39 protein-coding genes and 14 pseudogenes (1 of these 53 running past the window's edge) are annotated in these 57,671 nt (G+C 71.7%); 11 read left to right on the forward strand and 42 right to left on the reverse strand.

The features are described from left to right. Positions 1–122: 122 nt before the first annotated feature. The 5 genes and pseudogenes from BM536_RS09860 to rpsB all read right to left on the reverse strand — a co-directional run bounded on the left by BM536_RS09860 (position 123) and on the right by rpsB (position 4,984). Positions 123–1,349 carry a phosphatidate cytidylyltransferase gene (locus tag BM536_RS09860; protein WP_073499092.1) on the reverse strand — a complete coding sequence of 409 codons (1,227 nt, stop codon included), beginning with the start codon at positions 1,347–1,349 and terminating at the stop codon, positions 123–125. Continuing rightward, entirely contained in the window at positions 1,349–1,906 is a 558-nt protein-coding gene (gene frr, locus BM536_RS09865) for a ribosome recycling factor (RefSeq protein WP_073499094.1), read from the reverse strand. The genes BM536_RS09860 and frr overlap by 1 nt, the downstream gene beginning before the upstream one ends. A 195-nt stretch (positions 1,907–2,101) precedes the next feature. Next, positions 2,102–2,863: a UMP kinase gene (pyrH, locus tag BM536_RS09870; protein WP_073499090.1), complete on the reverse strand. Its 762-nt coding sequence runs from the start codon at positions 2,861–2,863 to the stop codon at positions 2,102–2,104. A gap of 186 nt (positions 2,864–3,049) precedes the next feature. Next, positions 3,050–3,885: pseudogene (gene tsf, locus BM536_RS09875) on the reverse strand (translation elongation factor Ts). 155 nt (positions 3,886–4,040) lie between these two features. Continuing rightward, positions 4,041–4,984, reverse strand: a pseudogene (gene rpsB, locus BM536_RS09880) (30S ribosomal protein S2). A 282-nt stretch (positions 4,985–5,266) separates the two neighbouring features. Here rpsB and BM536_RS09885 point away from each other — a divergent pair. After that, on the forward strand, positions 5,267–5,836 hold the full coding sequence (locus BM536_RS09885) for an NPCBM/NEW2 domain-containing protein (protein ID WP_079275254.1): 570 nt from the start codon (positions 5,267–5,269) through the stop codon (positions 5,834–5,836). Between the two features lie 177 nt (positions 5,837–6,013). Here the strand turns inward: BM536_RS09885 and BM536_RS42665 are convergent. Next, positions 6,014–9,543: pseudogene (locus tag BM536_RS42665) on the reverse strand (AfsR/SARP family transcriptional regulator); the annotation flags it as partial. 172 nt (positions 9,544–9,715) lie between these two features. After that, positions 9,716–11,838, reverse strand: a pseudogene (locus BM536_RS09895) (asparagine synthase-related protein). A 723-nt stretch (positions 11,839–12,561) separates the two neighbouring features. Between BM536_RS09895 and BM536_RS09900 the strand changes: the two are divergent. From BM536_RS09900 to BM536_RS09910, 3 genes and pseudogenes are all read left to right on the forward strand, one after another. Then, a pseudogene (locus BM536_RS09900) lies at positions 12,562–13,985 on the forward strand (NsdA family TPR-like regulatory protein). 52 nt (positions 13,986–14,037) lie between these two features. Continuing rightward, complete coding sequence (gene lhgO, locus BM536_RS09905; RefSeq protein WP_281258556.1) at positions 14,038–15,276, forward strand: L-2-hydroxyglutarate oxidase; 1,239 nt, start codon at positions 14,038–14,040, stop codon at positions 15,274–15,276. Positions 15,277–15,305: 29 nt separating this feature from the next. Next, positions 15,306–15,873, forward strand: a pseudogene (locus BM536_RS09910) (murein hydrolase activator EnvC family protein). Between the two features lie 91 nt (positions 15,874–15,964). Here the strand turns inward: BM536_RS09910 and BM536_RS09915 are convergent. The 18 genes and pseudogenes from BM536_RS09915 to proS all read right to left on the reverse strand — a co-directional run bounded on the left by BM536_RS09915 (position 15,965) and on the right by proS (position 30,882). Beyond that, a pseudogene (locus BM536_RS09915) lies at positions 15,965–16,520 on the reverse strand (TetR/AcrR family transcriptional regulator). 93 nt (positions 16,521–16,613) lie between these two features. Next, entirely contained in the window at positions 16,614–17,450 is an 837-nt protein-coding gene (gene whiG, locus BM536_RS09920) for an RNA polymerase sigma factor WhiG (RefSeq protein WP_073491153.1), read from the reverse strand. Positions 17,451–17,751: 301 nt separating this feature from the next. After that, positions 17,752–18,911 (reverse strand): annotated as a pseudogene (dprA, locus tag BM536_RS09925) (DNA-processing protein DprA). Next, positions 18,908–20,521, reverse strand: a complete 1,614-nt coding sequence (locus tag BM536_RS09930) for a YifB family Mg chelatase-like AAA ATPase (protein WP_073491155.1) — start codon at positions 20,519–20,521, stop codon at positions 18,908–18,910. The pseudogene dprA and the gene BM536_RS09930 overlap by 4 nt, the downstream one beginning before the upstream one ends. A gap of 1 nt (position 20,522) precedes the next feature. Then, entirely contained in the window at positions 20,523–20,924 is a 402-nt protein-coding gene (locus BM536_RS09935) for a YraN family protein (RefSeq protein WP_073491156.1), read from the reverse strand. Positions 20,925–21,001: 77 nt separating this feature from the next. Continuing rightward, positions 21,002–21,310 (reverse strand): DUF2469 domain-containing protein, encoded by a 309-nt coding sequence (locus BM536_RS09940; RefSeq protein ID WP_003965949.1) that lies wholly within the window; start codon positions 21,308–21,310, stop codon positions 21,002–21,004. Between the two features lie 56 nt (positions 21,311–21,366). Further along, positions 21,367–21,900: an NUDIX hydrolase gene (locus BM536_RS09945; RefSeq protein ID WP_073491157.1), complete on the reverse strand. Its 534-nt coding sequence runs from the start codon at positions 21,898–21,900 to the stop codon at positions 21,367–21,369. Then, entirely contained in the window at positions 21,890–22,672 is a 783-nt protein-coding gene (gene lepB / locus BM536_RS09950) for a signal peptidase I (protein WP_073491158.1), read from the reverse strand. Before lepB (BM536_RS09950) ends, BM536_RS09945 begins: the two co-directional genes overlap by 11 nt. Before the next feature lie 109 nt (positions 22,673–22,781). Then, a complete protein-coding gene (gene lepB / locus BM536_RS09955) occupies positions 22,782–23,762 on the reverse strand; it encodes a signal peptidase I (protein ID WP_073491159.1) in 981 nt (326 codons plus the stop codon). Then, positions 23,650–24,744, reverse strand: a complete 1,095-nt coding sequence (lepB, locus tag BM536_RS09960) for a signal peptidase I (protein WP_073491202.1) — start codon at positions 24,742–24,744, stop codon at positions 23,650–23,652. The genes lepB (BM536_RS09955) and lepB (BM536_RS09960) overlap by 113 nt, the downstream gene beginning before the upstream one ends. Before the next feature lie 17 nt (positions 24,745–24,761). After that, a pseudogene (gene lepB, locus BM536_RS09965) lies at positions 24,762–25,469 on the reverse strand (signal peptidase I); the annotation flags it as partial. 45 nt (positions 25,470–25,514) lie between these two features. After that, positions 25,515–25,865 (reverse strand): 50S ribosomal protein L19, encoded by a 351-nt coding sequence (gene rplS / locus BM536_RS09970; RefSeq protein WP_007493339.1) that lies wholly within the window; start codon positions 25,863–25,865, stop codon positions 25,515–25,517. A 133-nt stretch (positions 25,866–25,998) separates the two neighbouring features. Continuing rightward, the gene (gene trmD / locus BM536_RS09975) at positions 25,999–26,832 is read right to left on the reverse strand and encodes a tRNA (guanosine(37)-N1)-methyltransferase TrmD (RefSeq protein WP_073491160.1); all 834 of its coding nucleotides are present in this window, start codon (positions 26,830–26,832) and stop codon (positions 25,999–26,001) included. After that, positions 26,832–27,425, reverse strand: a complete 594-nt coding sequence (rimM, locus tag BM536_RS09980) for a ribosome maturation factor RimM (protein ID WP_073491161.1) — start codon at positions 27,423–27,425, stop codon at positions 26,832–26,834. The genes trmD and rimM overlap by 1 nt, the downstream gene beginning before the upstream one ends. Before the next feature lie 130 nt (positions 27,426–27,555). Beyond that, positions 27,556–27,795 (reverse strand): RNA-binding protein, encoded by a 240-nt coding sequence (locus BM536_RS09985; RefSeq protein ID WP_005479813.1) that lies wholly within the window; start codon positions 27,793–27,795, stop codon positions 27,556–27,558. 5 nt (positions 27,796–27,800) lie between these two features. Continuing rightward, positions 27,801–28,220 carry a 30S ribosomal protein S16 gene (gene rpsP / locus BM536_RS09990; RefSeq protein ID WP_073491162.1) on the reverse strand — a complete coding sequence of 140 codons (420 nt, stop codon included), beginning with the start codon at positions 28,218–28,220 and terminating at the stop codon, positions 27,801–27,803. A gap of 332 nt (positions 28,221–28,552) precedes the next feature. Continuing rightward, positions 28,553–29,149 carry a hypothetical protein gene (locus tag BM536_RS09995; RefSeq protein ID WP_073491163.1) on the reverse strand — a complete coding sequence of 199 codons (597 nt, stop codon included), beginning with the start codon at positions 29,147–29,149 and terminating at the stop codon, positions 28,553–28,555. 317 nt (positions 29,150–29,466) lie between these two features. Beyond that, complete coding sequence (gene proS / locus BM536_RS10000) at positions 29,467–30,882, reverse strand: proline--tRNA ligase (protein WP_073491164.1); 1,416 nt, start codon at positions 30,880–30,882, stop codon at positions 29,467–29,469. Positions 30,883–31,082: 200 nt separating this feature from the next. Between proS and BM536_RS10005 the strand changes: the two genes are divergently transcribed. Further along, positions 31,083–31,940, forward strand: a complete 858-nt coding sequence (locus BM536_RS10005) for an SAM-dependent methyltransferase (protein WP_094102818.1) — start codon at positions 31,083–31,085, stop codon at positions 31,938–31,940. 21 nt (positions 31,941–31,961) lie between these two features. Here the strand turns inward: BM536_RS10005 and ftsH are convergent. The 6 genes and pseudogenes from ftsH to nsdA form a co-directional block, all read right to left on the reverse strand. Then, positions 31,962–33,904: pseudogene (gene ftsH, locus BM536_RS10010) on the reverse strand (ATP-dependent zinc metalloprotease FtsH). A 99-nt stretch (positions 33,905–34,003) separates the two neighbouring features. Further along, positions 34,004–35,553: pseudogene (gene ffh, locus BM536_RS10015) on the reverse strand (signal recognition particle protein). A 220-nt stretch (positions 35,554–35,773) separates the two neighbouring features. Continuing rightward, positions 35,774–38,225: pseudogene (locus BM536_RS10020) on the reverse strand ([protein-PII] uridylyltransferase). A gap of 26 nt (positions 38,226–38,251) precedes the next feature. Continuing rightward, positions 38,252–38,590: a P-II family nitrogen regulator gene (locus BM536_RS10025; RefSeq protein WP_003997576.1), complete on the reverse strand. Its 339-nt coding sequence runs from the start codon at positions 38,588–38,590 to the stop codon at positions 38,252–38,254. Further along, positions 38,587–39,927 (reverse strand): ammonium transporter, encoded by a 1,341-nt coding sequence (locus BM536_RS10030; RefSeq protein ID WP_073491166.1) that lies wholly within the window; start codon positions 39,925–39,927, stop codon positions 38,587–38,589. The genes BM536_RS10025 and BM536_RS10030 overlap by 4 nt, the downstream gene beginning before the upstream one ends. 324 nt (positions 39,928–40,251) lie before the next feature. Then, positions 40,252–41,744: pseudogene (gene nsdA / locus BM536_RS10035) on the reverse strand (transcriptional repressor NsdA). 447 nt (positions 41,745–42,191) lie between these two features. Between nsdA and BM536_RS10040 the strand changes: the two are divergent. Next, positions 42,192–42,848, forward strand: coding sequence for a bifunctional DNA primase/polymerase (locus BM536_RS10040; RefSeq protein ID WP_094102820.1), 657 nt, complete (start codon positions 42,192–42,194; stop codon positions 42,846–42,848). Positions 42,849–42,971: 123 nt separating this feature from the next. On the opposite strand, the gene ftsY is transcribed toward BM536_RS10040, so the two are convergent. Further along, on the reverse strand, positions 42,972–44,174 hold the full coding sequence (gene ftsY, locus BM536_RS10045) for a signal recognition particle-docking protein FtsY (protein WP_094102821.1): 1,203 nt from the start codon (positions 44,172–44,174) through the stop codon (positions 42,972–42,974). Positions 44,175–44,266: 92 nt separating this feature from the next. Here ftsY and BM536_RS40280 point away from each other — a divergent pair, with 92 nt between their 5' ends. Next, the gene (locus BM536_RS40280) at positions 44,267–44,476 is read left to right on the forward strand and encodes a hypothetical protein (protein WP_143650872.1); all 210 of its coding nucleotides are present in this window, start codon (positions 44,267–44,269) and stop codon (positions 44,474–44,476) included. Positions 44,477–44,523: 47 nt separating this feature from the next. Beyond that, the gene (locus BM536_RS10050; protein WP_073491168.1) at positions 44,524–45,495 is read left to right on the forward strand and encodes an LLM class flavin-dependent oxidoreductase; all 972 of its coding nucleotides are present in this window, start codon (positions 44,524–44,526) and stop codon (positions 45,493–45,495) included. An 87-nt stretch (positions 45,496–45,582) separates the two neighbouring features. Here the strand turns inward: BM536_RS10050 and BM536_RS10055 are convergent. The 4 genes and pseudogenes from BM536_RS10055 to BM536_RS10070 form a co-directional block, all read right to left on the reverse strand. Next, positions 45,583–47,000: pseudogene (locus BM536_RS10055) on the reverse strand (sugar porter family MFS transporter). Positions 47,001–47,253: 253 nt separating this feature from the next. After that, positions 47,254–50,856: a chromosome segregation protein SMC gene (smc, locus tag BM536_RS10060; protein ID WP_094102822.1), complete on the reverse strand. Its 3,603-nt coding sequence runs from the start codon at positions 50,854–50,856 to the stop codon at positions 47,254–47,256. Between the two features lie 221 nt (positions 50,857–51,077). Continuing rightward, positions 51,078–51,281 (reverse strand): hypothetical protein, encoded by a 204-nt coding sequence (locus BM536_RS10065; RefSeq protein WP_073491170.1) that lies wholly within the window; start codon positions 51,279–51,281, stop codon positions 51,078–51,080. A 380-nt stretch (positions 51,282–51,661) separates the two neighbouring features. After that, a complete protein-coding gene (locus BM536_RS10070) occupies positions 51,662–51,943 on the reverse strand; it encodes an acylphosphatase (RefSeq protein ID WP_073491171.1) in 282 nt (93 codons plus the stop codon). Positions 51,944–52,166: 223 nt separating this feature from the next. On the opposite strand from BM536_RS10070, the gene BM536_RS10075 reads away from it, so the two are divergent. Beyond that, the gene (locus tag BM536_RS10075; RefSeq protein ID WP_094102823.1) at positions 52,167–53,330 is read left to right on the forward strand and encodes a CAP domain-containing protein; all 1,164 of its coding nucleotides are present in this window, start codon (positions 52,167–52,169) and stop codon (positions 53,328–53,330) included. A gap of 118 nt (positions 53,331–53,448) precedes the next feature. Here the strand turns inward: BM536_RS10075 and BM536_RS43955 are convergent, their stop codons facing one another. Further along, a complete protein-coding gene (locus BM536_RS43955) occupies positions 53,449–53,583 on the reverse strand; it encodes a hypothetical protein (RefSeq protein WP_281258557.1) in 135 nt (44 codons plus the stop codon). A gap of 237 nt (positions 53,584–53,820) precedes the next feature. Between BM536_RS43955 and BM536_RS10085 the strand changes: the two genes are divergently transcribed. Further along, positions 53,821–54,093: a hypothetical protein gene (locus tag BM536_RS10085; protein WP_094102825.1), complete on the forward strand. Its 273-nt coding sequence runs from the start codon at positions 53,821–53,823 to the stop codon at positions 54,091–54,093. Positions 54,094–54,150: 57 nt separating this feature from the next. Here the strand turns inward: BM536_RS10085 and BM536_RS10090 are convergent, their stop codons facing one another. Beyond that, positions 54,151–54,729: a flavodoxin family protein gene (locus BM536_RS10090; protein WP_073491173.1), complete on the reverse strand. Its 579-nt coding sequence runs from the start codon at positions 54,727–54,729 to the stop codon at positions 54,151–54,153. Positions 54,730–54,863: 134 nt separating this feature from the next. On the opposite strand from BM536_RS10090, the gene BM536_RS10095 reads away from it, so the two are divergent. Then, a complete protein-coding gene (locus BM536_RS10095) occupies positions 54,864–55,265 on the forward strand; it encodes a winged helix-turn-helix transcriptional regulator (RefSeq protein ID WP_073491174.1) in 402 nt (133 codons plus the stop codon). Here the strand turns inward: BM536_RS10095 and mutM are convergent. The 4 genes from mutM to BM536_RS10115 all read right to left on the reverse strand — a co-directional run. Next, positions 55,238–56,098, reverse strand: a complete 861-nt coding sequence (gene mutM, locus BM536_RS10100) for a bifunctional DNA-formamidopyrimidine glycosylase/DNA-(apurinic or apyrimidinic site) lyase (protein WP_073491175.1) — start codon at positions 56,096–56,098, stop codon at positions 55,238–55,240. The two genes, BM536_RS10095 and mutM, sit on opposite strands and share 28 nt — an antisense overlap. A gap of 120 nt (positions 56,099–56,218) precedes the next feature. After that, on the reverse strand, positions 56,219–57,025 hold the full coding sequence (gene rnc / locus BM536_RS10105) for a ribonuclease III (protein ID WP_073491176.1): 807 nt from the start codon (positions 57,023–57,025) through the stop codon (positions 56,219–56,221). A 19-nt stretch (positions 57,026–57,044) separates the two neighbouring features. Next, positions 57,045–57,218, reverse strand: a complete 174-nt coding sequence (gene rpmF, locus BM536_RS10110) for a 50S ribosomal protein L32 (RefSeq protein WP_073491177.1) — start codon at positions 57,216–57,218, stop codon at positions 57,045–57,047. Positions 57,219–57,220: 2 nt separating this feature from the next. Beyond that, positions 57,221–57,671, reverse strand: the 3' portion of a protein-coding gene (locus BM536_RS10115; RefSeq protein ID WP_073491178.1) for a YceD family protein. It continues 203 nt past the right edge of the window; only the last 451 of its 654 coding nucleotides appear in the window; the start codon falls outside the window, past its right edge; its stop codon occupies positions 57,221–57,223.

Here is a 57,671-nt window from a genome sequence, read left to right on the forward strand (position 1 = left end):
CCCTCACCCCGTCTTGCCGCCCCCCTCCCCCCCGCGCGGGACCCTGGCGGGAGGGGTCGATCACGGGACGAGCCCCCGTCCGTGGAGGACGAGGGCTCGTTCAGGGCCGGGCTGAGCACCACTCAGCCGGACCCCACGAACAGCACCAGCAACAGCCACACCACCGGCGCGGTGGGCAGGAGCGAGTCCAGGCGGTCCATGATGCCGCCGTGACCGGGAAGCAGGGTGCCCATGTCCTTGATGCCGAGGTCCCGCTTGATCATGGACTCGCCGAGGTCGCCGAGGGTGGCGCTGGCCGCGACCGCCAGGCCGAGCAGCAGACCCTGCCACCAGGTGCCGTCCTCGATGACGAACTCCATGCACAGCGCACCGACGACCATCGCGAACGACACCGCGCCGAGCAGGCCCTCGCGGGTCTTGCCTGGGCTGATCCGCGGAGCGAGCTTGTGCTTGCCGAAGCGCCAGCCGACGGCGTAGGCCCCGGTGTCGCTGACGACCGTCAGGAGCAGGAACGTCATGACGCGGAGCGCCCCGTCGTCCGCGGTGAGCATCATCGCGACGAACGTGGCCAGGAAGGGGACGTAGAAGGCCGCGAAGACGCCGGCCGTGACGTCCTTGAGGTAGCCCTCCGGCGGTTCCGTCATCCGCCAGACCAGGACCGCCAGCGCGGTCAGGGCCATGGCGACCCAGGCGCCCTCGGCACCCCGGACGTATCCGGCGACGACCATGGCCGCGCCGCCGACCGCGAGCGGCACCAGCGGAGCCTTGATGCCCTTGCGCTCCTGGAGCCGGCTGGTCAGCTCCCACAGACCGACGACGACGGCGACCGCGATCACGCCGACGAAGACGGCCTTGACGACGAACAGCGACGCGATGATCACCGCACCGAGTCCGACGCCGACCCCTATGGCCGCAGTCAGGTCCCGGCCCGCGCTCTTCTTCTGCGGGGCGGATGCCGGCTGTGGTGCGTCGGGCATGGGCTCCGGATTCTGCGGCACCGCCGCAGGGGGCTGTGCCGACGGGGTCTCGGCACGGAACGCCCCCGCCGGGGACGTCTCGTTTCGGAACGTCCCGCCGTGGGACGTCCCGTCGCGGAACGTCTCGTCTCGGAACAAGGGGCCGCCCAGCCGAGCGGCCCCCCGGTCGTCATCCTGGTTTCCGCCGTGAGCGGGTACGTCGGGGACGATGGGCATGGGGCGAGTCTGCTGCGCCTCAGGCGCATCGTACGCGGGACCCGCCGGGGCAGCCCCCTGGACAGGCCCGTGCGGGACGGCCCCGTGATCGTTGGGCCCCCAGTACCCGGCCTGTGAACCGGCTCGTGGCGGAGCGCCCCAGGAAGAGTCGTTCATCAGACCTCGAGCAGCTCCGCTTCCTTGTGCTTCAGGAGCTCGTCCACCTGGGCGACGTACTTCGCGGTGGTGTCGTCGAGTTCCTTCTCGGCACGGCGGCCCTCGTCCTCGCCGACCTCGCCGTCCTTGACGAGCTTGTCGATCGCGTCCTTGGCCTTGCGGCGCACGGCGCGGATGGACACCTTGGCGTCCTCGCCCTTGCTCTTGGCGACCTTGATGTAGTCGCGGCGGCGCTCCTCCGTCAGCTCGGGGAACACCACCCGGATGATGTTGCCGTCGTTGCTCGGGTTGACGCCCAGGTCCGAGTCACGGATCGCCTGCTCGATGTTGCGCAGCGCGCTCTTGTCGAACGGGGTCACGACCGCCATGCGCGGCTCCGGAACGGAGAACGAAGCCAGCTGGTTGATCGGCGTCGGCGCGCCGTAGTAGTCGGCCACGATCTTGTTGAACATCGCCGGGTGCGCACGGCCGGTGCGGATCGCGGCGAAGTCCTCCTTGGCGACCACGACGGCCTTCTCCATCTTCTCCTCGGCCTCGAGGAGGGTCTCTTCGATCACCACTTGCTCCTGCGTGTCTTGAGTAGGCCCGGCTCCGGTTCCTTGCGGAGGCGGCGGCCGGCTGCGTCGCGTCTTCTTCCTGCACGGTTCCCGACCGGCAGGACATTGTCCATCCCCCGACCAGGGTCCGTCGCCCGGTCAGGTGTTGTCGTACGAACCGGGGTTCCCACGGACCGGACCGGGGAGTTCCGCCGGTCAGGCCCGGCTGCCCTGCTCACTCACCAGCGTGCCGATCTTCTCACCCTTGACGGCCCGAGCGATATTGCCCTCCACCAGAAGCTCGAAGACGAGGATCGGGAGCTTGTTGTCGCGGCACAGCGTGATGGCGGTGGCGTCGGCGACCTTCAGCTCGCGCGTGATGACCTCGCCGTAGCCGAGGGCGTCGAACTTGACGGCCTCCGGGTTGGTCTTCGGGTCGGAGTCGTAGACACCGTCCACGCCGTTCTTGCCCATCAGGAGCGCCTCGGCGTCGATCTCCAGGGCGCGCTGGGCGGCCGTGGTGTCGGTGGAGAAGTACGGCATGCCCATGCCGGCGCCGAAGATGACGACGCGGCCCTTCTCCAGATGACGCACGGCGCGCAGCGGGATGTACGGCTCGGCGACCTGGCCCATGGTGATGGCGGTCTGGACCCGGCTGTCGATGCCCTCCTTCTCCAGGAAGTCCTGGAGGGCGAGGCAGTTCATGACCGTGCCGAGCATGCCCATGTAGTCCGAACGGGCCCGGTCCATGCCGCGCACCTGGAGTTCGGCACCACGGAAGAAGTTGCCGCCGCCGATGACCACCGCGATCTCCGCCCCGTCACGCACGACGGCCGCGATCTCACGGGCGATCTTGTGCACCACGTCGGGATCGACACCCAGGCTGCCGCCACCGGCGAAAGCCTCTCCGGACAGCTTCAGCAGAAACCGGCCGCTCACTTTGCCGTCGTCGCTCTTCTGGGCCTTGGTGGTGGTCATGGGAGATCCCGCCTCTTTCACGTGGTGCACATACGAAGAAGGCCACTGCCGGTGGGGTGTTCGCAACCCGTGCGCGGCAATGGCCTCCTCGTCAGATCTGCTGTCGTCCGTCACACGCCAGGTGACGGCGTCCACGGACGACTGCTGCCGACCCTATCGGGGCCGGGCGTCCGTCGCGGTACGGACTCAGATGCCGACCTTGATGCGCGCGAAGCGCTTCAGGCTGACACCGGCCTCGTCCAGGACCTTCTGCACGGACTTCTTGTTGTCCAGGGCGTACGGCTGACCGAGGACCGTGGCGTCCTTGAAGAAGCCGTTGAGACGACCCTCGACGATCTTGGCGATCGCGGCCTCGGGCTTGCCCTCGGCGCGGGTGGTCTCCTCGGCGATACGACGCTCCGACTCGACGACCTCGGCCGGCACGTCCTCCTTGGAGAGGTACTTCGGCGCGAAGGCGGCGATGTGCTGGGCGATGCCCTTGGCGACGTCCGCGTTGGGCTTGTCCAGCTCGACGAGGACACCGATCTGCGGGGGCAGGTCGGGCATCGTGCGGTGCATGTACGCGGAGACGTAGCCGTCCGCGAACTGTGCGAAGCGGTCCAGGACGATCTTCTCGCCCAGGTTGGCGTTGGCCTCGTCCACGTACGCCTGGACCGTCTTGCCGGGCTCGATCTCGGAGGCGAGGAGCGCCTCGATGTCGGCCGGGGAGGTCTTGGCGACGTGCTCGGCGATCGCGTTGGCGACGGCCTGGAACTTCTCGCCCTTGGCGACGAAGTCCGTTTCGCACTTCAGCTCGACGATCGTGCCGGCCGAGTTGTCGTCGGCGATGACCGAGACCACGGCGCCGTTCTCGGCGGAGCGGCCCTCGCGCTTGGCGACGCCCTTCTGGCCCTTGATACGGAGCGCCTCGACGGCCTTGTCGACGTTGCCCTCGGCCTCGTCCAGCGCCTTCTTGCAGTCCATCATCCGGCGCCGGTGAGCTCGCGGAGCTTCTTGACGTCGGCGGCGGTGTAGTTCGCCATGAGTCTGTGAGTCTTTCTCGAAGTCTGGAAGATCGGAGATCTACGGGGTCTGCGGTCTACATGGAGCTGTAGCCCTGTGACCCACCGCTGACCTACGGGTGAACGGCGGGAGCGGACCTGGTGTCACCGCTCCCGCCGTCGCACGTCCCGACGGGTCAGGCCTTCTCGCCCTCGGCGGCCGGCGCCTCGGCCTCGGCGGCCGGAGCCTCCGCAGCCGGGGCCTCCTCGGCAGCCGGCGCCTCAGCGGCGGCCTCGGCGGCGGGCGCCTCGGCAGCGGCCTCGGCCGGCTTCTCGGCGGCGTCGTCCGCGCTCTCGCCGTCCGCCTTCTTCTCGCCCTCGAGCAGGTCGCGCTCCCACGCGGCCAGCGGCTCGCCGGCGGCTTGTCACCCTTGCCCTCGGTGGCGACACCGGAACGCGAGATGAGGCCCTCGGCCACGGCGTCGGCGATCACGCGGGTGAGCAGCGTGACGGAGCGGATCGCGTCGTCGTTGCCCGGGATCTTGTAGTCGACCTCGTCGGGGTCGCAGTTGGTGTCGAGGATGGCGACGACCGGGATGTTGAGCTTCCGGGCCTCACCGACCGCGATGTGCTCCTTCTTGGTGTCCACGATCCAGACGGCGCTGGGAACCTTGGACATCTCGCGGATACCGCCGAGGGTCTTCTCGAGCTTGATCTTCTCGCGCGAGAGGACCAACAGCTCCTTCTTCGTCAGACCCGACGCGGCGACGTCCTCGAAGTCGATCTGCTCGAGCTCCTTGAGGCGCTGCAGACGCTTGTAGACGGTCGAGAAGTTGGTGAGCATGCCGCCCAGCCAGCGCTGGTTGACGTAGGGCATGCCGACGCGGGTGGCCTGCTCGGCGATGGCCTCCTGCGCCTGCTTCTTCGTGCCGACGAACATGACCGTGCCGCCGTGGGCGACGGTCTCCTTGACGAACTCGTAGGCGCGGTCGATGTACGACAGCGACTGGAGCAGGTCGATGATGTAGATGCCGTTGCGCTCCGTGAAGATGAAGCGCTTCATCTTCGGGTTCCAACGACGGGTCTGGTGACCGAAGTGGACGCCGCTCTCCAGCAGCTCCCGCATCGTGACGACGGCCATGGCCGCTCTCCTTGAGTTTCTCGGTTGTGCCGCGGGAACCGGACGGATCCCGCGCCTGACGCCCGCTGTGCGCCGAGCCACGAAGGACCGAGGGGCGCAGATACCGGGAATCCGACCGAGGTCGGGGCCCTGGTACCGGGGCGTGCGAAGTCGACCCGGTGACCCGGATCGCCAGAAGAAGTGTACGGGACCCACGGGGTACCGGGTGACGCCGCTGTCCACAACCGGGGAGTGGTCCACAGGTCCGGGCGACGCCGGATCCGCGGGCGGGACGGTTCTCCCATGCACGTCAAGCGATTCCTGGCCCTGCTGCTGGGCCTCCTGCTCACGGCGACGGCCTCGGCGTCCGGCGCGACGCCCACGCCCACGCCCACGCCGACGCCGACTCCCCCGCCAGCGCCCGTGCCCGTGCCCGTACCGGCGGTCTACGAGCTGAGCGAGCTGTCCTTCGACATCAACGGGGACGGCACCGGGCCGGAGATCCGCCTCGGCGCGAGCAGTTGGGTGTGGCAGCGGAACGGCCTGTCCGTCGCCGACCGGGAGTACGCGCGTGGAGTGACGGTGCACGGCGACTCCTCCGTCACGATCGACCTCAACCGCAGCTGCACCGCCTACGACGCTGTGGCCGGCCTCGACGACATGACGCTGAAGCTCGGCAAAGTCGTCTTCTCGGTCTACGCCGACGGGGTGAAACTGTGGTCGTCCGGGACGGTCAGGGGCGGCGACCCCGCCGTGCCCGTCCATGTGAACCTCTCCGGCCGGGCGACCGTCACCCTGGTGGTCGAGCCGCACAACCACCTCGACACGGTGGCGCTGGCGGACTGGGCCGAGTCCCGGTTCACCTGTTCGTAGCGGTCGAGGTGCCGGGGGTGGCAGCCGGGGTCGGAGCCGGGGTCGGGGTCGGGGTCGGCTTGAGAGTGGGTGTCGGGCTCGGGTGTGGGTGTCGGCTCGGGTGGTGGGGGTGCTTGTCGGTGTGGGGGTGGTTGTCGGTGTGGGTGTCGGTGTCGGTGTGGGTGTCGGTGTCGGGTGTGCGTGCACGGCCTCGGTGAGTTCGCGCAGGGCGCCGGTCACCGTCAGGGCTCTGCCCCGCGCCCGCTCGGCCTCCTGCCGTTCGGCACCCAGGGCTTCGCGGGCCGCTGCCTCGGCCTGCTCGGCGAGTGCGCGCTGGGGGGCGGGCCGCGGGTAGGGGCCGTACAGCGCGTCGGCGACCGCGAGCAGCCGGGTCGCGCGTGGGAAGTCCCCGAGCCTGGTCAGCAGGGTCGCCGCGCCGTCGACGACGGCCGAGAGGACGCCCTCGGCACACTGGTCCGCCAGCGCCTGCCGCAGGGTGCCGGCGAGCAGTGCCAGGGCGGGTTCCGGGCCTGACTCGCCGGTGATCACCTCCGCCTCGAGCAGGCCCAGCGCCGCGATGAACTGGGGCGGTGGAGTGCCCGCGGCGGCGGCCACGCGGATCGCGTCGCACAGCTCCCGCCCGTGCGCGGTGTCACCCTCGTCCACGGCGATCTGGGCGCGCAGCAGAAGCACGAACGCCCTGGCGTCCGCCACGCCGTAGCGCTCGGCCGCGGTGTCCGCCTCGTCGAGCGCGGTGAGGGCTCCGGCCCGGTCGCCCGAGCGGTAGGCGATCTCCGCGAGGCGGGCGATGAGGAACGGCGACTCCGCGTACGCGCCGACCTCGTAGGCGAGCCGCAGCCCTTCCCGGTACTCCCCCTCGGCCTCCGCGAACCTACCGCGGGCCATCTCCGCCTCACCGGCCGCGCTGCACACCTGGGCCCGCATCCACCGGTCGCCGACACGCCGGCTGAGCACGCGCAGCTCGGCCAGGTCGTCGTCCACGCCGAGCAGCCCGCCGGGGGAGTCGACGACCGCGTGCGTACGGAACATCAGGACGCAGCCCAGCTCCCAGTCGCCGCCGTAGGCCCGGCAGTTGATCACGGCCGCTTCCAGGACGCCGCGCAGGTCCTCCGTGTCCCGCAGCTGGAAGGCGGTCAGCGGCCAGATCAGGCCGGGCATGCGGGCCGCCTCCGGGCCGCCCGGTTCATAGCGGTTGCGCAGCCGCTGGAGGTACGCGGCCTGGCGGGGGTCCGCCGCCACACCCCTGGGCGCGGACTCGGACAGCAGGAACAGGTGCAGCATGCGGAGGGACATCCGCTGCGTGTGCAGGGGGTGGGTCTTCTCCCCGTCGGGCTCGGCGAGGAAGGCGTCGACGGGATCGACGGCGGCCATACAGGTCGCGAGGTCGGCGGGGATTGCTGGGGCGGTGGAGACGGCGGAGGCGGTCTGGCCGGCTGGGGCGGCGAATGTGGCGGGGGCGGCCGATGTGACCGGGATGGCGGGGGCGGCTGGAGTGACGGACGTGGCGCGGCTGCCGACGTCCGTTCGCGCGGCCGGGAGTCGGTCCAGGACCGCGCCCAGGCGCAGAGTGCGGTCCGTCCAGGCGGCGCCTTCGTAGCGGTAGTTGCGCAGCCACCAGAACCAGCCCATGGCGATGCAGACGGCGGCGGCCTCCTCCTCGTCGCCCGCGGTGAGGCCGCGCTGGATCGCCACCCGGATGTTGTCCAGCTCGGTCTCCAGACGGGCTATCCAGGGAAGTTGCTCCGCGGAGCGCAGCAGGGGGTCGGCCCGCTCGACGAGCGCGCGCACCCAGCCCCGGTGCCGGCGCTCGGCAGCCGCGCGCACCTCCGGTGTCTCGGCGGCGCGCTCGGTGGCGTACTCGTGGATCGTCTCCAGCATGCGGTAGCGCATGCCGTCGGCGCCGCCCCTGGTACCCGGTGCCGCGACGACGAGAGACTTGTCGACGAGCGCTCCCACGAGGTCGGTGACGGGGCCGGTGCACACGGCCTCCGCCGCCTCCAGGTCCCAGCCGCCCGCGAACACGGACAGTTCGCGCAGCACCGTGCGCTCCGGCTCGTCGAGCAGGTCCCAGGACCAGTCGACGACGGCCCGCAAGGTCTGCTGGCGGGGCAGCGCCGTGCGGCTCCCGGAGGTGAGGAGGCGGAAGCGGTCGTCGAGGCGGTCGGCGATCTGACGGGGGGTGAGCAGCCGCAGCCGGGCGGCGGCCAGCTCGATGGCGAGCGGCAGCCCGTCCAGCCGCCGGCAGATCTCCGTCACCGCTTCCTCGTCCCGCAGGGCGGCGGCCGTGGCGGGGTGGGCGGGCGTGGCGGGGCGGACCGTGGCCGCGCGCTCGGTGAAGAGGCGGTACGCCTGGTCGGGGAGGAGGGGCTCGACCGGACGGACCGACTCGCCGGGGACGCCCAGGGGTTCACGGCTGGTGGCGAGGATCGTGAGCCCTGGGCAGCGGGTGAGCAGGGTCTCGGCGAGGCCGGCGGCGGCGCCGATGACATGTTCGCAGTTGTCAAGGATCAGGAGCTGGCTGCGCGGGGCGCAGTACTCGACGAGCAGGGCGACCGGGTCGTCCTGCGGGGTCGCCAGGTCGTGGTCAGCAGCACGGTCTCGCGCAGACCGAGGGCACTGACCACCGCGCCTGGCACCGCCTCCGGCCGGTCGAGCGACGCCAGCTCGACCAGCCACGCCTGCGGGAGCCCGGCGGCGGCTTCCTCGGCGAGACGGGTCTTTCCTGAGCCGCCCGGTCCGGTGAGGGTGACGAGACGAGCCCTGTGCAATTCGGAACGGATGGCGGCGATCTCGGGTTCCCGGCCCACGAAAGAGGTAAGCCGTGGACGAAGGTTGCCGGTGCGTTCGGGGAGTCGGGGCGGGGTGAGGGGCGTGTCCGGCTCGGCGGCCGGCCGCGGCGGGCTGCCGCCGTCGTGGCTGCCACCGGCGCGGCTGCCGCCGTCGCGGCTGCCCCCGTCGCGGCTGTTCCCCTCATGGTTGTCCCCGTAGCCGCGGCCGTCGAGCAGTTCGGCGTGCAGGGCGCGCAGGGCCGGGCCGGGGTCGGTGCCGAGGCCGTCGGCGAGGGTGCGGCGGGCTGTCTCGTACGCGGCGAGGGCGTCGGCCGGGCGGCCGGTGTCGCGCAGGGCGCGGATGAGGAGCGCGTGCAGCGGTTCGTCGTAGGGATGCGCGGTGGTCAGTTCCGCCAGGCGGGGTACGGCCTCGTCGGCACGGCCCAGCAGCAGGTCCGCCTCCGCGCGAGCGCGGGACGCCTCCAGGCGCAAGGCCTCCGGGCGGGCGGCCGCGGGGTGGTCGCGGAGGTCGGCGAGCGCCGGGCCGCGCCACAGGTCCAGGGCCGCGTCCAGGGTGCGTGCGGCGGTGGCGGGGTCGCCCGTGCGCAGGGCGTCGGCACCCTGTCGTACGAGGCGTTCGAAGACGAAGAGGTCGACGTCGTCCTCCGTCGCCGCGAGGCGGTAGCCGCCCGGGGCGGAGGTGACGGTGTCCTTGCCGACGGTACGACGGAGGCGGCCGATGAGGGCCTGGAGGGCGGCGGGGGCGTCCTGGGGCGGGGCGTCGGCCCACACGTCGTCGATCAGGGTTTCCGGGGTGGCGGGACGGCCTGGGCGGAGGGCGAGGGCGGTGAGCAGGGCTCGGAGGCGGGGGCCTGGGAGGGGTACGGGGATGCCGTGGTCGTCCGTTGTCTGGGTGACGCCCAGGATTCTGTACCGCACGGGGTTCATTGGTCGGCGTGGGGTTGTGGGGTGGGGCACGGGGTTTCTCGCGGGGTGGGGTGACCGGGCGTCGGTGAGAGGCGGCCGGTCTGCGTGCGGGGGCGGCTGACGGCCGTACGTGGGAAGTCACCGGGGTGGTGCTGGGGGGCGGAGGCGCAGCCCGGCGCTGCCCTCAGCCCCCCGACGAGACCGCCCGTCTCTGCGGAGCGATGCCTGAGGGGACTGCGCGGGCTCGGGCCGGGGTGCCTGTCCAGCAGGTTCCTCTGCGGGAGAGGAGGCGGCGGAGCCAGAGTTCCAGGGAGATCAGGTCGGCGAGACCGTCGAGGGGGAGGGGTTCGCCCGCGGCGGCCGCGCGGAGGGCCTTGCGGACGACGCGGGCCTCGATCAGGCCCGCGTCGGCGAGGAGGGGCGCGTCGAAGAGGTCGACGAGGGGGTCCGCGGCCATGCGCAGGCCCGCGCGGGCCGCGGCGGTGGCGGTGGCCTGGGTGGGGGTGCCCCAGCCGGGCGGGAGGTCGGCCACGCCGGAGCTCTTGAGGACGGTACGCAGGATCGCGGCGCGCGCCCCCGGCTGCACGCGCAGGGTCTCGGGGAGCGCGCGGCAGGCGCGTACGACCTGGTTGTCGAGGAAGGGCGCGTGCAGGCGCTGGGAGCGGATCTCGGCGGCCTGTTCCAGGACGCGCAGGTCGGCCGCGTGGCGGGCGAGGGCGGCACGCGCGCGATAGTCGCCGGGACGCTGGCCGGGGCCCCCTCCGGCTCGGTGGGCCGTGCTCTGGAGGCGAACCGATACTTCGGCCAGCGCCTCACCGGTCAGCCACCGTGCGGCCGGACCGGGCCCGCCCCACGCGAGGGCGGCCAGGGAGGCGCCCACCGCACCTCCGGGGTCGTCGAAGCGGCGGTGCATCAGCCGTTCGGCGAGGCCGTCCAGTCCCGCCCGGTACGGCGTGCGGGCCAGCCGGCGGGCGGCGCCGTACACGCGCGCGGGGACGAGGACGGAGCCGTCCGCCTTGGTGAGGGCGGCGACCGGGCGCACCAGGTGGCGTCGTTTGCGGTCCATCAGGAGGTCGGCGAGGCGGGCGGGGTGGGCGTCGAGGACCTGGCGGGCGCCGTAGCCCGTGAAGTGGTCGGCGCTGCCCGCGGCCAGGCGGGCGCGGTGGCGGGCCGCGGTCACCAGGCTGGGGCCGGGTTCGTCGGTGAGCGGGCCGTCCAGGTCCGCGTACGGGAGGGTCTCCTCGCCGCCGGTCACGACGACGTGGTGCAGGCGGGGGTTGGCCGCGAGGGTGCCTGCCCGTTCCAGTTCCGCCTCGCGTCCGCCGACGGCCAGGTCGTTGAAGGTGACGGCCAGCAGGCGTTCGCCCGCGCCCGTGCCGTGGCCGAGAAGCGTGCCGGGTCTGCCGGGCAGGCCGGCGGCGAGGAGGGCGAGCGTCCCGGAGGCGGGGCCGCCGGACAGGTCGGCGCCGATGCCCGGAACCGGCATCCCGCGCGCGGCGCGGCGCTCCGCGGGTCCCATGCCGGGCACGGGGCCGGGGTCGATGTCGGGGACGTGCCGCGGCGCGGACAGACGCGCGCGTACCGCCTCGACGAGGGCGTCACGGACGGCGTCGACCGCGCGGTCCGGGTCTGCCGGGGCGGCCGCCACGGCGAGCGAGGCGACCTGCTCGTACCCGGCGATCTCGCGGGCGCCGGCGCGCAGAATGAGTGCGTGCCCCGGCGGAATGCGCCGTACGCCGTCGTACGGGGTGGAGTCCTGCACGGCGGCCGGTACGTCGGGAGCGGCGAGGAGGGCCGCGAGGTGGCCGAAGTCGAGGTTGGCCTCGATGAGGTCGGCCAGCGGCAGCGCCGCGGTCGCGTAGGCCGTGCCGCCCGCCCAGGGGGTGTGGAACACCGGGCGGCGCCCGCGAGATCGCCGCAGACGGTGATGCGCCGGTCGACCTGGACGACCGCGGTGTAGCTGCCGGGCCAGGCCGTCAGATGCCGGAGTGCGCCTCCGCGCGCGGCGAACAGGCCGACCCGCAGTTCTTCGTCCGTCGCTCCGCAGGTGCCGAGGACCGCGATCCGGGTCCGGGCGTCGGCCCGCACCACGCGCACCTCGTCGGGCCGCCAGTCGCCGACCGCCCACAGCGGATCGGGGTCGCCCCACAGGAGTTGGGAGCCGACCGGGTGCAGCGTCTCGCCGTCCTGACCGATCCGGCCGCCGTCCTCGGCGGTGTACGTGCCCGGGCCGCCGTAGGCCCCCGCTCCCGGTGTGCCGGGGCCAGTGGCCGCGGCGGTGCTGCTCCATCCCACCAACCACCGCATCGACGCCTCCACAGGCTGTGGACAACAGCTGCACCGTCCGAACGGTTCACATGCTGCCACGAAGAACGCGCCGTAGAGGAAGGTGACGCCGCGCAGGATCCGACAAGTGCGCCCGCGCGAGCGCCCCCATGCCGACCGGGAAGGTTGTGTGAACTCCCGCGCGTGAAGCGGCGATCACCGCGTGCACCCCCGCGCGTGCGACGCGAATGCGCCCCCGATACGCTCCCCCAGAATGCCCCGAGCGCCCTGGATTTCCATGGTGAGAGGCGTATTCGTCGACGGAACACAGGGTCGATTTTCAGCCAAATACCGCGCGTCGAACCGCCGTTCAAACAGGTTCGCACACGCTCCGTCACACTCGCGCCCTCAACACGGCGCGTCGGTCCGGGAGGCGGAGAACGCCTCCCGGACCGCTCCGCCGCCCGCGGGGATTGTGGCGGCGGTGTCCCCCAGCCCACTGGATCCAGTACAGCGGGCCGACCCACGCACCGCCCATGGAAGCGCTCCCCCGGTGGCCGGAGTAGAGCGCACGGACGGGCGCACGGCCACACGTCGGGAGCACGCCGCAACCGTGCGTATGGGGACCCGCACTTCCGTACGGACCACAATCCCGCCAACCGGAAGAATGCCCCTTAACGCTTGGGATGCGGCGAACTACGCTGGGTTTACGAATGCCGCATGGTTATGCCAGCGCGGCAGCCGTCTGTGTCGAGGGGTGGCGCAATGTCCAGGGAGCAACGCGGGCCGAACGAAAAACTCGGCACCGTTCTCGCCCTCGCGGGAATCAGCAACGCGGGACTCGCGCGTCGCGTCAACGATCTGGGCGCACAACGCGGGTTGACGCTTCGCTACGACAAGACGTCGGTGGCGCGCTGGGTGTCGAAGGGCATGGTGCCGCAGGGTGCCGCGCCGCACCTGATCGCGGCCGCCATCGGCCAGAAGCTCGGCCGGCCCGTGCCGTTGCACGAGATCGGGCTCGCGGACGCGGACCCCGCGCCCGAGGTGGGCCTGGCCTTCCCCAGGGACGTCGGCCAGGCCGTGCGCTCGGCGACCGAGCTGTACCGGCTCGACCTCGCGGGCCGCCGGGCGGGCTCGGGCGGCATCTGGCAGTCGCTGGCGGGTTCGTTCGCGGTGAGCGCGTACGCGACGCCCGCCTCGCGGTGGCTGATAACCCCGGCCGACAGTTCGGTGGCGCGCGAGGTGACCTCCGCCGAGGCCTCCGGGGCACCGCTCAAAGTCGGCCACAGCGACGTACGGAAACTGCGGGAGGCCGCCGAGGACGCCAGGCGCTGGGACTCCAAGTACGGCGGCGGCGACTGGCGTTCGTCCATGGTGCCGGAGTGCCTGCGGGTGGAGGCGGCACCGCTGCTGCTCGGCGCGTACTCCGACGAGGTCGGCCGCGCCCTGTTCGGCGCCTCCGCCGAACTCACCCGGCTCGCGGGCTGGATGGCCTTCGACACCGGCCAGCAGGAGGCCGCCCAGCGCTACTACATCCAGGCACTGCGCCTCGCGCGCGCGGCGGCCGACGTACCCCTCGGGGGATACGTCCTGGCCTCCATGTCCCTCCAGGCGACCTACCGCGGCTTCGGCGACGAGGGCGTCGACCTCGCCCAGGCCGCCCTGGAGCGCAACCGCGGCCTGGCCACGGCCCGCACGCTGAGCTTCTTCCGCCTCGTCGAGGCACGCGCCCACGCGCGCGCAGGTGACGCGCAGGCCGCCGGTGCGCCCTCAAGGCGGCCGAGAGCTGGTTGGAGCGGGCCCGTGACGGCGACCACGACCCGTCCTGGCTGGGTTTCTACTCCTACGACCGTTTCGCCGCCGACGCCGCCGAGTGCTACCGCGATCTGAAGGCACCACGCCAGGTGCGCCGCTTCACGGAGCAGGCCCTGTCGCAGCCGACGGAGGAGTTCGTGCGCTCGCACGGCCTGCGGCTCGTCGTCTCGGCGGTCGCCGAGCTGGAATCGGGCAATCTGGACGCGGCCTGCGCGCAGGGCGTGCGGGCCGTGGAGGTGGCCGGCCGTATTTCGTCCGCCCGCACCACCGAGTACGTCAAGGACCTCCTGCACCGCCTGGAGCCGTACGGCGACGAGCCGCGCGTGGTCGAGCTGCGCGAGCGGGCCCGGCCCCTGCTGATGACGCCGGCCTGAGCCGACCGCGCCGGGGGCGCCCCACGGGTTTGAAGGCATTGTCAGTGGCGCAGTGCACTATCGAAGCCGGGAGGTGGTGCAGGTGCGGGCGATCGGCTACGACTGTGACGTGCTGGTGATCGGAGGCGGGATCGTCGGCATGTCGACGGCGCACGCGATCAGCCGTGCCGCGCCGGGCACGCGCGTGACGGTGCTGGAGAAGGAACCGGGCCCGGCCCGCCACCAGACGGGCCGGAACAGCGGCGTCATCCACAGCGGCGTCTACTACCGCCCCGGCTCGCTCAAGGCGCGCTACGCGGTCCGGGGCTCCGCCGAGATGATCAAGTTCTGCGCGGAGTACGGCATCCCGCACGCCGTCACCGGCAAGCTGATCGTCGCGACGGACCGCGCCGAGCTGCCCCGCCTGCACGCCCTGGCCCAGCGCGGCAGGGAGAACGGGATCGCGGTCCGCGAGCTGGGCCCCGCCCAGATCATGGAGTACGAGCCGGAAATCACCGGCCTGGCGGCGATCCATGTCGGCACGACCGGCACCTGCGACTTCACCGCGGTCGCCCGGCAGCTCGGCGAGGCCTCCGGCGCCGAGATCCGCTACGGCGCGCGGGTCGTCCGCGTCGACCGCCGCCCCGACCGCGGTGTGGCCGTCCGCACCGCGCGCGGCGACACGGTCCGCGGCCGCGTCCTGGTGAACTGCGCGGGTCTGTACTGCGACGGGATCGCCCGCCTGACCGGGGACGACCCCGAGGTCCGCATCGTCCCCTTCCGCGGCGAGTACTACGAGCTGGCCCGCCAGGACCTGGTGCGCGGCCTGGTCTACCCGGTCCCCGACCCGGCCTTCCCGTTCCTCGGCGTGCACCTCACCCGCGGCCTGGACGGCAGTGTCCACGTCGGCCCCAACGCGGTCCCGGCCCTGGCCCGCGAGGGGTACGGCTGGGGGGTCGTGCGTCCGCGGGAGGCCGCGGCGACGGCGGCCTGGCCCGGCGCCTGGCGCCTGGCCCGCCGGCACTGGCGCCACGGCGTCGGGGAGCTGCACCGGTCCCTGTCCAAGCGCGCCTTCGTGGAGGAGATCCGCCGCCTGCTGCCCGCCGTGGAGCCGCAGGACCTGGTCCGCGCGGCCCCCGGCGTCCGCGCCCAGGCCGTCCGACGGGACGGCACCCTGGTGGACGATTTCCTCATACGGCAGTCCCCGCGCGCGATCCACGTGCTGAACGCCCCCTCCCCCGCGGCCTCCGCCTCCCTGCCGATCGGCCGAGAGGTGGCCCGCAGGGCACTGGAGGCACTGGGGCCGGTGTAGGCGAGCGGCGACGCGACGGTGGTCGCCCCCTGCCCCTGCGCACTCCCACCGGCCCCGGTACCCGCCCGTCTCCCGTCCCCGTCCCCCGACCACCTGTCCCGTCCCCATCCCCCTCCCCCGCCACTGTCCCGTCCCCGGTTCCGGCGATCGCCCGGTCCTGGCCGGTGGGCACGCGCCCCGCGGTGCTGCGCGGCTGGGACCCCCCGGCCACCCCGTACGCCCGCGGCCACCGCGGCGTCGACCTGGCGGCCCCCGCAGGCGCCCCGGTCCGGGCCGTCGCGGCGGGCCGGGTCCTGTTCGCGGGCCGGGTGGCGGGACGGGGCGTGGTCTCACTGGAACTGACCGGTACGGGCACCCCGCCCCTGCGCACGACCTACGAGCCGGTGGCCCCCTCGGTCACCGAGGGCGACGAGATCACCTCGGCCCAGCCGATCGGCACCCTCTCCCCCATGACCTCCCACTGCCCCACCACATGCCTCCACTGGGGCCTGCGCAGGGACGAGACCTACCTGAACCCCTTGTCCCTGCTCCCCTCATGGCTGAGCGGGAAGGGCCCCATCGCGGCTGCTACCGGTGTTGGGGGTACCGCTGCCGTGATCACGTCAGGGCGCCGGCCGGAGCCACACCCCGCAACCTCAGGGCCGCGCCCCACCCGCTACCCCGCAACGTCAGGGCCGCGCCCCACCCGCTAGCCCCGAACCCCCCGCACGACCATCCTCACCGCCGCCTCCGTCACCACGGAGGGCTCCTCGACCCCCAGCTCGATCCTCCGCACAGCCGCGTCCACCACCCCCTGCACCAACATCGCCGCCAACCGCGGCTCCGCATGCCCCAGCTCCCCCACCGCCTCGACCGATCATCGCCACGAGCCCTCCGTGCGCGGCCCGGATCTTCTCCCGCGCCCCCGCGTCCAGCTCGCTCGCCGAGATCGCCACCACGGCCCGGTGCCGCCGGTCCCCCACCAGCGCCAGCTGCCGCCGCACATAGGCCTCCACCTTGGCTTCCGGCCCCTGCGCCGCGGCCATCGCCGCCTCGACCTCCGCCGCCCAGACGGGGAAGTCGACCTCGCACAGCTCCTCGACCACGGCCGCCCGCGACCGGAAGTACTCGTACACGGAGGAGCGCGCGAGCCCCGTCCGCTCGGCGAGGGCGGGGAAGGTCAGCGCCTCCGTACCGCCCTCGGACAGCAGCGAACGAGCCGCGTCCAGCAGGGCGGCTCGCTGCATCGACCGGTGCTCGGCCACGGAGGCCGCTCGAATCCTTGGCACGTCAACCACTGTACGGACGCCGCACCCGCATGGGGAGTGGCTCCGGCCTCACGGTCGTCGTCCGCCGGTTCACCGGCCGAAGCTCGCCAGCTTCGCGCGCAACTGCAGCACGGATTTGGTGTGGATCTGACTGACCCGGCTCTCGGTGACCCCCAGCACGTTGCCGATCTCCGCGAGGGTCAGCCCCTCGTAGTAGTACAGCGTCACGACCGTCTTCTCGCGCTCGGGCAGCGTGTTGATGGCCCGCGCCAGGAACCGCCGCAGCTCCCGGTCCTCGGCCACCTCCACGGGGTTGTCCGCGGTGGTGTCCTCCAGCGTGTCCATGACGCTGAGGCCGCCCTCACCGCCGACATGCAGCAGTTCCTCCAGGGCCACCACGTTGGCCAGCGACAACTGGCTGAACACGGAGTGCAGGTCGTCCACCGCGATGCCCAGCTCGGCGGCCACCTCGACCTCCGACGGAGTCCGTCTGAGCCGCGCCTCCAGCGTGGCGTAGGCCCGCTCGACGTTGCGCGCCTTCTGCCGTACGGACCGGGGGATCCAGTCCAGCGCCCGCAGCTCGTCGATCATCGCGCCGCGGATCCGGGTGATCGCGTACGTCTCGAACTTGATCTCCCGGCCGATGTCGAACTTCTCGATCGCGTCGATCAGCCCGAACACCCCCGAGGACACGAAGTCCGCCTGCTCCACATTGGGCGGCAGCCCCACGCTCACCCGTCCCGCCACGTACTTGACGAGCGGCGAGTAGTGCAGGATCAGCTGCTCCCGCAGCCGCTCGTCCCCCGTCGCCTTGTACGACCGCCACAGCTCGTCGAGTGTCGAGGGAGCGGGCGGCCGCACGCTGCCACCGTCGCGGGCGGCTGGGGGGATCGCCGCCCGGTCGGACCCGGAGGTGTGCTGGGGCATTCGTCGCCTTGTGTCGTTCTGCCGTGATGTGCGTGCGATGAGGGTTTCTGGGGCGAGCCGCCGGTCTGGCGGCCGTTTGGTGTCGGGTGGTGCCGGGTGGCCGGTCTGTGCCGGAATCCACGTGAGCGTAGCGTGACTGGAGTGTCGCGGTGTGCGAACTCTCTGCCCGGAGCTGTACGCAGATACGTTCCGGCGAGCGCCCGGCGGAGCAGGCCGGTCGCCCTGGGTGACCGGCGGGACGCGTCAACTGCGGGAATTCTCAAGGGGTTCGGCGTTCCCCCGGACGGCCGAACCCCCTCGGTCAACACGGGCCTCGCCCCGCTCGCAGGGAGACCATCGCCTGGCGTGTCAACTTCCAGTCGTCGCCGTGTCGTTCGACGTAACCGAGTGCCCTCAGTTCGTACAGTCTCGCGATCGCGTCGTCCTTGGTGGTGCCGCCCTCGCGGGCGATCTCGTCGACCGCCGCCGCCCGTCGGCCGGGAAGCGCGGCGAGGACGCGCCGGGCGTCCGGCTCCAGCAGGTCGCGGGGCAGTACCGGGCCACGCCGTTCCGGGGCCAGCTCGCCGATCCCGCCGACCAGTTCGACGACCTCGGCGGCGTCGGTGACCAGCACGGCCTCCCCGCGCAGCAGTTCGTGCACGCCCGCCGAGAGTCCGCTGGTGGCGGGCCCGGGGACGCCCATGGTGTGCCGGCCCAGCCGCTGCGCCGCCCGCGCGGTGACGAGGGAGCCGCTGCGGTGGGCAGCCTCGACTACCACGGTGCCGCCGGTGAGCGCGGCGATGACCCGGTTGCGCAGGATGAACCTGCTCGGTGTGGGATGGTCCCCCGGCGGCAGCTCCCCGACGACCAGACCCTGGTCCGCGATTCTGTTGATCAACTCGGTGTGCCCGCGCGGGTAGGGCCGGTCGACCCCGCAGGCGAGCACGGCGACGGTGGCGCCGCCCGCGGCGAGCGCCCCGCGGTGGGCGGCGCGTCGACGCCGTAGGCGCCGCCGGAGACCACCACCCAGCCGCGCTCGGCGAGGCCGGCGGCGAGGGTGGCCGCCATGTGTGCGCCGTACTCGGTGCAGGCGCGGGCGCCGACGAGCGCTACCGACCTGAGCGCCCACATCCGCAGGCTGGGCCCGCCCCGGACCCACAGGCCCAGCGGCCGGGCGTCCCCGAGATCGTCCAGCGGCCCCGGCCACTCGACGTCCCCCGGGCAGAGGAACCGCACTCCGGCCTCCCGGGCGGCGGCCAGATCCCGCTCCGGCTCGGCCCGCGCGGCCCGCGCCAGGAGGCCGGTCCAGCGCTGCTCGGTCGCCCCGGGCAGGGCTTCTCCGCCACCGCACAACCGCCGTACCACCTCCTCGGCACCGCGCTCGCGCACCCAGGCGCCACCCACCTCGTCACCGGGTTCGAGGACCCGGGTGAGGAAGGCCCGCGCGAGCCGCTCCCCGCCCGGCTCGCCGACACCGGTCATGTCAGGGCTCCGAGCGCCATCGGCACACCGCGCGGGACCCCCGTACGCAGCTGCAGGGCCAGGGCGACGTCCCCCGCGTCGGGCCGGTCGTGTCCGACGAGGTCGGCGACGGTCCAGGCGACGCGCAGGACGCGGTCCAGCCCGCGGGCGGTGAGCACCCCGCGCTCCAGGCTCCGCTCAGCGTCCTCCATGGCGCCGGTCACGGGATGCCACCGGCTGCGCAGTTCCCGTCCCGGCACCTCGCTGTTGGTCCGCCAGGGAGTGCCGGCCAGGCGGGCCCCCGCGCGCTCCCGTGCGGCGCGGACCCGGTCGGCGACGGTGGCCGTGGAGTCTCCGCCGGGGCCGCGGTGGGCCAGCTCGGCCCGGCTGACCGGGTCGATCTCGACCCGCAGGTCCACCCGGTCGAGCAGTGGTCCGGAGAGCCGGGCCTGGTAGCGGCGGATCGCCGAGGGCGGGCACTCGCACAGGGTGTCGCGCTGCGAGAACCGGCCGCACGGGCAGGGATTCGCCGCCAGCACCATGAGGAACCGCGCCGGAAACCGCACCACCCCGGCGCTGCGCGCGATCACCACGTGCCCGGCCTCCAGGGGCTGCCGCAGGGCGTCGAGGGCATGGGTGCTGAATTCGGGGGTCTCGTCGAGGAAGAGGATTCCGCGGTGAGCCATCGACACGGCTCCGGGCCGGGCGATGTGGGCTCCGCCTCCGACGAGCGCCTGCATCGTGGCCGAGTGGTGCGGGGCGCAGTACGGGGGAACGTCGATCAGCGGCTTGCCCGGCGGCAGCAGCCCCGCGACCGAGTGGACGGCCGTGACCTCCAGGGACTCCTCCCGGCTCAGCCGGGGCAGGACGGCCGGCATGCGCTCCGCGAGCATGGTCTTGCCGGCGCCCGGTGGGCCTTCCAGGAACAGGTGGTGTCCGCCGGCCGCGGACACCTCGACCGCCGTACGCGCCGACCGCTGCCCCACGACGTCCGCGAGGTCGTGCCCATGGTCGTGCGGGGCGCCGCCGATGCCGTGCACGCCGGTGCCGGGCATGCGCAGGCCCGCCATGAGCGGGTCGGGCCGGCCCGGCTCGTCCGGTTCCTCGTGGGGCACCGGCTCGTCGGCGAGTACCGCGATCAGCTGCCGCAGGCTGCGCACCCCGAGCACGGAGACGCCCGGGACCAGCGAGGCCTCGGCCGCCGCGCACTCCGGCACCACGACCTGTTCGTAGCCGGCGTCCGCCGCGGCCAGCACGGCGGGGAGGATCCCGCGCACGGGGCGGACCCGTCCGTCGAGGCCCAGCTCCCCGATCATCACGATGTCGGCGAGCACCCGCGGGTCGATCCGCTCGGCCGCGCCGAGCACGGCGCTGGCGATGGCGAGGTCGAAACCGCTGCCGGCCTTGGGCACGGAGGCGGGGCTGAGGCCGACGGTGAGCTTCTTCTGCGGCCATTCACCGCCGGAGTTCACCACCGCCGCCCGCACCCGGTCCCGGCTCTCGCTCAGGCTCTTGTCGGGCAGCCCCACCAGCGTGAACGCCGCCACTCCGGGCTCCAGGTCGGCCTGCACCTCGACCACGACGCCTTCGACGCCCACCAGTGCCACCGAGCAGGTGCGTGCGAATCCCATCTCAGGCCACCCCCCGCACATGCTCGACGAGGGCGGCCCCGCGCCGGGGCAGGAGGACGCCGACCAGGTCGATGCGGACACCGCCCGGCGGTGCTCCCCCGTGGGCCTGGATCCACCGCTCGGCGAGGTCGCGCAGCCGCTCGGCCTTCTCGGGCGTCACCGCCGCCATCGGGTGCTGGAAACCACCGTCCCTGCGGGTCTTGACCTCGCAGACGACCAGCACCTCGCCGTCCCGTGCGACGATGTCGATCTCTCCGGTCCTGCCGCAGCGCCAGTTGCGCTCCAGGACCGTCATCCCGGCGTCGGCCAGCCGCCGCGCGGCCAGCTCCTCGCCGTACCTGCCGAGTGCTCCTCGCGCCAGATCCGTGTTCATGTCGGCACCACCTCCGGCGCCAACGTTCACGCATCCGCCGCACCGAAAAGGATCTTGGTGCACAACTCGGCGACTGTGGACAACCGCGTCACCCACAGGAGCGACGGTCACCCGCCCGGCAGCTCCAGGTCACTCTTGTTCAGCTCCTCGATGTTCACGTCCTTGAACGTGAGCACCCGCACCTGCTTCACGAACCGGGCCGGCCGGTACATGTCCCACACCCAGGCGTCCGCCATCGACACCTCGAAGAACACCTCACCCTGGACCGAGTGCACCTGCATCTCGTAGTCGTTGGTTAGGTAGAAACGCCGCTCGGTCTCGATCACGTATTTGAACAGACCGACGACGTCGCGGTACTCCCGGTAGAGCTTCAGCTCCATCTCGGTCTCGTACTTCTCGAGGTCCTCGGCGCTCATGGCATGTTCCCCTTCAGCCGTGCGATCCCCCCATTGTGCGCCAGTCCCGTGAGCCGCTAGACGATTTCCGTGTCGAGGGTTACGGGCCGGGCCGGGGGACCTTCGTCGAGCAGCCTGCGCAGCAGCCCGGCGAGTCTGGTCGGATACACCGTCTCATGTGCCTGGGTCAGTTCCCGACACGTCCACCAGCGCGCTCCGGAGACGCTGCGCCGCTCCAGCTCGGTGAGGGCCGTCGCCCGAGGCACCTTCCCGGATGTGTCGGTCGTACGGGCCAGGTAGTACCACTCGTCCTGGTCCCAGCGGCGGCCGGCGAAGGGGAAGGAACACCTCCGTCGCCACAGCACCGGGCCGAGATCGACGTCGGTGATGCCGGTCTCCTCGGCGAGTTCCCGCCGTGCGGCCTGTTCCCGGGTCTCGTCGCCCTCCACGCCACCGCCGGGCGTGAACCACCAGTCGTCGGCCGGGTCGTCCGGCTCATGGCCGTGCAACAGCAGGATCCGGTCCTCGGGGTCGAGCAGCACCACCCGGGCGACCCTGCGCAACCCGCCCTCGTAGGAGTCGCCGCCCGCGTCCGTCGTCTCAGCGGGCACCGGCGGACTCCGGGCGCGTGCCGGCACGGCCGCGGGCGGCGAGCTTGGCGATCGGGCCGTACGCGCCGCCGCCGAGGACGAGCACCGCACCGGCCACGATCAGCCAGCCGATCGTGCGCAGCGGACCCGGCTCGGAGAGCGTGCCCAGCGACTGGAAACCGGTGGGGCGCTCGAGCATGCCGTTCATGGGCCAGACGACGGCGTCCACACGGGCCTTGACCGAGCCGCGCGCGACCGTGCCGCCGGCGGCGTCGGTGAGGTGGGCGGTGGAGTCCAGGGAGCCCTGGCGTTCGTCGCCGAGCAGGAAGAGGCGGCCGTCGGGGACCTGCACGGTCGGGAAGTCCGTGATCTCGGCGAGGCTGCCCTCGGGCAGATACGGTTCCTCGATCCGCTTGCCGTTGACGGTCAGCTTGCCGTCGGTGCAGCAGGCGACGGTGTCACCGCCGACCGCGACGACCCGCTTGACCACGGGCGCGTTGTCCGCCCAGGTCTTGTCGGTGAAGACGACGACGTCCCCGCGGCGCACCTCGTCGCCGTCCACGACCTCGGCCAGGACCCGGTCACCGGCGGCGATCGTCGGGGCCATCGAGCTGGTGGGCACGGTGTACGGCCGGTAGATGAGCGCCGCCCAGCCGAATCCGCCGAGAAACAGCGCGAGGCCCAGCGCGACGGCCACACCGGACAGGACATGTCCGGTCCGGCTGCCCACCGGGCCACTGCTGGTGCCACCGCCGCCGTGCGGGGCCGTACGTGTCGTGCTCTCGCCACCCATGGATCCGCACCCTACCCGGCGGTACCGAGCGGGGGCAGCCCCTCTTCCCCGGCCGGGCCCGCAAGCTTGAGCAAGCGTTTACCCAGCGGATCGGCGGGTCCCGGGTGGATCAGCGGTCCTCGGCCGACTCTGCGCGCCGGCGGCGCCAGAGGACCACCGGCACGACAGCGACGAGGGCGACGCCCTGCGGCGCGACCGTGAGGGCGGCCGAAGCCGCCGACCCGGCCGTGAGGCCGTCCTGGTCGAAGGTGTCCGGCACCGGCAGCGTGCCCCAGCGGTTGATCGGCCAGGCCTTGACGATGGCGCGGCCCACGACCTCGTCGACCGGGACCATGCCGTGGTTCTTGTCGGACTGGTTGTAGCGGGAGTCGCGCGAGTTCTGGCGGTGGTCGCCCATCACCCAGACGAAGCCCTTGGGGACCTTCACCGTGAACTGGCCGCCCTGGTCGTCCATGCTGCACGGGGTGTTGCCCGGGTACACGTACGGCTCGTTCAGCGCCTTGCCGTTGACCCTCAGCGGGCCGGTCTTGTTGCAGGAGACGGTGTCGCCGCCGACCCCGATCACTCGCTTGATCAGGTCCTTCTCCTCGACCGACGGCATCAGGCCGATCCAGCTCAGGAAGGTCTGGATCGCGTTCGGATCGGCCGTGGGCTCACCCGCGAGCCAGGCGTCCGGGTCGTGGAAGACGACGACCTCGCCGCGCTCGGGCTCGGAGCCGAACCACGGAGTGAGCTTGTCCACCAGGACGCGGTCACCCTCCTGGAGGGTGTTCTGCATCGAGTCGGAGGGAATCGAGAACGCCTGCACCAGGAACGTCTTGATGAGCAGCGCGAGGACCAGCGCGATGCCGATCAGGATCGGCAGCTCCTTCCAGAAGGAGCGCGGCTTCTTCGCCTTGGGGGCCCCGTCGCCGGAACCCTGACCCGTCTCGGGGGGCTGCCCGTCCCCGGGCCCGCCGTCTCCGGCCGCCGGGGAATCATTCCCGGAGGTCACAGCGCTGTCCTGGGCCGGGCCGGCCTCGTCCACGGGGTGTCCGCGGTGCTCCTCGCCGTCGTGCCCGGACCGTGCGCCAACCGCCACATCCCCCACGCCAACTCCTTACTCTGTGCCGCTGCCTGCCCCACATGCGGCGCAGGCCCACCACTCCCATAACGAGCGGGAGTTCCGCAGGGCTCGGGAGTCGGATCGTTCCGTTCGGATCGTCGGGGGCAACCCTATGCGACCCGTCGGATCGCGCGGTCGTCCCGGACACCGAGTCGGTCACGGAGGAAAAGGTTTGCGGTTCCTTGAGGGAGTTCCAGTGGCCCAGCGGCCACGCGATGACCATGGCGCGGCCCACCACCCCGTCCTCGGACACCGTGCCGCCGTAGTCCGTGTCCTGGTGGGCCCGGGAGTCCGCGGAGTTCTCCCGGTGGTCGCCCATCACCCACAGGCGCCCCTCGGGGACGGTGATGTCGAAGGGCGTCAGCGAGGGGGCGTTGGCGGGGTACAGGTAGTCGCCCTCGTTCAGGGGAACGCCGTTGACGGTGACCCGCCCCTGCGTGTCACAGCACTGCACGTGGTCGCCGCCCACGCCGACGACCCGCTTGATGAGGTCCTTCTCGTTGTCGGACGGCAGCAGACCGATGAAGGTGAGCCCTTCCTTGATCTGCTTGACGACGATGGGGTCGTCCTTCTTCGTGGTCGGCTGCTCGTCCTGGAGCCAGCCGCCGGGGTCCTTGAAGACGACGACGTCCCCGCGCTGCGGCTTGGAGCCGAACCACGGGGTGAACTTGTCCACCAGGACCCGGTCGCCGATCTGGATCGTCTGCTCCATGGAGCCGGACGGGATCACGAAGGCCTGCACCAGGAAGGTCTTCAGGACGAGCGCTATCAGGACGGCGACCCCGACGAGGAGGGGGATCTCCCGGACGGCGCTGCGCCTGCGCTTGCGCTTGACCTTGCGCTGGAGCTTGCGCCGCTCCGCGCGCGTGCGGCCGCCGGACGAGCCGGCGGCGCGCCGTACACCGGTGGGCAGGAGGTTGTCCGCGGCACTGTCGGACACGCCGCGGGGCCTTCCGCGGTTACCCATGGGCGCCGCCGGTCCGACGCGGTGCTCGCCTCCGGCACGCGCGCGTAGCCGCTCGGGCGGTGCAGGCGGGTGAGGTGGTCGAAGGGCCAGGCGATCCAGTCGGCGCGGCCGATCACGGCATCGACGGGGATCATGCCGCCGCCCGGTGAGCCGAGGCGGTCGCGGGAGTCGCTGGAGTCGCTGCGGTGGTCGCCGAGGACGAACAGGGTGCCGTCGGGCACGGCCACGTCGAAGGGCACCGTGGACGGACTGTCGCCGGGATACAGGAACGTCGACTCGTCGACCGGCCGGCCGTTCACCTGGATCCTCCCCTCCTTGTCGCAGCAGACCACGCGGTCTCCCCCCACACCCACGACGCGCTTGACGTAGTCGGCGTTCCCGAAGTACCCGGTGCCGTCGAACACGACGACATCGCCGCGCCGCGGCTCGGCACCGAAACGGTACGCCAACCTATTTACGAGAACGCGGTCGCCGATCCTCAATCCGTTCTCCATGGATCCGCTGGGAATCTGGAACGGTTTCACCACGAAGAGGTTGAGAAGCAGCGAGAACAGCAGGCAGATCACCAGCGTGAGACTGATCCGGCCGCCCGGCAGCCACTGCGTGATCCGCGCCACCAACGCGAAACGCGACCGTTCCTCCGGTCCCTCCGGGTCCGGGATCACTCCGGGATCGGAAGGGCTGGAGGAGCGGTCGCGCTCCGTCGGCTGAGCTTCGGTGTCCATCGGGGCCAGATGCTATCCGGCCCCGCCATGAACTCCTGAAGGCGCTCAGTTGTCGCGCTTCTCCTTGATCTTCGCGGCCTTGCCGCGCAGCTCACGGAGGTAGTACAGCTTGGCACGACGCACGTCACCGCGGGTGACCAGCTCGATCTTCTCGACGATCGGGGTGTGCACCGGGAAGGTGCGCTCGACGCCGACGGAGAAGGAGACCTTGCGGACCGTGAAGGTCTCGCGGACACCGGCGCCCTGACGGCGGATGACGACGCCCTTGAACTGCTGCACACGGGAGCGGTTGCCCTCGATGACGCGGACGTGGACGTTGACGGTGTCACCCGGGCGGAAGGCCGGGACGTCGGTGCGCAGCGACGCGGAGTCGACGGTGTCGAGCAGGTGGGACATTTCGTCTGCTTTCCTCGCTGATGCCACAGGTCATCAACGGAAACTAGGAGTTCTGAAGGAGAGTCGTGCGGTCGGGGCGGGCGTCGTGTCCCCCCGTGGCAGGGGCGCACGCCGGACGGCGCACAACAGCGGCCTATTGTTCCACGTCGTCGGTCCTGCGCCAAAATCGGCCGTACCGCGCACCCTCGGGATCCGGTGACCAGCCGAGGATGGAGAGCATCTCGCGGTCCTTCTTGTCGAAGGCCTTGGGGTCGCAGCGCTCGATCAGGTCGGGGCGGTTGGCCGTCGTACGGCGCAGGGCCTCGTCACGGCGCCAGCGGGCGATCTTCCCGTGGTGGCCGCTGAGCAGCACCTCGGGGATCTCCCGGCCGCGCCAGGCGGGCGGCTTGGTGTAGACGGGGCCTTCCAGGAGGCTCGCCATGGCGCCGGGGGCGAAGGAGTCGTCGCGGTGGGACTCGGCGTTGCCGAGCACACCGGGCAGCAGGCGTGCCACGGCCTCCGTGACGACCAGGACGGCCGCCTCGCCGCCGGCCAGGACGTAGTCGCCGATGGAGACCTCGTAGACCGGCATCCGGGTGGCGTACTCGTCGATGACACGCCGGTCGATGCCCTCGTAGCGGGCCGGGGTGAAGATCAGCCAGGGCCGCTCGGAGAGTTCGACGGCGAGTTCCTGGGTGAAGGGCCGGCCGCTGGGGGTGGGCACGACGAGCGCGGGGGCGTGCGCACCGCTCTCGTAGCCGTCGGCGAGGACGGTGTCGAGGGCGTCGCCCCACGGGTCGGTCTTCATGACCATGCCGGGCCCGCCGCCGTACGGGGTGTCGTCGACGGTGTTGTGCCGGTCGTACGTCCACTGCCGCAGGTCGTGCACCTGGACGTTCAGCTGCCCACGCGCGCGTGCCTTGCCGACCAGGGAGACGTTCAGCGGGTCGAGGTACTCGGGGAAGATCGTGACGACGTCGAGACGCATCAGGAGCCGCCCCCGGTCTCGCCGTCCGACTCCTCGCCCGGCTTCTCGTCCGACTCCTCGTCCCGTGCGGAGGCGATCTCCGCGCGGTCGTCGATCAGGCCGGGCGGCGGGTCGATCACCGCCCGCTGCTCCTCCAGGTCGATCTCCGTGACGATCGCCTCGACGAAGGGGATCATCACCTCGCTTCCGTCCGGCCGCTCGACGATGAAGAGGTCCTGCGAGGGCAGGTGCGAGATCTCCGTGATCCGGCCGACCTCGACGCCGTCCTTCGTCACCACGTCCAGGTCCATGAGCTGGTGGTCGTAGTACTCGTCCTCCTCTTCAGGAAGCTCCTCCGGGTCCACCTCGGCGATCAGGAGGATGTTGCGCAGGGCCTCGGCGCCGGTGCGGTCGGTGACCCCCTCGAAGCGCAGGAGGAGGCGGCCGCTGTGCACCCGGCCGGTCTCGATCGTGAGCGGACCCTTGGCGGCGGGGTCCGTGGCCAGTACGGCGCCGGGGGCGAGCCGCAGTTCCGGCTCGTCGGTGCGGACCTCCACGGTGACCTCGCCCTTGATGCCGTGGGCGCGGCCGATCCGTGCGACTACGAGCTGCACTGTCGAAGATCTCCTGTCGTACCTGTCGTACCTGTGGTACCTGTCATGCCTGTCGTACGTGCTGCCCCAACGACTACGGGCCGGGGACGGCCCAGTGGCCCTCCCCGGCCCGAGCCGGTGCTGCGATGCGTCAGCGGACGTGGTCCACGTCGACGAGGTCGACACGGACACCGCGGCCGCCGATGGCGCCCACGACGGTGCGCAGAGCGCGTGCGGTGCGGCCGTTGCGGCCGATCACCTTGCCGAGGTCGTCCGGGTGGACCCGGACCTCGAGCACGCGACCACGGCGCAGGTCGCGCGAGGCGACCTGCACGTCGTCAGGGTTGTCGACGATGCCCTTCACGAGGTGCTCAAGCGCCTCTTCGAGCATGCTGCTCAGGCCTCGGTCGACTCGGACTCAGCCGCGGCCTCGTCCTTCTTCTCAGCCTTCTTCTTCTGGGTGATGGCCTCACCCTTGCCCGCGTCGTCGCCACCGAGGGCCTCGAACAGCGGACGCGCCTTCTTCGGCTCGGCGACGAGCAGCGGAGCCGGGGCGGGCTCGCCCTTGAACTTCTGCCAGTCACCGGTCTTCTTCAGGATGGCGAGGACGGGCTCGGTCGGCTGCGCGCCGACACCCAGCCAGTAGGCCACGCGGTCGGCGTCGACCTCCATGACCGACGGGTTGTACGTCGGGTGGTACTTGCCGATCTCCTCGATCGCACGGCCGTCGCGACGGGTGCGGGAGTCGGCGACGACGATGCGGTAGTGAGGCGCACGGATCTTGCCCAGACGCTTCAGCTTGATCTTGACTGCCACTGGAGTGACTTCTCCTGAATTGACGTGTTTGGGCACGGCGAGATTGCCGCGTGGGGTTGCGGTACCCGAGTGCCCGATGGACGCGTCAGCCGGAGGAGAGAGGGGTCCTATGCGGCTGTCGAGTACAGCTGACCATTCTGCCACACCCCGCGGGTCCTCCCGAGCCGCGGGGTTCGCGGGGCATGCGGAAGCGGCACCCGGCACCACGATCGCCCTTCGGCGGCCGTACGCCGGGTGCGCGTGCCGGACGGCGGGGTGCCGTCGGGTGACGGCTCCCCGCACCGGCTGTCGAACCGGCAGCCACGAGATGCCGGTGCGTCCGCGCCCGCGGGTTACGCCACGCCCATGACCTCCGGGATGCGGAACGGCTTGCCGCAGCCGCCGCACACGATCGGAGCCTGGGCCAGGACCGACGGAACGACCCGGACGTTGCGCCCGCAGTCGCAGACGGCCTTGACACGGACGCCGCCACCGGAGGAGCCGTGCCGGGCGGCCGGGCCGCGGAAGGCACGGGTCGTCTCGGCGCTGGTGGCGGCCACATGGGCCTTGAGGGCCCGCTGGAGACGCTCGATCGTCGGGCGGTAGCGGCGCTTGGCCTCGGGGTTGAGCGTGACCAGCGAGAAGCCGCTGCTGGGATGCGGCTCCTCGGGGTGGTCCAGGCCCAGTTCCTCGGCGATCGCCAGGAATCTGCGGTTGTGGTAGCGGCCGGCGCGGGAGGTGTCGCGGACACCGCGGGCGGCCGCGATGCCGTGGACTGCCTCGTGGAGCAGTCGCTCGAAGGAGAGTTCGTGACCGCAGGCGGACGACGACTCCCCGATCAGTGACTCTGGCGCGGCAAGGTCCGGCAGCTCGGGGTGGTACCGCTGAATGTCGGCCCACGCCTGTGCCAGCTCTGCGGCGAGAACAGGTGGTGTCTGTGTCGTGCTCACGTAATGACAACGAGCGGGGGTACCCCTGTGTTCCTATTCCGGGGCATCCCAAATAATTTGCACGTACCCGTCAGTTGCCACTGATGCGTCCTGACGAGGGCGGGTGCGCTGATCTGCGGAGAAGCCTCACAGCTCCTACCAAGCTGGTGCGTAGCCCCACGTACGTCCCGGCCTGTAGACAACGTCCACAGGCCGGGGAGCGATGTTCCCCGAAGGCGCAAGGGGCGTTTCGGTCGCTCTGCGCGCGGAGGCCGTGGACTCGTCGCTCTGCGCGCGGAGGCCGTGGACTCGTCGCTCTGCGCGCGGAGGCCGTGGACTCAGTAGGCGCGCGCGACGACGGCGACGTTACCGGGCGCGTCCTCGTCCTCGGGCACCGACCCGTCCTCGGCGACCAGACACCGTACGGTCGCCGCGTGCTCGGCGAGCGCGGTCTCGCCGTCCGGGCCGAGGGTGGCCCAGGGAATGCGGGCCCAGCCGCCGGCGGTGGCCACCTCGACGGCCTCGCCGAACGTGGACACGTCCGCCGTACGGGACTCACGGCGCTCCCGGGCCTGCCTGAGCAGCAGCGCCTGGTCCTCCTCGAGGAGCGCGGGCAGCAGGCCGGCCAGCGCGTCCAGGGCGACCGGCTCCTTGCCCCCGGGGATGCGCCGGGCCAGCATCGCCGTGCCGTTCTCCAGATCGCGCGGGCCGATCTCGACGCGGGCCGGTACGCCCTTCAGCTCCCAGTCGACCGCGCGCCGGCCGAACGGGGTGTCGGTCCGGTCGTCGACATGGACGCGGATCCCGGCCGCCCTCAGCCGGTCGCCGACCTCGTGGACCTTGGCCAGAACCGCCTCGTCGCCCTTGATCGCGAGGACGACGGCCTGGATCTGCGCCAGCCGGGGCGGGACGCGCAGCCCGCTGTCGTCGCCGTGCATCATCACCAGGGCGCCGATCATGCGGGTCGTCGAGCCCCAGGAGGTCTGCCAGACCAGTTCCCGCGTGCCGTCCTTCGACAGGTAGGAGGTGTTGAAGGCCTTGGCGAAGTTCTGGCCCAGCTCATGGCTGGTGGCCATCTGGAGTGCCTTGCCGTCGCCCATCATGCCTTCGAGCGTGAGGGTGTTGACGGCGCCGGCGAACCGCTCCTTGGCCGTCTTGCGGCCGGGCACGACGTCCATGGCCAGGACGTTCACCATGAAGTCCTCGTAGACCCGGCGGTGGATGCGCGCGGCGAAGTCGCGGGCGTCCTCGTAGCTGGCGTGCGCGGTGTGGCCCTCCTGCCACAGGAACTCCGTGGTGCGCAGGAACAGGCGGGGCCGCAGCTCCCAGCGGACCACGTTGGCCCACTGGTTGATGAGCAGTGGCAGGTCGCGGTAGCTCTGCACCCACTTCGCGAAGTACTCGTTGACGATCATCTCGGAGGTGGGCCGGACGACCGCGGGCTCCTCCAGCTCCTTGCCGCCGCCGTGGGTCACCACGGCCAGCTCGGGCGCGAAGCCCTCCACATGGTCCGCCTCGCGCGCGAGGTACGACTGCGGGATCAGCAGCGGGAAGTACGCGTTCTGGGTGCCCGTCTCCTTGATGCGGGCGTCCATCTCCGCCTGCATCCGCTCCCACAGCCCGTACCCGTACGGCCGGATCACCATGGTGCCGCGCACCGGTCCGTTGTCGGCCAGTTCCGCCTTGGCGATCAGATCCTGGTACCAGCGGGGGAAGTCCTCCGCCCGCGGGGTGAGCACGGGTGCCTTTGCCATGGCGCGATGGTACGGGCCCGGGTTGCCGGGATGTGAAATCTCGCCACACGCGCGGGCAGCGCGCAAGCAGGCCTCCGCAACCCCTGGACGTGGGGTCGAGTGGGGAGTTACCTGGCATACGGGAGGGAGTGCGGGCGCACTGACGGGGGCCACCTGAACGGGTACTGCGGCAAACTCTCGGCGGATTGGGGCGCTTATCCATGACACCTACGCTCGTGCGGGAGCACCTGCCTCATGCGGGGCCGACGCTCCGCGTGGACCTCGGTGCACGCGCGCGTGACTGGTCCGAGATCCAGGAGCGGATGCTGGTCCCGCTCTACGAGGCCGTCTACGAGCGACTGGAAGTGGGGGCCGGCACCCGGCTTCTGGGGCTCGGCTGCGGCTCCGGGCTGGCCCTGCTGATGGCGGCCTCCAGAGGCGCGACGCTCACCGGTGTCGAGGCACTGGCCCCGGAGCGGCTGGCCCTCGCCCGGCAGCGACTGTCCCCGGAGGCCTGGGGCACGCGCGCGCGGGGCGGTACGCGCCTGGTCGACGGCTCACCCGGGGACGCGGCCGGCCCGGAGGCGCCCGCGTACAACCTGGTGACCGCCTTCGAGCCGATCGGATGTCTGGCCGGTGACTCGGAGGGGCTCGGCGAACTGCTCGCCGCCGCCACGCCGCTGGCCGAACGCGGGGCGCACGTGGTGCTGGTGGGCTGGGGTCCGCCGGAGCGCTGTGCGACCTCGTCGGTGTTGAGGGTCGCCACCAGGCTGGCCGATCCACCGCGGCCCGCGGGCGGTTGGCGGCCCGCGCTGCGCGACGACCTGGAGGAGGTCGCCCAGCGGGCCGGGCTCAGGCCCGACGGCTCCGGGCGGGTGGCCTGCCCGTTCGGGTACGCGGGCGTGGACAGCGCCCTCAAGGGCCTGTTGTCCACGGGCCTGTTCGACGCGGCGATCTCCGCGACGGACCAGGCGCAGGTGGACAAGGAGGTGACCGAGGCGCTCCACCCGTACCGGCGCGCGGACGGCACGGTGTGGATGCCGAACGTCTTCCGCTACCTGATCGCCAGGGTCCCCTGACACCTCGCGCCTTGGGAGCACCTAACCCTCGGCGTCCTTGGTCAGCCTGGTGACCCCGGCGATGCGGTAGGCGTCCGCCTCGTCCAGCGTCTCGTTCTCCAGGAGCGCCTGGGCGAGGTCGTCCAACTGGCCCCGGTGGTCGCGGAGTTTGCGGCAGGCCTCTTCGTAGCACTCGTCGACGACGCGCCGCATCTCGTGGTCGATGGCGTCGAGGGTCTGCGGGGCGGCGGAGAGCCCGTAGGCCTGCTGGGCATCGCCGGGCAGGGCCGACATACGGCCCACGCGCTCGCTCATGCCCCACCGGGCGACCATGCCGCGCACGATGGTGGTGACCTGCTCCAGGTCGTTCTCGGAGCCGGTCGTGATCATGTCGTAGACGACGTGCTCGGCCGCCATGCCGCCGAGCGCGCCGATGATCCGGCCGCGCAGGTACTCCTCCGTGTACGCGTACCGGTCCGCGTCCGGCGTCGACAGTGTGACGCCGAGTGCCCGGCCGCGCGGCACGATGGTGATCTTGCGGACCGGGTCGGCGCCCGGCTGGAGCATCCCCAGCAGCGCGTGCCCGCTCTCGTGGTACGCCGTCCTGCGCCGCTCCTCCTCGGGCATCACCAGGGAGCGTTCCGCACCGAGCTGGACCTTCTCCAGTGCCTCGGACAGATCGCTCCGGGTCACCTGCTCCTGTCCGCGCTTGACGGCGAGCAGGGCCGCCTCGTTGGCGAGGTTGGCCAGTTCGGCGCCGGTCATGCCCGGGGTCGTACGGGCCACCTGGGCGAGGTCGACATCCGGGGCGAGCGGGATCTCGCGGGTGTGGATGGCGAGGATCGCCTCGCGGCCGCCGCGGTCCGGGGGCGAGACGCTGACGATCCGGTCGAAGCGGCCCGGCCTGGTCAGCGCCGGGTCCAGGATGTCCGCGCGGTTGGTGGCGGCGAGGACGATGACGCCCTCGGAGCCGGAGAAGCCGTCCATCTCGGTCAGGATCTGGTTGAGGGTCTGCTCGCGCTCGTCGTGACCGCCCATGGCCGAGCCGCCGCCGCGGGCCCGCCCGATGGTGTCGATCTCGTCGATGAAGATGATCGACGGGGCCACCTTGCGGGCCTCCGCGAACAGCTCCCGTACCCGCGAGGCGCCGACGCCCACGATCATCTCGATGAACTCGGACGCCGACGCGGAGAAGAACGGCACCCCCGCCTCCCCGGCCACCGCGCGCGCGAGCAGCGTCTTGCCGGTGCCGGGCGGTCCGGAGAGCAGCACTCCGCGGGGCATCTTGGCGCCCATCCTGCGGTAGGCGTCGGGGTTACTCAGGAAGTCGACGACATCGCTCAGTTCGCCCGCGACCTCGTCGATGCCGGCCACGTCCTCGAACGTGGTCCGCTCCTGCCCGGGCTCCAGCTCGACCGGCTTGGGCGGCGCCTTGCGGCCGAGCATGCCGCCGGCCCGCCCAGACCCCCCGAGCGCATCCGCCGGGCGATGAACACCCACACGGCGACGAGCAGGATCATCGGTGCCAGGGAGATCAGCAGATTGGCGAGAAGACTGCGCTGCTTGACGACCGGCTCGGCGGTGACCGTGACGTCGTTCTCGGTCAGTTCGTCCCAGAGCCGGTCGTCCGCGAAGGTCGGCCGTTCCGTGCGGAACTTGGTGTACGTCCCGTCTCCCTCCGGGTTGTCCCGCCCTTTCCTCAGCTGTCCCTGGATCGCGTCGCCCTTGGCGTAGATCTTGCTGACGTTGCCGTCGTCGACCTGCTTGCTGAACTCGGTGTACGAGATCGTCGGCTCGTCGCCCTCGTTGAAGAAGGACAGCACCAGCAGCGCGATCAGGAACACGACCAGCGAGGCGAGGATCAGGCCCCACCAGCCGCCGGGCACCCGTCGCCCGCCCGACGGCGGCTTCGGCGGCTCCTCCGGGGCACCCTCGGTACGCCAGGGCTTTTCGGGCGACTTCCGTGGCGGTGCGGCATTGGTCATATCGGGACGTTACGACACACCGCAGCCGTGAGCACCTGCGGGAACGCAACGGGGGCACCCCCTTTGAGGAGGGGCGCCCCCGACACCGTACGGCTGTGATCAGCCCATGAACTTCTTGAACTCGTCGGGAAGCTCGAAGTCCTGGCCGGCCTGCTGGCCCGGCAGGCCGAGGGCGCCGCCCTGGGCCGCGGCGGCCCTGCGCTCGGCCTCTTCCTGCTCCTGCTGCCTGCGCTTCATCGGGTTGCCGGACCGCTGCTTGCCCTTGGCCTTCTTGGGCTGCTTCTTGGCGCGGCCGGGGCCACCGCCCATGCCCGGGATCCCGGGCATGCCCGGCATGCCACCGCCCTGGGCCATGCGGGACATCATCTTGCGGGCCTCGAAGAACCGCTCGACCAGCCCCTTCACCGCGCTGACCTCGACACCGGAACCCTTGGCGACACGGGCGCGGCGCGAGCCGTTGATGATCGCCGGGTCCTGGCGCTCGGCCGGGGTCATCGACTTGATGATCGCGGCCATGCGGTCGATGTCGCGTTCGTCGATGTTCTGGATCTGGTCCTTGATCTGGCCCATGCCCGGCAGCATGCCGAGCAGCTTGGAGATCGACCCCATCTTCCTGACCTGTTCCATCTGGGACAGGAAGTCGTCCAGGGTGAAGTCCTGGCCCTTCTTCGACGCCAGCTTGGAGGCCATCTTCTCGGCCTCTTCCTGACTGAACGTCTTCTCCGCCTGCTCGATCAGGGTGAGCAGGTCACCCATGTCGAGGATGCGGGAGGCCATCCGGTCAGGGTGGAACGCGTCGAAGTCGTCGAGCTTCTCGCCGTTCGACGCGAACATGATCGGCTTGCCGGTGATCTGCCGGATCGACAGGGCGGCGCCACCGCGGGCGTCGCGTCGAGCTTGGAGAGCACCACGCCGTCGAAGCCGACGCCGTCCCGGAAGGACTCGGCGGTGTTGACGGCGTCCTGGCCGATCATCGCGTCGACGACGAAGAGGATCTCGTCGGGCGACACGGCGTCGCGGATGTCCGCGGCCTGCCGCATCAGCTCGGCGTCGATGCCGAGCCGGCCGGCGGTGTCCACGATCACGATGTCGTGGACCTTGGACTTCGCGTAGTCGATGGAGTCCCTGGCGACCTGGACCGGGTCGCCGACGCCGTTGCCCGGCTGCGGGGCGTAGACCGCCACGCCGGCCCGCTCGGCGACGACGCTGAGCTGGTTGACGGCGTTGGGGCGCTGGAGGTCGGCGGCGACGAGCAGCGGCGAGTGCCCCTGCCCCTTCAGCCAGTGGCCGAGCTTGCCCGCGAGGGTCGTCTTACCGGCACCCTGGAGACCGGCCAGCATGATCACGGTGGGCGGGTTCTTGGCGAACCGCAGACGCCGGGTCTCGCCGCCCAGGATGGTGACGAGTTCGTCGTTGACGATCTTCAGGACCTGCTGGGCCGGGTTCAGGGCCTTGGAGACCTCGGCCCCGAGGGCACGCTCCTTGACGTTCTTGATGAACGTGCGGACGACCGGCAGCGCCACGTCGGCCTCGAGCAGCGCGATGCGGATCTCGCGCGCGGTGGCGTCGATGTCCGCCTCGCTCAGACGCCCCTTGCCGCGCAGATTCTTGAAGGTCGCTGAGAGGCGATCGGAGAGAGTATCGAACACGGCGGCGTCGGTCCTCGGAGTCGGGGGCAGTGTGAGCGTCTTCCAGGGTATCCGGCTCGGCAGGACAATGGTCCCCGCCCACCGTGGTCGGCGGGCGGACCCGTCTCGGCCGGGCCGGGAAGCAGTCGGCGTCCGCCGACGTGGCACACGTCCACCGCCGGAGCGTGCCCGCGTCGACGGGGAGCCCGTCCCGGTGGACGCGTGACGGGAGGCCGCGAGGTCACGCCCGCAGCGCCTCCTCCAGCTTCCGGGCCACCGCCACCGCCTCGTCACCCGGCAAGGGCGCCCCCCGCATCTGCGTCACGTAGAAGGCGTCGACGGCGTTCGCGCCCAGCGTGCTCACGTGCGCGCTGCGCATCCGCACGCCCGCGTCCTCCAGCGCCCGCCCGATCCGGAACAGCAGGCCCGGTGCGTCCTGCGCGCGTACCTCGATCACGGTGGCCAGGTGGGAGGCCGCCGAGGCGACGGTCACCCGCGGCGGGGGCGCGACCACGCCCCGGCGCCGGGGGTAGGCCGCGTCGCGTTCCGCGAGCCGGCCCGCGATGTCCAGGGAGCCGTCCAGGGCGCGCACCAGGTCGGCGCGGAGCCGGGCGGCCTGGGGCAGCGAGCCGTACTCCGCGGCGACGCGCCAGTTCAGCAGCAGCACCGAGCCCTCGACGCCGGACGGCAGCTCCAGGGCCCGCAGCTCCGCCGTGCGTACGGTCAGCCGGTGCATGGCGAGCACACCGGCCACGGCGGGCAGCACGCGCGGCTGGTCGGGTACGGCGATGAGCAGCTCCACGCCGAGCGGCTCGGGGTCGCCGGCCGGCTGGTCCGCGAGGTCGGCCGGGGGTTCGGTCTGGGCGCGCAGGGACAGGACGGGACTGCCGGTGGCGACGGCCTCGATGGCGAGCCGTTCCTGCTCGGCGGTGGCCGCGGCGGCCTCGGGCTCCTCCGGCACGTCCCCGGCGAGCACCGCCGAGACGCGCCTGACCAGGTCCGCCACGAGCGAACCCCGCCAGGAGGACCAGGCGGCCGGGCCGGTGGCCAGCGCGTCCGCCTCGGTCAGCGCGTGCAGCAGTTCCAGGGTGCCCTGGGAGCCGACCGCCTCGGCGACCGAGCGGACGGTGGCCGGGTCCTCCAGGTCACGCCGGGTGGCCGTCTCGATGAGCAGCAGGTGATGCCGTACGAGGGTGGACAGGACGGACACCTCGGCGCGGTCGAAGCCGATGCGGGCGGCCACGTCCTTGGCGATGATCTCGCCCGCCACGGAGTGGTCCCCGGGCCAGCCCTTGCCGATGTCGTGCAGCAGGGCGGCGACCAGCAGCAGGTCGGGGCGGCTGACGCGGCGGGTGAACTCGGAGGCGCGCACGGCGGTCTCGATGAGGTGCCGGTCGACGGTCCAGATGTGCACGGCGTTGCGCTGGGGCCGGCAGCGCACCCGCTCCCAGTCGGGCAGCAGCCGGGTGATCAGTCCCTCGGCCTCCAGCGCTCCCAGACCTCGATGGTGGGCTGCCCGGAGCCGAGCAGGGTCACGAGCTGCTCGCGGGCCTCGGCGGGCCAGGGCGTGGGCAGGGGGCGCACGGTGGCCGCGAGGCGCCGTACGGCGTGCAGGGAGAGCGGGAGGCCGGCCTGGGCGGCGGCGGCCGCGGCCGCAGGGGCAGCACGGGGTCGCGTTCGGGGCGCGCGGCGCGGGCGAGCACCACCTCGCCGTCCTGCTCCACGACGCCCTCGGCCAGCGGGGAACGCTCGGCGACGGGCTTGCCACCGCCGAGTATGGCGCGCAGTCGGGGCCGCACCGAGCGAGATCTGAGCACGCGCCTGACCTCGCGCCAGGTGACGTCGCTGGCGTACGAGATGACGCGGGCGGCCTCGTAGACCTGGCGCAGGAGGGTGTCGGCGTCCAGGAGGCCCAGTTCCGCGGCGACCTGGTCCTGCTCCTGGAGGGCCAGCCGGTCGGTGGCGCGGCCGGTCGTCAGGTGCAGGGCGTCGCGGACGTCGAGGAGCCGGCGGCGGGCGTCGTCGAGGCCCTCGCGGGGGGCGTCGGCCAGCCAGGAGGCGGCGACGGCACGCAGCGCGGTGGCGTCGCGCAGTCCGCCGCGGGCCTCCTTGAGGTCGGGTTCCAGCAGGTACTGGAGCTCGCCCTGGCGTTCGGCGCGCTCGGCGCACAGCTCCTGCAGTTCGGGCAGCCGCTTGGGCGCCTGGTTGCGCCAGTCGGCCAGTACGGCCGTCCGCAGTCCCGCCGTCAGCCCCGGGTCGCCGGCGAGGTGGCGGGCGTCGAGCAGACCGAGCTGGACCTTGAGGTCCTCGCCGGCGGTCCTGCGGGCCTCCGCCGGTGTGCGGACGGAGTGGTCGAGGGCCAGGCCGAGGTCCCAGACGGGGTACCAGAGGCGGTCGGCGAGGGCGGCGACCGCCTGGGTGTCGCCGCCGTCGTGCAGCAGGAGGAGGTCGAGGTCGCTGCGCGGGGACAGCTCGCCGCGGCCGTAGCCGCCGACGGCGACCAGGGAGACGCCCCGCAGTTCCTCGCTGCCGGCGGTGAACAGGCCCGCCAGCCAGTCGTCGGTCAGTTCGGAGAGGGCGGAACGGCGCGGCGGCCCGGACCGCGCCCCCTCGGTGAGGAGGCGCAGCCGGGCCGCCGCGTAGCCGCTGGGTCCCGAGTCCTCTGCATCCTTGCGCACGTCCGTACTCGTCACCCAGTGGCTCCTGTTCTGTTCTTCTGTCAGAGCGCGTCCGGGCCGCGCTCGCCGGTACGGACCCGTACGGCGGTCTCGACCGGGAGGGACCAGACCTTGCCGTCACCGATCTTGCCCGTGCGGGCCGCCTTGACGATGACGTCGATCAGCTGCTCGGCGTCGTCGTCCTCGGCCAGCACCTCGATACGGATCTTGGGGACGAGGTCGACCGTGTACTCGGCACCTCGGTAGACCTCGGTGTGTCCCCTCTGACGACCGTAACCGCTGGCCTCGGTGACCGTGAGGCCGTGGACCCCGAAGGCCTGGAGGGCTTCCTTGATCTCGTCGAGCCGGTGGGGCTTCACGACGGCGGTGATGAGCTTCATGCGTCCACCTTCTTGCTGGCAGTGTCGGCCACCGGGCCCGTGACGTTGGTCCGGGCGGCACCGCCACCCGCACCGCTGAAGTCGTATGCGGTCTCGGCGTGCTCGGCCTGGTCGATGCCGGCCACCTCGTCGTCCTCGGGGACGCGCATGCCGATCGTCCTGTCGAGCAGGAAGGCGAGGATCGCGGAGACCACGAGCGAGTAGCCGAGGACCGCGAAGACACCGGCGCACTGCTTCCAGAGCTGGTCGAGGCCGCCACCGTAGAAGAGGCCCTGGACGTCGGACTGGCCCTTGCCGCTGGCGAAGAAGCCGATCAGCAGGGAGCCGACGACTCCGCCGACCAGGTGAACGCCGACCACGTCGAGCGAGTCGTCGTAACCGAACTTGTACTTCAGGCCGACGGCCATGGCGCACAGGACACCGGCGATGACGCCGACGGCGATGGCGCCGAGCGGGGAGACCGCACCGCCCGCGGGGGTGATGGCGACCAGACCGGCGACCGCGCCGGAGGCGGCGCCCAGCGTGGTGAACGCGCCGTGGCGGATCTTCTCGTAGATCAGCCAGGCCAGCATGGCGGCGGCGGTGGCGACCTGCGTGTTGACGAACATCAGCGCGCCGACGCCGTCGTCGTTGCCGAGCCACGAGCCGGCGTTGAAGCCGAACCAGCCGAACCACAGCAGACCGGCGCCGAGCATGACCAGCGGGAGGCTGTGCGGGCGCATCGGGTCCTTCTTGAAGCCGACGCGCTTGCCGATGACGAGGATCACGCCGAGGGCCGCGGCACCGGCGTTGATGTGCACCGCCGTACCACCGGCGAAGTCGATCACGCCCAGCTCGAAGGCCCAGCCGCCGGCACCCCACACCCAGTGGGCGACGGGGAAGTACACGATCGTGGCCCACAGGGCGACGAACAGTGCCCAGGCGGAGAACTTCACGCGGTCCGCGAGCGCACCGCTGATGAGGGCGGGCGTGATGATGGCGAACATCAACTGGAAGACCAGGAAGACGAAGACGGGGATCGTGTACCCGTCCCACAGCTCCGTCAGGCCGATGTTGCTGAGGCCGACCCAGTCGGAGTTCCAGCCGATGATCGAGCCGGAGTCTGTGCCGAAGGCGAGGGAGAAGCCGTAGAGCACCCACAGGATCGTGACGATCCCCAGGCTGATGAAGCTCATCATCAGCATGTTGAGGGTGCTCTTGACCCGGACCATGCCTCCGTAGAAGAAGGCCAGGCCCGGGGTCATGAGCATCACCAGGGCGGAACAGATGAGCATGAAGCCTGTGTTCGCGGACGACAGCGTGGGTGCGTCCGCCGCAAGCGTGATGGCTGGTGCCATCGGCGTCTCCTCGTCGTTGGTACGGCCCCGTGCGGGCGAAGCCAGAGCGGGATTGCGGGGTGGGCCGGTTATGCGCCATGAGATTGGCGCAGCGCCGTTTCGGTCGACGCCCCTCGTTGTTTCGCCGCCGTGACGAAGGCACCTCGTGCGTTACGCCTCGATGAACTGGCTGATGTTCCGCGAGTGGATCGTTATCGTGGCGCAACCTTCGTCGGGGCAACGCAAACCGGCCGCGGTCGGCCTTCCAATGACCTGGCACGGGGGAGCCGAGTCGGGCGTTTCGGGAGGGCCGCGCGGCCGGGGTTCGAGGGTTGTCGCCGGGCTTCAGACCGCCTCCGCGGTCTCCGGCAGCTCCACGGCGAGCCGGTCGGTGAGGTCGACGACCTCGGTGAGATCCCCGAAGTCGCGGACGGCCGTGTCGACGGTCTTTCGGATACGAGTGTTGACCCGCTCGGAGCGGACCCTCTTCGCCGCCTTCATGGCCTGCGCGGCCAGCGCGGCGCTCTGCGCGGGCTCCTGGCGCAGCAGGTGCACGGTGGCCATGCCGATGAGGTTCAGCGCGTAGGACCGCTGGTGCTCGGTGTCCTTCGCGAACAGGTCCACCGCCCTCTGCATCAGCGGCTCGGCCAGCGAGGCGTACGTCGGGCTGCGGCCGGCCACATAGGCCAGATCGCGGAAGGAGTGCGAGTTCTCGCCGTACAGCTCGGCCTCGGAGAAGAAGCGGATCCAGTCGGGGTCGGGCTCGTCCCAGTCGTCCGCGTCGGCGAAGATGTCCTCGGCCATCCGGACGGCCCGCTTGCACCGGCCGGGCTGGCCCATGTTGGCGTAGGCGCGGGCCTCCATCGCATACAGCATCGACTGGGTGCGCGGGCTCGCGCAGTCCCGGCTGCCGTACTGCGCGAGGTGGATCAGCTCCAGCGCGTCCTCGGGCCGTCCGAGGTGGATCATCTGACGGCTCATGCTGGACAGCACGTACGAGCCGAGCGGCCGGTCACCGGCCTCCTTGGCGGCGTGCAGGGCGAGGACGAAGTACTTCTGCGCGGTGGGCTGGAGCCCCACGTCGTACGACATCCAGCCGGCCAGTTCGGCCAGTTCGGCGGCGACCTTGAACAGCTTCTTGCCGGTGGCCTCGGGCTGGGGTTCCTGGAGGAGGTCCGTCACCTCGTGGAGCTGGCCGACGACCGCCTTGCGGCGCAGGCCGCCACCGCACTGGGCGTCCCACTGGCGGAACATGACGGTGGTGGACTCCAGCAGCTCCAGTTCGGGCCGGGAGAGCCGGCCGCGGGCGCGGCTGGTCGGGAGGGAGTCCGTGTCCTCGTGCGGGGCGGGCGGCGAGGGCACGAGCCAGCGCTGCATGGGCTCGATGAGGGTGGGGCCCGCGGACAGGGCCAGTGATGTCCCGAGGAAGCCGCGCCGCGCCAGCATCAGGTCGCTGCGCGAGAACTCGCTGAGCAGGGCCACCGTCTGCGGGCCCGTCCAGGGCAGGTCCACGCCGGTCGCGGAGGGTGCCTGGCGCGCGGTGCGCAGACCGAGGTCCTCGACGGAGACGACGCAGCCGAACCGCTCGGAGAACAGGTCGGACAGGATGCGGGGGATCGGCTCGCGGGGGTTCTCACCGTCGAGCCAGCGGCGCACACGTGAAGTGTCCGTGGAGATGTGGTTGGCGCCCAACTGGCGGGCCCTACGGTTGACTTGGCGGGCGAGTTCACCCTTCGACCAGCCGCTGCGCACGAACCAGGAGGTGAGCAGGTCGTTGGGGCGCTTGTCCGCGTGAGCGCGCTCCCAGCGCCCGTCCCGCCTCCGCCGTTGCCGCTCACTGGAACGCCCCCATCCCTGAGACCACTTGTCGCTCTAATGCGCCAAGCCTTATCAGAATGCCGGTAAATACGGCCCGCCGTCCGGCGGTTCTCACCCTTCGAACGGAAAGTCGACTTGCCTCCGGCATACCCGGAGGGGCATGTGCCCCTGGGCCTCGCATACTCAAAGTAATCCTACGATCACGGCTCCAGCCACGGCGATCCCGGAAACGCCACCATTCGCCACCCCATCGAATGAACTCACGGTGGCGCACAGGCGATTCACTTGACATAGGACGGCCGGGGTGGGCGGAACGGTGCACTCAGGGGCGCTCGTCATCCGCCACACCACCTCGGACGCTTCCGGGCGCTGTCTGGGACGGGCGGCGACGGGAAGGCGTCAGTACAGAGAGTCACCGCATGCGTCCGCTACGTAACCACAGGCGCGTCGGACCCGTTGGAGGGGGCATGGGCTTCACGATCGGCGGCATCCGCGAGATCCGCTCCGGCACGCGCAGGCGCGGTCGCTCGTCCGAGTGCACCGCGGTCGCCGAGTTCACCGGGCTGTGGGGCTGGGACGCGGTGCCGGGCGCGCGTGCCGCGGCCGGGGCCTGCTCCTGCGGCCGCTCCGACTGCCGCAGGCCCGGCGCGCATCCCCTGGAGTTCGCGCCCCGGGTCCCGGCCGGCGCCACCCTCGACGACGTGACGAGAATGTGGGCGGACTTCCCCGGCGCCTCCGTGATGCTCCCGGTCGGCCGCGCCTTCGACGTGATCGACGTGGCCGAACCGGCCGGGCGCCGCGCGCTCGTGCGCCTGGAGCGCATGGGCCTCCCGCTCGGCCCGGTGACCGCCACCCCCGACGGCCGCGCCCAGTTCCTGGTCGCCCCCGGCGCCGCCGCCGACCTCCCGAACCTGCTCTACCGCATGGGCTGGGACGACCCGGTCTCCCTCGACCTCTACGGCCTCGGCCCCGGTACGTACATCACGGCGCCGCCCTCCGACCGCGGCGGCCTCGGTCCGGTGCGCTGGCTGCGCCCGCCCGCGCTGGACTCGGCGACGCGGCCTCCGGCGGCCCGGCTGCTGCTCGGGACGCTGGCGTACGTGGCGCACCGGTCACGCCCGTAGCCGGGCCCGCCCGGCCGCCCCTACGGCCCCGTTCGCGCCGTACACAGCGAAGCGCCCGTCCCCCGACTGCACCTCGGGGGGGCGGGCGCTTCTCCGTCGCCGGTCACCGGATTCCGTACCCGGTCACTCTCCGATCAGGGCGTCGACGAAGGCCTCCGGCTCGAACGGCGCGAGATCGTCCGCGCCCTCGCCGAGCCCGATGAGCTTGACCGGTACGCCCAGTTCGCGCTGTACGGCGATCACGATGCCGCCCTTGGCCGTGCCGTCGAGCTTGGTCAGCACGATGCCGGTGATGTCGACGACCTCCGCGAAGACCCGGGCCTGCACGAGGCCGTTCTGCCCGGTGGTGGCGTCGAGGACGAGCAGCACCTCGTCCAGCGGGGCGTGCTTCTCCACGACCCGCTTGACCTTGCCCAGCTCGTCCATGAGCCCGGTCTTGGTGTGCAGCCGGCCGGCGGTGTCGATGAGGACCACGTCGACCCCCATCTCCTTGCCCTCCTTGACCGCGTCGAAGGCGACGGAGGCGGGGTCGCCGGCCTCGGGCCCGCGCACGGTGTGGGCACCGACCCTCTCGCCCCAGGTCTGGAGCTGGTCGGCGGCGGCGGCCCGGAAGGTGTCGGCGGCGCCCAGGACGACCGTACGGCCGTCGGCCACGAGCACGCGCGCGAGCTTGCCGGTGGTGGTGGTCTTGCCGGTGCCGTTGACGCCGACGACCATCACGATGCCGGGCCTGCGGCCCTCGGGTTCGGTCTTCACGGCGCGGTCGACGTCGGTGCCGACCAGCTTGAGCAGCTCGTCGCGCAGCAGTCGGCGCAGTTCGTCGGGCGTGCGGGTGCCGAGCACCTTCACGCGCTCGCGCAGGCGTTCGACCAATTCCTGGGTGGGCATGACGCGACGTCGGCGGTGAGGAGGGTGGTCCTCGATCTCCTCCCAGGTGTCCTCGTCGAGATGCTCGCGCGAGAGCAGGGTGAGCAGGCCCTGCCCGAGTGCGTTCTGGGAGCGGGAGAGGCGGGCGCGGAGGCGGACCAGCCGCCCCGCGGTGGGCTCCGGGATCTCGATCCCGGGAGCCTCGACAACGGGAGGCTCCTCGACGGCGGTGGGTGCGCCGCCGCCCGGAAGGTCCACCTCCTCGATCGTGCGGCGCGGTTCTTCGCGCGGCGTCTCGGCCTCGTCGCCGACGTGCGGCTCGGCGGGAGGCGCGGTGATGTCGGGCGCGGCCGGGGGCGGCGGCGGCAGCGGCTTCTTCCGCCGACTGCCGACGACAAGCCCGCCGAGCACCGCGAGCACGACCACGGCGATGACTACAGCAAGGATGACGATTTCCATAACCCGTCCAGTATGCGTGACCCCCTCCGCCGGAGCGGGTGACGGCCCGCCCGTTCCCCGGCCGATCAACCCGCTCCGGCACGGCGCGGCCCGTGCCCGGAACCGCGGGCGCGGCGGTGCCCGGTGACGTCGACGGGCGCGTCCTCGGCACGGCAGCGGTGCTCGGCGAGCCGGCGCGGGCCGTCGGGGTCGAGCCGGAGGGCGATCCGCCCGCCGCGGCCTCCGCCTGCAAGCCGGTGGATACGACGGGTTCGGGCGCGGTCCGAGCGAGGGCGGGGGACGCCGCACCCATAGCAATCTGATGACCCGTCAGCTAGCGTCCGCCCTCCAGACCCGAAGGGGGGCCACCGTGCCCGTCACCGTCGTCCGCTTCAACCTCGTCGCCCCGGGCGCCTCCCCCGCGGCGCTCGGCGCCCGCTACCGGGCCGCCCTGGAGATGGCCGTGTACGCCGACGCGCACGGGATCACCACCGTGCAGACCGAGGAGCACCACGGCGCCGAGAACAACTGGCTGCCCTCGCCGTTCGCCTTCGCGGGCGCCGTCCTCGGGGCGACCCGGCGGCTGGCCGTCACGGTCTCGGCGGTCATCGGCCCGCTGCACGACCCGCTGCGGCTGGCGGAGGACATCGCGGTGCTGGACCTGCTGAGCGGCGGCCGTCTGGTGACCGTCGCCGGGATCGGGTACCGGCCGCAGGAGTACGCCCGTGCGGGCGTGGACTGGAAGCGGCGCGGCCGGCTCCAGGACGAGTTGCTGGAGACCCTGCTGCAGGCCTGGACCGGCGAGGAGTTCACCTACCGCGGCCGTACGGTACGGGTCACCCCGCGCCCGTGCACCGAGCCGCACCCCCTGCTGCTGGTCGGCGGCTCGTCCCCGGCCGCCGCCCGCCGGGCCGCGCGGCTGGGCCTGCCGTTCTTCCCCAGCGCCCATCTGCCGGAGCTGGAGGCCTACTACAAGGAACGGCTCGTGGAGTACGGCACCGAGGGCTGGGTGATGATGCCCGCCGCCGAGACCCCGCTGCTGCACCTCGCCGAGGATCCGGACCGCGCGTGGGCGACGTACGGCGAACACTTCCTGCACGAGGCCCGCACGTACGCCTCCTGGCAGTCGGCGGAGATCCGCTCGGCGGTGCGGTCGGCGGCCACGGACGTGCGGGGGCTGCGCGACGAGGGCGTCTACCGGATCCTGACGCCCGACGAGTGCGTGGCGCAGGGGCTGGACAACCTCGTGCTGCATCCGCTGGCGGGTGGGATGCCGGTGGAGGAGGGGTGGCGCGGCCTCCGGTTGTTCTGCGAGAGCGTGCTGCCCCGGCTCACCGTGTGAACCGGGGCGCGCGCCTCACGGGTATCGAGGAGAGGGGCAGCGGGGACTTGGCCCGTCTCCTCGAGTTCAGGGGCCTCGGTACGAGGCTCAGCCCATCTCCTCCAGCGTCTTGCCCTTCGTCTCCTTGACGTACTTGAGGACGAACGGGATGGAGAGCGCGGCGAAGACCGTGTAGATCACGTAGGTCAGGGAGAGGTTCCAGTCGGCCAGCGACGGGAAGCTCGCGGTGATGGCCCAGTTGGCGATCCACTGCGCGGAGGCGGCCACGCCCAGGGCGGCGGCGCGGATCTTGTTCGGGAACATCTCGCCGAGGAAGACCCAGACGACCACACCCCAGGACAGGGCGAAGAAGAGGACGAAGACGTGGGCGGCGATCAGGGCGACCCAGCCCTGGGTGGCGGGCAGCTTGCCGTCGACCAGGTCGAAGGAGAACGCCCAGGCCTCCAGTGCGAGGCCGATCACCATGCCGACGGAGCCGATGAGGGCGAGCGGCCTGCGGCCCACGCGGTCGACGAAGATCATGGCGATCACGGTGCCGACGATGTTGATGATCGACGTCGTGAAGGAGTAGAAGAACGAGTCCGTCGGGTCGACGCCGACCGACTGCCACAGCGTCGAGGAGTAGTAGAACGCGACGTTGATGCCGACGAACTGCTGGAAGACCGACAGGCCGATGCCTATCCAGACGATCGGCTTGAAGAAGAAGGAGCCGCCGAGCAGGTCCTTGAAGCTGGACTTGTGCTCGCTCTTCATGGCGTGCTCGATCTCGGCGATGCGGGCGTCGAAGTCGACGTCCTTGCCCTCGACCTCCATGAGGATCTCGCGGGCGCGCTCGTGCTTGCCGACGGAGATCAGGAAGCGCGGGGACTCGGGGATCGCGAAGGAGAGCAGGCCGTAGAGGACGGCCGGGACGACCATGACGCCGAGCATGACCTGCCAGGCCTCGACGCCCATGATCTCGCCGCGCTGGTCGCCGCCGGCGGCGTTGAGCAGACCCCAGTTGACCAGCTGCGACACGGCGATGCCGATGACGATGGCCGCCTGCTGGAAGGAGCCGAGACGGCCGCGGTAGGCGGGCGGGGCGACCTCGGCGATGTAGGCCGGGCCGATGACCGAGGCCATGCCGATGGCGAAGCCGCCGACGACCCGCCAGAAGGCGAGGTCCCACAGCGCGAAGGGCAGCGCCGAGCCGACGGCGCTGACCGTGAACAGCACGGCGGAGATCTGCATGCACCGGATACGGCCGATGCGGTCGGCCATGCGGCCGGCGGTCGCGGCACCGACGGCGCAGCCGATCAGGGCGATGGCGATGACCTGGGCCAGGGCCGCCGAGCCGACGTCGTAGCGGCCTCGGATGGCTTCGACGGCGCCGTTGATCACGGAACTGTCGTAGCCGAAGAGGAAACCGCCCATCGCGGCCGCGGCGCGATGAAGATGACGTGCCCGAGATGATCGGGATGAGCCGTCCTGGCTCCTGACTGAGGTGCCTGCGCTGTGCTGGTCACGTGTTCTCCTCGGGCCCCCCGCGCGCTGCCGGGGGTGGGGGCGGAGGCCCTGTCAGGTGAGGGTTCAAGTGGCGCACTGATCAACGCCGCTCACACCTGAAGGTAAAAGCAACGTTGCAGAGACTATGCCTTCAAGTTTCGAAGTCAATAGTTCAACAGCTGTGAACTTTTCGCGCAGTCATGAGGAGAACGTGTTCACTTCTTGAAGGACTGAAAAGATGCTGGTCACACTAGATGTAGGGCGCACGGGGATTCACCGAAGGCGCTGCGAGATGACCTTCGACACACCGTCGCCCTGCATCGAGACGCCGTAGAGCGCGTCGGCGACCTCCATCGTGCGCTTCTGGTGCGTGATCACGATCAGCTGCGAGGACTCCTGCAGCTCCTGCATGATCCTGATCAGCCGCTGGAGGTTCGTGTCGTCGAGGGCCGCCTCGACCTCGTCCATGACGTAGAACGGGCTCGGCCGGGCCTTGAAGATCGACACGAGCATCGCAACGGCGGTCAGCGAGCGCTCGCCGCCCGAGAGCAGACTGAGCCGCTTGACCTTCTTGCCGGGCGGCCGGGCCTCGACGTCCACGCCCGTGGTGAGCATGTGGTCGGGATCGGTCAGGATCAGCCGCCCCTCGCCGCCCGGGAACAGTCGGCTGAACACGCCCTCGAACTCACGGGCGGTGTCGCGGAACGCCTCGGTGAAGACCTGCTCGACGCGCTCGTCGACCTCCCTCACCACCTGAAGCAGGTCGGCCCGCGTCTTCTTCAGATCCTCCAACTGCTCGCTGAGGAACTGGTGGCGCTCCTCCAGCGCGGCGAACTCCTCCAGCGCGAGCGGATTCACCTTGCCGAGCTGCTGGTACGCCCGCTCCGCCGCCCGCAGCCGCTTCTCCTGCTCCGCCCGCACGAACGGCCGGGGCTGGTTGCGCGGGTCCTCGGGATCCTCCGGCAGCTCCTCGCCCTCGGCGGCGGGCGACGGCGGCACCGGCTGACGCGGACCGTACTCGGACACCAGCCCCGCCGGTTCGACGCCCAGTTCCTCCAGCGCCTTCGTCTCCAACTGCTCGATCCGCAGCCGCTTCTCGGCGCCGAGCACCTCACCCCGGTGGACCGAGTCCGTCAGCTTGTCGAGTTCCGCCTTGAGGTCGCGTCCCGCGGTCCGGGCGGCGGCCAGCTCCTGCTCCCGCAGCGCCTTGGCGGCATCGGCGGCGACCCGCTCCCGCTCGGCCCGGCCTAGCGACACCTCTACATGCGCGAGCAACTGCCGCGCACCGGCGGCGACGGCCTCCGCGACGGCGGCCTCGTGCCGCAGCCGCGCCCGGCGCTGCTCGGCACGCGCGCGTGCCTCCCGTTCCGCCCGCGCGGCCCGGTCCAGCCCGTCGGCCCGACCGGCGAGCCCCTTGACCCGCTCCTCGTGCGTACGGACCTGGAGCCGCGCCTCCATCTCGGTCTGCCGCGCGTTCGCCCCGTCGGCGGCGAGCCGGTCCCGCACGGAGGTGTCGGGCTCCTCCTCCACCGGCATCTCCTCGACGACGGCCAACCGCTCGGCCAGTTCCTCGGCCTCCTCCACGGCCCTGTCGAGCGCCTCCTGCGCACGGGCGGCCGCGGCGGCGGACCGCTCGGCCTCCCCGGCCGCACCGCGCGCCTGCCCGGCGAGCCGCCCGAGTTGCTGGGCGACGGCCGACTTCTCCCGGTCGGCGGCCCGCCGCCGCTCCCCCAGCTCCTCGACAGACGCGGCGCACTCCCGGCGCCGCTCCCCCGCCATACGCTGCGCCTCGGTCAGCTCCTCGCACCGCACCGCCAGCTCCTCCAGCTCGGCGGCGGCCTGGTCGACGGAGGCCTGCACCTCCAGCAGGCTGGGCGCCCCGGCGGACCCGCCCTGCGCGAAGTGCGCCCCGAGCAGATCGCCCTCAGCGGTGACGGCGGTCAGCTCGGGCCGCGCGTAGACCAGATCCTCGGCGTCCTCCAGAGTCCCGACGACGACGACGTCCCGCAGCAGCCGCCGCACGGCGGGCACCAGCTCGGAAGGCGCACGCACCAGATCGGCGGCGAATCTCGCCCCTACGGCTCCGAGCGCGTCGTTCACGGCCTCGTCGCCCGTGGCTCCCGCCGGGGCCGGGGCCCTGTCGGCGGGCTCCTCCGGCGCTCCGGCCAGCAGGAGCGCCGCCCGGCCCGCGTCCTGTTTGCGCAGGAGGCGGATGGCCTCGGCGGCGGCGGACGGGGTGGTGACGGCGAGGGCGTCGGCGGCGGCGCCGAAGGCCGCGGCGAGCGGGATCTCGTGGCCGGGGGTGACGGTGAGGAGTTCCGCGGCCGGGCCGAGCAGGCCGGTGAGACGGTCCTTCGCGTCGAGGAGCGCGCCCGTGCCGTCCTTGCGGCGCAGGCCCATGGCGAGGGCCTCGTGGCGGGCCTGGGTGGCGGCGCGGGTGCGTTCGGCCGTGGTGACCGCCTCGCGGGCGGCGGTCAGGGCGGTCTCCGCCTCGGCGAGCCGCCGCCTGGCCTCGTCGTGCCGCTCGCCGAGTTCCTGATCGCCGGCGTCGAGCCCGTCGACCTCCGCCTTCAGGGCCTCGTACTCCTCCTGCGCCGTGACCGCCCGTTCCCGCGCCTCGTCGCGGGCGGCGGCCAGCCGGTCGATCTCGGCCTGGGCGGAGGCGGCGCGCGAGCGGGCCGCGTTGACCTGGCCGTGCAGCCGGGCGAGACCCTCGCGCCGGTCGGCGATCGCGCGGGCGACGTCCTTCAGCCTGCGCTCCTCGACGGCCAGCTCCCGCTCCAGGTCGGCGCGGTGGGAGACGGTGTCGTCGAGGGCGTGCTGGGCCGCTTCGAGGGCGGCCTCCAGTTCCGCCTCCTGCTCACGGACGCGGGCGGCCTCGCGCTCCAGGTCCTCGGGGTCACGGCCGCGCCGTTCCTCGGGAGGCGCGGAGGTGGCACTCTTCACGCGGGCGTCCGCCAGCGAGACCGTGCCGCGAACGCGTTCGGCGAGCTGGGACAGCTCGTACCAGGTCTGCTGGGCCCGCTGAAGCCGGGGCGCGAGCCGGCGGACCTCGTCCTCCAGCAGGGCCTCGCGCTGGAGTGCCTTGCGCAGCTCCTGCTCGGCGGCCTCCTTGCGTTCCTTGAGGGCGGCCTCGTCGGCGATCTCCGAGGTGAGCGCCTCGCGCAGCCGTACGAGGTCGTCGGCGAGGAGGCGCAGGCGGGCGTCGCGCAGGTCGGCCTGGATGACGGCGGCGCGGCGGGCGACGGCGGCCTGCCGGCCCAGCGGCTTCAGCTGTCTGCGCAGTTCGTCGGTCAGGTCCTGCACGCGCGCGAGATTGGCCTGCATCGCGTCGAGCTTCCTGAGCGCCTTCTCCTTGCGCTTGCGGTGCTTGAGGACACCCGCGGCCTCCTCGATGAACGCGCGGCGGCCCATGGGGTCGGCGTGCAGCACGGAGTCGAGCTGGCCCTGTCCGACGATGACGTGCATCTCGCGGCCGATGCCCGAGTCGGACAGCAGGTCCTGGATGTCGAGGAGCCGGCAGGTGTCACCGTTGATCTGGTACTCGCTGCCGCCGTTGCGGAACATGATCCGCGTGATGGTGACCTCGGCGTACTCGATGGGCAGGGCCCCGTCGGAGTTGTCGATGGTGAGGGACACCTCGGCGCGGCCCAGCGGGGGACGGCCGGTGGTGCCGGCGAAGATGACGTCCTCCATCTTGCCGCCGCGCAGCGACTTGGCGCCCTGCTCGCCCATGACCCAGCTGAGGGCGTCCACGACGTTGGACTTGCCCGAGCCGTTGGGCCCGACGACACACGTGATGCCCGGTTCGAACCGGAGTGTGGTCGCGGAAGCGAACGACTTGAACCCTCGGAGGGTCAGGGCCTTGAGGTGCACGCCGCTGGACTTTACCGCCCGGGGATGTCTCACTCCATGAACCAGCGGTTTCACCCCCGAACGCGCAGGGCAGACCAGACGTTAAGGCAGTGAAAGGATGCACGGGGGAAAGAAAGAAGGGACGCCGAAGCGTCCCTTGCAAACTCTGCAGACTTAGCGGTCCGACGCGGTTTGGTGAGCCGCCCGACCACTGCGTGTGCTGTTGTGGAGCAGTGCAGCGATCAGGTGAGCGCAGGCTCCGCCTGGTGTGCGTCGATGCTCTCCATGAACCTGTCGTGAGAAGCGGCGGCCGTGAGAGCGTCGTTCTCGGCCTGGATTCGTCCGAGCTCGTTTTCCAGGTCCTGGACGCGCTGCTGGAGCCGTCGCATCTCGGCGAGGAGTCGCGGGTCGGAGCCGCCGACGTAACCGAGAAGCGCCTTTGCCATGATGGATGGTCCTCCACACTGAGTGACCGACCGAAGCGGTGTGGGTCGTGAGGGATTCGCACCCGCGGTGTTGACTGGATCTTGTACTTCTTGCCGTTCATCCATGCCAAACAGCTAGGTGCGCGGGGTGCTTTTAGCGTCTCACCAAAAAGTTTGACGGTCAACACGATCACGCCCCGTATTGGCGGGCAACCCTGGTGCGCGCGGCCTGGAAAGGCGGCGCTGCGACTCCTCCGGGACCCTCGGGACGTGCCGATCATCCTTGCGTGCGGAGTCTGCCGATGCAAGCGATTCTCGGCGACCACCTGCCACTTTTCTGCTGGAGGCGAGTGCCGACGGCAGGCCCCCGCGCTTCCGCGGAGCGGCTCCGCGCGCGATCGTCAGCGGATCGCGAAGCCGTCGTAGCCGCCGCGGGGTGTGTCCCATATCTCTGTGACTCCGTCCACGCGGCCGGGCGTGTCGTCACTCTGGAGCCACTCCAGCAGGCCCTCGCAGCCTTTTCGGGGGCCCTCGGCGACCACCTGGACCCGGCCGTCGGCCAGATTGAGAGCAAAACCACTCAGCCCGCCGATCTCCAGCGCCTTCGCCCGCGTGAACCAGCGGAAACCCACGCCCTGCACGCGTCCGCGGACCCAGGCGACCAGCCTTACATCCTCGCTCATGGGTGCAACCTAACCAGGCAATGTCACTCGGGACACTTCCTCCCCGAGCGGCATGCGGTACCGTCCCGACCCAGTGAATCTCATATGAAACTCACTCGATCGAGTGAGTCAGGTTGACCATGAGGAGTCATGCGCCGCGCCGGCGCCGGTCGACCACGGGGGCCCCGCACACACCAGTCGACGGGGACTCCGCCCGGACCAGTTGGACGAGGAAGGCCAGAACATGGGACGCCACCGACGCTCCGCCGCCGGCCGCGCCACGGCGGCCGGCCACACCGACGGCTCGTACCCGGAAGGCCGCTCCCGGCGGGACGGGTACGGCGGCGACCACCCCACCATGGGCATCGCGCCCTACCTGAACCCGGAGGCGTACGCCGACACGGTCGCCCGGAGCCAGGAGTACCTGTTCGCCCCGGACGACCGGCGCGCGCGAACCGCCGAGGACACCGCGGCCTTCGCGCCGGACGAGTTCGCGTCGAACGGCTTCGGGTCCGACGGCTTCACGCCGGCCGGCGCTTCGCCGCGCGGTGCCGGGGGCCGGGGCGGTCCGGGCCGTCGTCGCAAGCGCAAGGCCGCTACGCCGGTCAAGACGGGTCTGCTCGGGATGTCCGCGGCGGTCGCCCTCGGCACGGTCGCGGTGGCCACGGGCGTGGTGCCCGGCCTCGACAGCTACCGGCTGGGCGGGGGCGGCGGCGCGGGCGACCGGGTACAGGCCGGCGACTCGCCCACCAACTCGGCCTCCGAGCAGGGCGGCACCTCCGGCTCCGCCGAGACCGACCGCGACGGTACGCCGACCAGCCGCGACGCCGGCCGTTCCACGTCGCCCTCTGCCTCCGCCCCGGCCTCGACCCCTGCCACGCCCTCCCCGTCGGCCTCGACGGCGTCGCCGAGCGCGTCGGCGACCACCGAGGAGCCGAAGGCCACGCCGACGAAGGAGCCGAAGGAGACCCCGTCCAAGGCGCCGACGAAGGCCCCGGAGAAGGCCAGGACGCCGGTGACGGTCTCGGCGGAGGTCCAGGCCGCGGCCGAGGTGCTGAAACTCGTCAACGAGGAACGCGCCAAGGTCGGGTGCAGTGCCGTCTCCGCGAACAGTTCACTGGCCGACCTCGCGCAGGACTTCAGCGAGGACATGGCGGCGCGGGGCTTCTTCGACCACACCGACCCGGACGGCGCCACCCCGTGGGACCGCGCCGAGAAGGCCGGCATATCCGACCTCGGCGGCGAGAACATAGCCCGCGGCCAGGCCGACGCGGCAGCCGTGATGGAGGCCTGGATGAACAGCCCCGGCCACCGCGCCAACATACTGAACTGCGACTTCAAGACCCTGGGCGTCGGTGTGCACCTCGGCTCCGGCGGTCCCTGGTGGACGCAGAACTTCGGGTACTGACACCATCGTCGTTCGACGTCTCTTCGGGGGGATGGATGAACGACCTGCTCACAGGGGCCGTCGGCGGTCTGATCGCGCTGACCGTGGCGGCCGTGTTCCAACCGGTGATGGGCAGGCTTCAGGCCGTCTCCCGGCGCGTCCACCGGATCAGGCCGGTCAGCGTCCACGTGGAGACGGACCCGTCGCTCGTCTGGGCCGGCTTCCCGAACTGGGTGCCCGCCTTCGTGTGGTTGCCCGAACGTCCCACCGGCACGACGCCCGAGCATCCGACCGACTGGCGTGCATGGGCCCTGCGACGAGGCGGGGCCGACGCCTCCCGGACGGTCCTGAAGGTCACCGTCACGGCCCGCGAAACCGCGTCCGTCGTGATCGACAGCCCCAAACTCCGCCATGAGGTGTCGCCCCTCCCACAACCACCGCCGGGCGTCGTCGCCTGCTGTCCGGTCGGTGCGCCGCCGTCACCCCCCGCAGGCTCCAGGTCGATCTCGGCATGGGGACGACCATGTGGGTGGAGGAGGACGGTTCTCCACTCCCGCCCCTCAGTCTCACCCTGTCACCGGGCGAGACCGAGCAGTTCCTCATCTACGTCGAGGCGACCTCCGGGCGCTGCACATGGCATCTGGAACTACCGGTCCTCGTGGACGGGAAGCGCCTGCTCATCCCCGTCAAGGACGGCGGCGAACCGTTCGTCACCTACGGCCTGGAGGGCTTCGTCGAACACCGGTGGTGCGACGGCGCGTGGGAAGCCCACCGGCGGTCCTAGTGTCGTGGCGGGCAACGTTTGCCCGTTGAGGAGCGGCGAACGTCGCCCGCCGCGACACTAGTGTCGCCCGGCGCCGAAGGCCGCCGCCGTCTCCGTGACCCTGCGGCCCAGGTGTTCCGCCGTGGCGAGGTCCGCCTTGTGGACGGCGTCGGGGCCCTCGTCGACATTGGTCTGGGCGGCCGCTCCGAGGAAGACGCCGAGGCGGTTGAGATCGGTGTCGGAGCCCGTGCTGCTGTTCCAGCCGGGGAGCAGGCCCAGGTTGACCCAGTGCATGCCGAGCTGCGCGGCGAGGATCTGGAAGTACTGGAGGGTGTGGAGCTTGTCGCCGCTCTTGGAACCGGAGTTGGTGAAGCCTGCGGCCAGCTTGTCCTTCCAGTCCTGGGTGGCCCAGCGGGCGGAGGTCGCCTCGGCGAAGGCGTGGAAGGCGGCCGACGCGGTGCCCATGTAGGTGGGCGAGCCGAACACGATCGCGTCCGAGCGGTCGAGCACCGCCCACTGCACCTCGGTGATCTCGTCGACCTTGATCAGGTGCGCTTCGGCACCGGCCTGGACGGCACCGGAGCGGACGGCCTCCGCGAGGACGGCGGTGTGGCCGTAGCCGGAGTGGTAGGCGATGGAGACAACGGGGGAGGTCACGTGCGTACTCCTCGGGACAGGGAAAGGGAGTCGGCGGAGCGGGTCGCCTGCTCAGCACCGATGACGAAAGGAAAGCACTAACTTTCAGTTAGTGCAACCTGTCAGTTAGCGCTGCGTTCGCGTACGCTTGTGGCATGACCGGCATTCAGGAGCGCACCGCGGAGCAGGACCTGCCGTACAACGTGTTCGCCAAGGCCTGCCCCTCGCGCGGCACGCTGGAGCACGTCACGGGACGCTGGGGCGCTCTCACCCTGGGAGCCCTGCACGAGGGCTCGCTGCGCTTCAACGAGCTGCGCCGACGCGTCGACGGCGTCAGCGAGAAGATGCTGTCCCAGACACTGCACGCGCTGGAGCGCGACGGTCTGGTGCACCGCGAGGCGCAGTCGACCAACCCGCCCCGCGTGGACTACGAGCTGACCCCCCTGGGCCACGAGGTCGCCGAGCGGCTCCTGAGCCTGATCCACCTGGTGGAAGGGCGGATGGACGAGGTCCTGGCGTCCCGCGGGCGTTACGACGGGACGCGCGGCGGCCTCTGACACCTCGGGCAGAAGTAGCTGGACCGGTTCATCCAGGGCCGTCGGCGCATAGGCGTGCCACAGCGCTTGCAGGGCAAACCCTCACGCCCGTACGCGTCCAGCGACCGGTCGAAGTAGCCCGACTCGCCGTTGACGTTGACGTACAGGCTGTCGAAGCTGGTGCCGCCGACGGCGAGGGCCGCGTGCATGACGTCCCGGACGTGGCCGAGCAGTTCGAGGGTGCGCGGGCGGGTGAAGCCGGCCGTGGGACGGTCGTAGTGGAGGCGGGAGCGCCACAGCGCCTCGTCGGCGTAGATGTTGCCGACGCCGCTGATCAGCGACTGGTCGAGCAGGGCCCGCTTGATGGTGGTGCGCTTGCGGCGGAGTGCCCGGTGGAAGGCCTCCTCGTCGAACAGCGGGTCGAGGGGGTCGCGGGCGATGTGCGCGATGACGTCGGGCAGCCCGTCGGAGGTGGTGTCGTGCAGCGACAGACCACCGAAGGTGCGCTGGTCGACGAAGCGCAGCTCGGTGGCCAGCTCGTCGGCGAAACGGACCCGGATGCGCAGGTGCTTCTCGTCCGGTGACCCCTGCGGCTGCACCAGGAGCTGACCGCTCATGCCGAGGTGCGCCAGGATCGCCTGCCCTGTGTCCTCCAGCGGCAGCCACAGATACTTGCCGCGGCGGCTCGGGACACCGACCCGGTGTCCCTTGAGGCGGTGCGTGAAGTCGTCGGCGCCGGCCGGGTGACGGCGTACGGCACGCGGGTGCAGGACCTCGGCCGCGGCGACCGTGCGATGGGCGACCCACCGCTCCAGACCGCGCCGGACGACCTCGACCTCGGGCAACTCGGGCATACGGACCCGTCACTCCTCGTGTACGGACCGAGCGCCCGCCCCTGCTGCGGGGCGGGCGCTCGGTGCACGTCAGTGCCGTCGGTACCGGCGATGCCGCTGTCGGTACCGGCAGTGCTGTTGTCAGGCGGAGGCGGACTCCTGCGCAGCAGGGCCGTCAGCGGCCACCACGGCCTGAGCCGCCTTGGCACGCTCGTCCGCCTCGGCCCGGATGGACCTCCACGCGGACTCGGCGGCCTGCTGCTCCGCCTCCTTCTTGCTGCGGCCGGTGCCGGTGCCGTACGAGACGCCTCCGACGCGGGCGGCAGCAGTGAAGACCTTCTCGTGATCGGGACCGGTCTCCGTGACCAGGTACTCGGGCACGCCGAGCCCTTCGGTCGCGGTGAGTTCCTGGAGACTGGTCTTCCAGTCCAGACCGGCACCGAGGTTCGAGGACTTCTCGATCAGCGGGTCGAACAGGCGGTGCACCAGTTCGGAGGCCGCGTCGAGGCCCTGGTCGAGATAGACCGCACCGATCACCGCTTCAAGGGTGTCGGCGAGGATGGACGCCTTGTCCCGGCCGCCCGTGCCCTCTTCACCCCGGCCGAGCCGGATGAAGGAGCCCAGGTCGAGGCCACGACCGACCTCCGCCAGCGCACGCGAGTTGACCACCGCGGCCCGCAACTTGGCCAGTTGGCCTTCGGGCAGGTCGGGGTGGGTGCGGTACAGCGTGTCCGTGACGACGAGGCCGAGCACGGAGTCCCCGAGGAACTCCAGCCGCTCGTTCGTCGGCAGACCGCCGTTCTCGTACGCGTAGGAGCGGTGGGTCAGCGCACGCACCAGAAGGGCGGACTCGAGCTGGTAGCCGAGCCGCCCTTCCAGAAGCGTGTGGGACGAGGCCGTGTTCTCCGCCTTTTTCTTGGCGACTGAATCCGCCTTGGCGTCAGACATGAAGCCTCTCACCAGCCGCTCAGACCTCGAGGACCTGGCGCTTGTTATAGGTGCCGCAAGACGGGCACGCGATGTGCTGCAGCTTGGGCTCGTGGCAGCGCTCGCACGCGACCAGGTTGGGGACCGCAGCCTTCCACTGCGACCGGCGGTGGCGCGTGTTGCTGCGCGACATCTTCCGCTTCGGAACAGCCACGGCTACTTCTCCTGCTTCTCGGCGGCGCGTGCTGATCGAGGCGCTTCGCCGCTCATCTCGTCCTTCTCGCCGTCTTCAGGTGAACCGGCGAGTCCCTGCAGTGCCGCCCAACGGATGTCGACGGCGTCGTGGTGGTGGTCCGGGGCGTCCGCCAGCCGCACTCCGCATTCGGAGCACAGACCGGGACAGTCGTCCTGGCACACCGGCTGCATCGGCAGTGCGAGCACCACCGCATCACGCAGCACCGGCTCGAGGTCGAACAAGCCGTCCTCGAGAAAGAGCCTGTCCTCGTCTTCCTCGGCGTCGTCGGCCGGTTCCGCCTTCACGCGGCCCCGGTCGTCGGCGTCAGGGTACGAAAACATCTCCTGGAAGTCCGCTTCGAGCTCCAGCTCGACCGGCTCCAGACACCTTACGCACTCCCCCTCGGCCTGCGCACGGGCGGTGCCTGTGACA

This window comes from Streptomyces phaeoluteigriseus, from assembly GCF_001896135.2.
Taxonomy (GTDB): domain Bacteria; phylum Actinomycetota; class Actinomycetes; order Streptomycetales; family Streptomycetaceae; genus Streptomyces; species Streptomyces phaeoluteigriseus.

Excerpts from the sequence above, each read along its gene's own strand:
- BM536_RS09860 (WP_073499092.1), bottom strand. The coding sequence starts at position 1,349 with ATGAACGACTCTTCCTGGGGCGCTCCGCCACGAGCCGGTTCACAGGCC.
- pyrH (WP_073499090.1), bottom strand. The coding sequence starts at position 2,863 with ATGACCACCACCAAGGCCCAGAAGAGCGACGACGGCAAAGTGAGCGGC.
- BM536_RS09885 (WP_079275254.1), top strand. The coding sequence starts at position 5,267 with ATGCACGTCAAGCGATTCCTGGCCCTGCTGCTGGGCCTCCTGCTCACG.
- whiG (WP_073491153.1), bottom strand. The coding sequence starts at position 17,450 with ATGCCCCAGCACACCTCCGGGTCCGACCGGGCGGCGATCCCCCCAGCC.
- BM536_RS09930 (WP_073491155.1), bottom strand. The coding sequence starts at position 20,521 with ATGGGATTCGCACGCACCTGCTCGGTGGCACTGGTGGGCGTCGAAGGC.
- BM536_RS09940 (WP_003965949.1), bottom strand. The coding sequence starts at position 21,310 with ATGAGCGCCGAGGACCTCGAGAAGTACGAGACCGAGATGGAGCTGAAG.
- lepB (WP_073491158.1), bottom strand. The coding sequence starts at position 22,672 with ATGGGTGGCGAGAGCACGACACGTACGGCCCCGCACGGCGGCGGTGGC.
- lepB (WP_073491202.1), bottom strand. The coding sequence starts at position 24,744 with ATGGGTAACCGCGGAAGGCCCCGCGGCGTGTCCGACAGTGCCGCGGAC.
- rplS (WP_007493339.1), bottom strand. The coding sequence starts at position 25,865 with ATGTCCCACCTGCTCGACACCGTCGACTCCGCGTCGCTGCGCACCGAC.
- trmD (WP_073491160.1), bottom strand. The coding sequence starts at position 26,832 with ATGCGTCTCGACGTCGTCACGATCTTCCCCGAGTACCTCGACCCGCTG.
- BM536_RS09985 (WP_005479813.1), bottom strand. The coding sequence starts at position 27,795 with ATGCTCGAAGAGGCGCTTGAGCACCTCGTGAAGGGCATCGTCGACAAC.
- proS (WP_073491164.1), bottom strand. The coding sequence starts at position 30,882 with ATGGCAAAGGCACCCGTGCTCACCCCGCGGGCGGAGGACTTCCCCCGC.
- BM536_RS10005 (WP_094102818.1), top strand. The coding sequence starts at position 31,083 with ATGACACCTACGCTCGTGCGGGAGCACCTGCCTCATGCGGGGCCGACG.
- BM536_RS10025 (WP_003997576.1), bottom strand. The coding sequence starts at position 38,590 with ATGAAGCTCATCACCGCCGTCGTGAAGCCCCACCGGCTCGACGAGATC.
- BM536_RS10030 (WP_073491166.1), bottom strand. The coding sequence starts at position 39,927 with ATGGCACCAGCCATCACGCTTGCGGCGGACGCACCCACGCTGTCGTCC.
- BM536_RS10040 (WP_094102820.1), top strand. The coding sequence starts at position 42,192 with ATGGGCTTCACGATCGGCGGCATCCGCGAGATCCGCTCCGGCACGCGC.
- ftsY (WP_094102821.1), bottom strand. The coding sequence starts at position 44,174 with ATGGAAATCGTCATCCTTGCTGTAGTCATCGCCGTGGTCGTGCTCGCG.
- BM536_RS10065 (WP_073491170.1), bottom strand. The coding sequence starts at position 51,281 with ATGGCAAAGGCGCTTCTCGGTTACGTCGGCGGCTCCGACCCGCGACTC.
- BM536_RS10070 (WP_073491171.1), bottom strand. The coding sequence starts at position 51,943 with ATGAGCGAGGATGTAAGGCTGGTCGCCTGGGTCCGCGGACGCGTGCAG.
- BM536_RS10075 (WP_094102823.1), top strand. The coding sequence starts at position 52,167 with ATGGGACGCCACCGACGCTCCGCCGCCGGCCGCGCCACGGCGGCCGGC.
- BM536_RS10085 (WP_094102825.1), top strand. The coding sequence starts at position 53,821 with ATGGGGACGACCATGTGGGTGGAGGAGGACGGTTCTCCACTCCCGCCC.
- BM536_RS10095 (WP_073491174.1), top strand. The coding sequence starts at position 54,864 with ATGACCGGCATTCAGGAGCGCACCGCGGAGCAGGACCTGCCGTACAAC.
- mutM (WP_073491175.1), bottom strand. The coding sequence starts at position 56,098 with ATGCCCGAGTTGCCCGAGGTCGAGGTCGTCCGGCGCGGTCTGGAGCGG.
- rnc (WP_073491176.1), bottom strand. The coding sequence starts at position 57,025 with ATGTCTGACGCCAAGGCGGATTCAGTCGCCAAGAAAAAGGCGGAGAAC.